Source organism: Rhodoferax sp. (assembly GCF_028689295.1).
Lineage (GTDB): Bacteria > Pseudomonadota > Gammaproteobacteria > Burkholderiales > Burkholderiaceae_C > Rhodoferax.
The window spans coordinates 55751-111526 of the sequence record NZ_JAQTWL010000008.1 but is presented as its reverse complement, the minus strand read 5'-3'; the positions used below and the strand labels follow the sequence as shown (position 1 = coordinate 111526).

The following is a 55776-nucleotide window of genomic DNA, read 5'->3' as shown; positions in this document are numbered from 1 at the left end:
TTCTGGAATGATGAGGTCGAGGCTTTGCCCGATGGCTTCAGCAGCCTTAAAGCCGAAGAGGGTTTCGGCAGCCGGATTCCAGAGGCGAATGATGCCTTCGAGGTCCGAAAAAATCAGCGCTTCCGGCATGAATTGCAGAATGGCTTCCGGGAGGTTTGCCGCTTGCTTGCCTTCGATGTTGGACATGTCTATTTCCTTTGGGGTATTTCAGTGCTTCAAAGCTGGGGCAGCCGTGGGTTTTACCATGAATTCGGAGCGCCGCACCTCGGTCAGGTACATCCAGATCAGGGACACCCAGACGATACCGTACATCAGCATGAAGGCGCTGGAGCGGATGCCGGTCAGGTCCATCAGGCCACCGAACATGATGGGCAACAAAAAGCCGCCCATGCCACCCGCCAGCCCGACGATGCCGCTCACGGCGCCGATGTTGTGGTGGTAGTCGTCGCTGATGTACTTGAACACGCTGGCCTTGCCAAAGCCCCAGGCCACGCCCAGTGTGAACATCAGAATGGTGAACAGGTAAACGTTCAGGCCGACGTGAAAGGTTTTGGGGCCATCGACGGTGGCAATGGTGAAATCGGTTTGCGGGTAGCTCAGCAGGAACAGGCAGATCCAGCTCACCCACAGCACCCACCAGGTCATCGAGTGGGCGCCGTATTTGTCTGACAGCCAGCCGCCCAGCGCGCGCAAAATGCCGCCGGGCAAAGAGAAGCAGGCCGCCAGCAGGGCAGCGGTGCGGATGTCCAGGCCAAACTCACCCACGTAGTACTGCACCATCCACAGACTTAAAGCGACGTAGCCGCCGAACACGATGCTGTAGTACTGGCAGTATTTGAAGACCGTGGGGTCTTTCAGGGCCTTGAGCTGGGCCATGAACGGCACTTGCTTGGCCGCGTGGTGGGCCGGGTCGCTGTGCGAAAACATCCAGAACAAAATGACCGTGCCGAGCATGATGCCGGCATAGACCTGCGGCACCATGGTCCAGCCAAAGCCCACCACCAGTGCCGGGGCGACAAACTTGTTGAGTGCCGCACCGGCGTTGCCCATGCCGAAGATACCCATGGCAAAGCCCTGCTGCTTTTTGGGAAACCAGCGCGCCACGTAAGGCGTGCCGACCGAAAACGAGCCCCCGGCCAGCCCCACGAACAGACCGATCACCAGGTAGTGCCAATACGCTGTGGCGTAGGTCATGACCCAGATGGCTGGCACGGTAATGGCCATCAGCACGGCAAACACGATGCGGCCGCCAAACTTGTCGGTCCAGATGCCCAGCGGCACGCGGATCAGCGAGCCTGTGAGCACCGGCATGGCCATCAGCAAGCCGAATTGGGTCGAATTGAGGTCGAGCGTCTTCTTGATCGGAATGCCGATCACCGCAAACATCATCCACACCATGAAACACACGGTGAAGGCGAAGGTGCTCACGATCAGCACCGACAGGGCTTGCCCTTTCTTGGTCATAACGAAACTCCTTTGGGGTTGTGATGACTTTAGGTTTTGCAGGCCTTTTGCGGAATCCCTCTGTGGAACGGGTGGCGGCAGAATTTGGAACTAGAGGCAAATCGTCAGGACTAGTTCTGAAGAACTAGCGGCAGGATTTTGGCGCTATTTTTTGCTTGCAACCTAATTGATGCATCTACAATGAATCTTTAAATTTATTTGGAGTCAAGCCATGAGTTCCTGTGCCACCGGTCACGTCACCCCCGAAGCGATTTACCCATTCGACGCCCGCGGCGTTGCCAAACGCTTTCGCCACGCCGCGATATTTGGTGCGCTGGATGCGCTGCAACCCGGCGAGACCATGCGTTTCTGCAATGACCACGACCCGATTCCCTTGTTGCATCAACTGGGTGCCCGTTTTGGCGAGGCGGTGACGATTGCGTACGTGCAGCGCGAACCCGGTGCCATCGTGATTGACTTTGCACGAATTTGACTGCACCGAAACCGCTAGCCGTCCTTGCCATCAGGCCGCGCACTCACCAGCCAGGGTGTGTATTGCCACAGGTAGATCAGGAACGCGGCACTCCAGGCAGCGGCTGATGCCACCAGCGCATCGACGTAGAGCGACGGTGCCAGCATCGGCAACAGCACCCGCAGCAGCGCGGCCAGCATGATCAACGCATAAATTGCCATCTCTGGTGCATCTGCCGTCAACGGGCGACCGGTATGGCCGCGCGCGGTGCGCGTCATCATGCCCAGGATCAAGCCACCGGTGGCGCCGACGCCCAGCGCATGGACACCGAGCGATGTGGTAACCAGACCCAACTGCGCCAGCGCCAGCAAGCCCAAGCCCAGAATCAACCAAAGGTGGGCAGCGTGCAAGATCCACAAAATGGGGCGACGCAGCGTGGCCAGCGAATGCCAGCGCCACTGGCGAATCAGGTTGAGCGCGAAAGCCAGGGCCAATGCCGCGCTGGCCAGCCCGTTGTGCCAGTCGGTCACCCACAGCGCCATGCCAACCACGGTGGCCGCCAGCGCAACGCGGTCCAGCCAGGGTAGGGTGATGATTTTGAGATTCGGCAGGGCGCTGGTGGTGAAAAATGGCACCACGCGTCCGGCCATCACGCATTCGATGATGACGACAAAACCCAGCCCGGCATACAGACTGCGCATCGGGTCCAGGTTGATCATCCCCTTGGCTGACAAATGGAAGGTCAAATTCACCCCCATCAGCAACAACAAAATCAGCGCCAGCGGCACATTGCGCCAATTGCGTGAGCGGATCAGCAAGCGTAGAAAAATCAGCCCCACCGCGGGCAGCAGCGCCAGGTCCAGCACTGCAAACACCGCGTAAGGCGCCACCAGCGAAGCCACGCGTGCGCTGAGCCAGAGCAGGATCAAAAACCCCAAGGCCGGGCCACGCGGGGTGGCGAGTCCGGTCCAGGTTTTGCCTGCGGTCATCAGAAACCCCACGATGACCGCGATGGCAAAACCAAACAGCATTTCGTGGGCGTGCCAGAGCAAGGGCGGCGGCGTGGATTGCCAACGGAGCGCGCCAAGAAAGACCGCCACCCAGAGTGGCACGATCAAGGCCGCCAGCAGGGCCGCACCCAGGTAAAACGGCCGGAAAGCCAGGCGTATCCAGGGCATGCCTTGGGGTGCGGGTGGCGCAGGGACATTGTTTGCAATCGGGATCGTCATGCCTGTTTTTCCGTGTTGGGGTCTGCCGGGGTGCTGGGGCCAGTCGGCGCGCTGCTGGGTGCGAGTTGCTGATCACCCCAGGCCAGCCAGTCGTCGCCAAACAACTCGGACGGATGGGGTGAGCGCTCGTTGGAACAGGCCATCGCCGTGATGGCGCAAAACTGGTCACAGCCCCAGCAGATGCGCTCCGGGTTGGCGGGGTGAACGGGGAATTTCTTGGCCATGTCAGAAGCTGGTTGATGCACTAAAACCAATTAGCGCGGAATGACAAAAGTGGATTTTTCTTCAACGACCGCCGCCTTGTCGCGCTCCCGGGTTTCCACCCGGAAGTGAATTGGGCTGGCCTTGCCTCGGTAGGCCTGTGCCGTCTCAAAGGGCAGGGTCAGACGGATGGTGAGCGAGCCGATGCCGGTGGCCGGCACTCTGAGCACCGGGTCGGTGACCAACGCCAAGCCCGGCAAGCCCTGCACGCTGGCGGTATAGGTTTGTGTGTGTTCTGTGGTGTTCATGACTTTCAGACGGTAGATGTTTTCGATGTCGCCATTGCCCAATTCACGTGCCATGGTGCCACGGTCCTTGATGATGTCCACGGCAAAGCCCTTGCGCGTGGATAAACCGCCAACAAAAATCGCCACGACCCCCAGAAACAGCACGCCGTAAAGCCACACGCGCGGTCGCCATCCCCGTTTCACCATTTGCCTGGGTGTCAATTTGTCGGCGATGCCCCGGCCCGACGAATAACGGATCAACCCCTTGGGGTAGTTCATTTTGACCATGACTTCGTCGCAGACATCGATGCAGGCGGCGCAGGCGATACATTCATTTTGCAGCCCATTGCGGATGTCGATCCCGGTTGGGCACACCTGCACACATAGCGTGCAGTCAATGCAATCACCCAGGCCCAGCGCCTTGGGGTCGGCGGCGCGTGCGCGTGAGCCCCTGGCATCGCCCCGCACACTGTCGTAAGCGATGACCATCGAGTCCATGTCGGTCAGGGCACTTTGAATGCGGGCATAGGGACACATCTGTTTGCAGATTTGTTCGCGCAGGTAACCCGCGTTGCCGTAGGTGGCCAAACCATAGAACAGAACCCAGAACCATTCCCAAGGTGAAAACGACAGCGTCAGGAGCTCCTGCACCAGGTCGTGAATGGGCGTGAAGTAGCCAACAAAAGTAAAACCGGTAAACAAACCCAGGCCAATCCACAGGGCTTGCTTGGCGCTTTTGCGGATGATTTTCTCAGCGCGCCAGGGAGCGGCATCCAGACGCATCCGGGCCAGGCGATCCCCTTCCGTGATGCGTTCCAGCCACAAAAAAATCTCGGTATAGACCGTTTGCGGGCAAGCGTAGCCACACCAGAGCCGGCCCGCCACTGCGGTAAAGAAAAAAAGCGCTAGCGCGGCCAGCACCAGCAAAACAGCCAGATAGATCAGGTCTTGCGGGTGCAACACCAGACCAAAAATATAGAACCGGCTGCCCGCCAGATCGAACAAAACGGCCTGGCGGTCGTTCCACTGGAGCCAGGGGATGCCGTAAAAAACCAGCTGGGTGACCCAGACCATGACCCAACGCAAGCGGGTAAAAAACCCGCCGACGCTGCGCGGATAAATTTTGCCCGATTCGTCGCTCAATGAAAAGACGCTGTCAGCCGCTACGTCAACGGGGACGGGATGGATCGGAATGATCTTTTGAGGAATCGGTTTTTTTGTCACTTTTACGTTGCGCAGAACGGTCGTGGTGTCGGCCTGCGTGCCATCCTTAAAGAAGAATTTGATATGAATATTATTTTATCCTGATAATAGGCACATTGAATGCATCTTTGATTTAACCTGCCCTGATCTATGCGCCTGACCCAATGGACCGACTACACCTTGCGCGTACTGATGTACTGCGCTGCCAGCAAGGAACGCAGCGAGCCGGTGACGATCACCGAAATTGCCGAAAGTCACGGCATTTCGCGCAGTCACCTGACCAAAATCGTGCAGCAACTCGCCGCCCGTGGCTGGCTGGAAACCACCCGTGGCCGCGGTGGGGGCATGCGTTTGGCACTGCCAGCCAAAGACCTCTGCCTGGGCACAGTCGTGCGCGCGACCGAGACCGATTTTTCCGTGGTTGAGTGTTTCGAGCCGAACCTTAACCAGTGCCGGATGAACCAGAACTGCAGACTCAAAGGTGTGCTGAATCAGGCGACGCAGAGCTTCCTGGCGGTATTGGATGGCATCACGCTGGCAGATTTGGTGGCGCCTGGTGCCAACGTTGGTGGCACAGCAAAAACACGGCGTCTGCATTTGATTCCCGGCCTGCCTGGGGCATCGGTTTGAACTCAAAATGAAACTGTTTGTGCTGCGTTTTTCCGGTTTGGCGCGGGCATGGGTGTCCAGCAGCCTGCCCTCGATGTCGGCGGCAGAGCAATGGCGATCCAGTTTTGGCGCGCTGCTTGGAATTGGCTTGTGCGGGTTTTTGCTGCACGCCATGCCCTTGCATTCGAATTGGCTGATTGCTCCGATAGGTGCAAGTGTGGTGATCTTGTTTGTGCAGCCACACAGCCCGGTGGCGCAGCCGTGGTCTGTCATCAGCAGTTATTTTTTTGCTACCCTGGTGGGTCTGGTGTGCACCCACTTGATCCCCAATGCCGTGTTTGCCGCCGCAGTCGGTGTGGCCGTCACAGTCTGGCTCATGATCAAATTCAATGGCATCCATCCGCCCGGCGGCGCCCTGGTGCTATTGATGGTGCTCGACGGGCCAGGCGGCCTGACCCAAACATCCCAGACGGTGAGCCTGGTGGCACTCAATGTTCTTTTGATGCTCCTGTTCGCCTGGCTCATCAACACCTGGTTGTTGGGGCGGCCTTACCCTTACCGGGTCAGCCTTGAGAAAGTGCAGAACCATAACACCCGGGATCTGGCGCCGATGCAGCGCAGCGGCCTGGATCACACGGACTTGGCAAGCGCCGTCACGGCGCTCAATACCTTTGTTGACATTCAGGAGGACGAATTGGTGTCGCTGTACAACCTGGCGGTTGAGCACGCGTTTGAGCGCCATATTGGGCTGGCCTGCGGTGATGTCATGTCACGCGATGTGATTACGGTCAAAACCGATACACACATCGAGCTGGCCTGGAACCGGCTGCGCCACCATAGAGTCAAGGCCTTGCCAGTGCTTGACCATGCCGACAGGCTGGTTGGCATTTTGAGTGTGGCCGATTTTTTGCGTCAGATGGACGACACCTCGGCGGCCGGTCTGGCGATGCACTTGCAGGGCATGCTGCAGCGTATGCCTGGCGCAAAACCCAAACGAGCCATCTATGTGCATCAGATCATGTCCACGGTGGTAAGCAGCGCCAGACTGGACACGCCCATCACCGAGGTGATGGGCCTGATGATTGAGAAAAACCTGCCGCACATTCCCGTCATTGACGAGGATCGCAAAGTGCTGGGCATCGTGACGCAGACAGATACCCTGGCAGCGCTTTACAAGCGGGTTGCCCTGGCATCGGCTTAAAGCAAACCCTGTTCCGTGGCCATCACGGCGGCGTGGACCCTTGAGCTAACGCCCAGTTTGCGCAACACGTGTTGCACGTGAATTTTGACGGTGGTTTCCACAATGCCGTGTTCGCGCGCGATTTCCTTGTTGCTGGCACCGCGCGCGATACCACGCAAAATGTCGAGTTCGCGCGGTGACAGGCTGGCCATGGCCTGGGCTGCCGGCGTTGCCGCTTTTAAGCTGCTCGTACTTTGCGCAATGTCTGTGGCGGCAGCCGACTTGTGCGCCACATTTTTGTAGGCGGCAATCAGTTTGCCCATCATCTCGGGCGCGATGATGCTGTCGCCTTGCGCGGCGCGGTGCACGGCGGCGGTCAGGTCGTCGCCTTCCATGGTTTTGAGCAGGTAGCCGCTGGCGCCGCCATGCAGGGCCGCTGCCAGATCGTTCTCGTCTTCGCTCACCGTCAGCATCAAGATGCAGGCGTTGGGGGCCGCTTCGAGCAGCGAGGGCAGGGCATCGACGCCGTTGACGCCCGGCAGATGGTTGTCGAGCAGGATCACATCGGGCTGCAGTTCCTGCGCTTTGCGCTGGGCTTGCCCGGCATCGGCCGCATCGCCCACCACCAGCAGGCCGGCGTCGCGCGCCAGCAGCGCGGTCAGGCCACGGCGAAATAAGGTGTGGTCATCGACTACCAAAACGCGGATGGGCGGGCTGTCAGGTGTACTTTTAGGCATGGTCAAACGGCGCTTGAGGCCGCCCGGTGAGAGGTATCGGCTGCAGCACTGTCGATGCGGGCGGCGTTGCTTGTGCTGGGGTGTGACGGCGCGGGCAGGGTGACGATGACCGAGCTGCCACGCGATGGCGTAGAAATAACGTCGATGTGCGCACCGATGCGCTGCGCGCGCTCGGTCATGATGCGCAGGCCCACATGGGTTTCATCCAATTGATCGGTGTCGGGATTGAACCCAATGCCATCGTCGCGCACTTCAAAGCGCCAGCTGGGTTGCTGCTGCACATCGAGCCAGGCCTGCGATGCGTGGGCGTGCTTGCGCACGTTGGACAGCGCCTCCTGCACAATGTGCAGCACCTGAATCTGCACATCCGGGGCCAGCGGCATGCCCTGCCCCTGCATCGTCATGGTGGTCTTGATGCCGCTTTGATGCTCGAATTTTTGCAGCGTGGTGGCCAGCGCGGGCTCGATGTCTTCGGTGTTGGTGCGGGTTCTGAAGTGCAGCAGCAGTTCGCGCACGTCGCCATAACTCTCGCGCACACCTTCGTCAATTTCTTCCAGGATTTTGGCGATTTCAGCTTCATCGCGGGTTTTGAGGGCGTCGCGCATCAACTGCACCTGGATTTTCAGGAACGCCAGAGACTGGGCAATCGAATCATGCAGCTCGCGTGCCAGCAGGTGGCGTTCCTGTGACACGGCTGCCTCTTTTTCCAGCGCGTTCAGGCGCAGGTTTTCCATGCCGCTGGCCAGGTGGCTGCTCAAGGCCTGCAGCAGCGAGCGCTCGGCGGGCGTCGGGCTGATGCGGGCGTGAAAGAACAAATCGACTTCGCCCATGAGCTGCTGATGCAGGCGCACCGGCAGTGTGATGACGGTCTCGAAACCGGCCTTGAGGCAATGCTGCAGCGGCGCGCTGGATTCATCACGGATCGGAATGACGCGAAATTCCGAATCTTCGGTGGTCGTGCCGCAATGGCAATCGCCGGTGTTCAGGCATTGTTCGGCATCGATCATGGCCGCGGGCAGGCCGTGCGCGGCCAGCATCAGATGGCGCTGGCCGCCCTGGTTGGACCAGCGCAGCGCGACGCCATCGGCCTGGGAAATTTTTGCCAGACTCTTGGTAAAGTCTTGCGCCAAAGCATCCAGCGAGGTGGCTTTGGACACCAGGGCCGTGACTTCATACAGGCTTTCCAGCCGGTCGGACTTCTCTTTCAGCAAAACGGTTTTCTCAGCCACTTTGCCTTCCAGATTTTTGTACATCGACTGCAGGTGCTCGGCCATGCCGTTGAAGCCGTCGGCCAGGGTGCCGAATTCGTCGCTGGAAGTGTGCGCCACCCGGGCATCGAAGTTGCCCTGCTGGATTTTTTCAATGGCCTGTTTGAGTTGCCCGACAGGCTCCAGCACAAACAGGTAGCCGGTGTAGAGCAAGACGGTGGCGCCCACGACCACAGAGGCCAGCATGCTCATTTGCAGCAGATGCAGCAGCGCGGTCCAGCGGGCGATGTGCACTTCGATGCTGTTGACGAAGTCATCGATGTGGGAGGCAAAGGCCACCGTGTCGGCGCGCAGGTCGGTGAAAACGGCGGGTTTGGCTTGAATCCAGCGCGCCTGGTAGTGCGCCCAGTTCTTCTCCACCACGGCAAAGCGCGCAGTGGTATCCGCGTCCCACGAGACAAACAGCGGGCGCTCCGGGTCGCCTTGTTTGAGGGTGGTCAGGCTGCGGTCGAATTCGGCAATTTGTTCGGACAGTTGACTGGTCTCGCCGGTGCCAATGGACAGCGACATGCGGTAAGACTGCATGCGCATGCGGCCGGCCTCGTTGACGGCTGCCGCACCACCGTCCAACTGCCAAGACACCCAGAGCGTGGCGATGGTCGCCATGAAGACCAGTAGCAAAAAGGGTGCCCCCACCATCAGCAGCTTGGCACCCAGGCTCCAGTGTCGGTTGATCGTCATGCGCTTTAGCCGTCTTTGCCGTCGAGTCGGGTTTGAAGCAGCCAGGGGGCATAGACCCACAGGTAGCTCAAGAAAGCCGCGCTCCAGGCACTGGCCGACAGCACCAGCGCCGCGATGTAGAAACTGGGCAACAGCAGTGGCACCAAGACACGTAGCAGCGCCGCCGTCATCACCAGCCCATAGGCGGCCACTTCGATGCGGGTCAAGATCAGTGGTCTGCCGGTGTGGCCGCGCGCTGTGCGCGTGGCCATGCCGATGATCAGGCCGCCGGTGGCGCCGACTGCCAGCGCGTGCACACCTGCAGAGACCGGCACCCAGCCCATTTGCGCCAGCGCCAGCATCAGCAAACCTAGCGCAATCCAGGCATAAGCCCCATGCAAAATCCATAAGATGGGTTTGTTCCGCGTCAGCATGGGACGCCATCCCCACAGGCGTTTGGCGTGCAAGCCCGCTGCCGCCAGCAGCACCACCAAACCCCACACCCCTGGCGGGGCAAACACCCACATCAGCAAGCCCGCAGCGGTTAAACCCAGCGTCAGGCGCTCCTGCGTCGAGGTAGTCTGGAGCCGCAGGCCTGGCGTGGCGCTCATGGTGAAGGCGGGCACCACGCGCCCGGCGATCACGCTCTCTATCATGATGATCAAACCCAAAGCGGCGTGCAGCGGCGTCATGGCCGGTACATCAAGCAGGCCCAACGTGGCCAGATGGAACACCAGGTTGTCCGCACCCAGCAGGACCAGAATCAGGGCCAACGGCAAGTTGCGGTAGTTATTGGCGCGCAGTAGCAAGCGCGCAAGAATGCCAGCCACCAGCGGCAGCAAGGCCACGTCCAACACCGCGTAAAGCACGCCTGGGCTGGTCAGGGCGGCGATGCGAGCTGCCAACCAGAGCAAAGCGAAAGCGGCCAGGGAGGCACCGCGCGGGGTGGACAGTCCGGTCCAGTTTTTGCCGGCTGTCATCAAAAAACCAACGATGATGGCCACGGCAAAACCAAACAGCATTTCATGCGCATGCCATAGCAGCGCAGGCACGGCCGGACTGCTGGAAATACCGCCCATGAACATGGCCATCCACAGCGGCACCGCCAGCGCCGCGACCAGGGTGCCGCCCAGATAAAACGGGCGGAACCCCAAGCGCAAAAATGGACAGCCTTGCGGCTTTTCAGCGGCCGCTTTGACCTCGAAAAAAATCGGGAGAGAGACAGATTTCATGCAATGGCGCTACGGGTAGTTTCAAACCTTGCCATTAGACGGCAGCTAGCTTGAAACAACCATAACACATGTCAAGAAAAAACTGACCTTGAACTGATCAAGGTTCGTCGCATAGCCTGCGTCTGTACAGGCTAGGACATCTCCACGGCTGCGACCAAGCGATCATTCACTTGTCCAACCCGCCCATGCATAGGTATTTGATGACCAGGTAGTCGTCCATGCCGTACTTGGAACCTTCGCGGCCCAACCCGGATTGTTTGACCCCGCCAAAGGGTGCAACTTCGTTAGAAATAATACCAGTATTGATACCTACCATGCCGCTCTCAATGCCTTCGCCAACGCGCCAGATGCGGCCGATGTCGCGCGAATAGAAGTAGCTGGCCAGTCCAAACTCGGTGTCGTTGGCCATGGCAATCGCTTCAGCATCGGTCTTGAACCGGAACAACGGAGCCAGCGGGCCAAAGGTTTCCTCGCGCGCCACCAACATGTCAGGCGTGGCATCAGCGATCACGGTCGGCTCGAAGAAACTGTGTCCCAGCGCATGGCGTTTGCCACCGGTGAGTAGTCGCCCACCTTTTGCCAGCGCATCGGCAATATGCTCTTCTACCTTTTTAATGGCAGCGCCGTCAATCAAGGGCCCTTGCGTGACACCTGCTTCAACACCGTTGCCGACCTTGAGCTTTTCGACTGCGGCGACTAATTTGGCGGCGAAAGCGTCATAAACACCGTCTTGCACATACAAACGGTTGGCACAGACGCAGGTTTGGCCGGCGTTGCGGTACTTGGACATGATGGCGCCCTCGACCGCTGCGTCCAGATCGGCATCGTCAAACACGATAAAGGGCGCGTTGCCGCCCAGTTCCAATGACAACTTCTTGATGGTCTTGGCACATTGCTGCATCAGCATGCTGCCAATATCGGTGGAGCCGGTGAACGACAGCTTGCGCACCGTAGGGTTGGCGGTCATTTCGCCGCCAATGGCACTGGCAGACCCGGTCAAGACACTGAAGATACCAGGCGGTACGCCAGCGCGCTCGGCCAGCACTGCCAGCGCCAGCGCCGAATAAGGTGTGGCCAGCGCTGGTTTCAACACCATCGGACAACCTGCAGCCAACGCCGGGCCAGCTTTGCGGGTGATCATGGATGATGGGAAATTCCACGGCGTAATGGCGGCACAGACCCCAATGGGTTGTTTGATGACCACGATGCGCCGATCGGTCCAGGGAGAGGCCAGTGTGTCACCACTGACCCGCTTCGCCTCTTCGGCAAACCACTCGATAAACGATGCTGCATAAGCAATTTCGCCCTTGGCTTCAGCCAGAGGTTTACCCTGTTCGATAGTCATGATCATGGCCAGATCGTCGGCGTTGACCAGCATCAGGTCGTTCCATTTGCGTATCACGGCGCTGCGCTCTTTGCCGGTCTTGGCGCGCCAGGCAGGCCAGGCCTCGTTAGCGGCAGCGATCGCACGACGGGTTTCTGCGGTGCCCATTTTGGGCACAGTGCCAATCGTCTCGCCAGTGGCCGGATTGGTCACGGCACAGGTTTCGCCGCTGTCGGCATCGCACCATTGACCGTTGATAAAGGCTTGTTGGCGTAGCAGGGTGGGGTCTTTGAGTTGCATCATGAGATTACTCCAGGTTAATGGTCAAAAAAAGTCAAAAAAGTTGTTGTTCGCGAATGAGGTTATTGCCGTATCAAGTGTCAGGACTGCGCCAGCCGTTGCACTACCCATACCAGCCCCATTGAGGCAATGCCCAGTGACAGTGCACGGGCGATATGGGGGCCGACAGGGTGTCGCGCCAACCAGGTCAACGCCGGGGCTAGCAACAAAACTACCAGCGCCTGGCCGGTTTCGACACCCACGTTAAAGCCCAACAGAGCGCGCGCCAAAGGCCAGCCGCTCAGGTGCAGCTCAGTCAGCGCCTCGGCGAAAGCCAGACCATGCACCAAGCCAAAGCCAAACGTCAGCGCGTGGCGGCGCAGTGGGTGCGGCTGCAGCCAGATGTTTTCCACCGCCACCCAGACAATGGAGGCCGCAATGGCTGGCTCGACCCAGGTGCCCGCAACGTGCAACCAGCCCAGCGTCGCCGCCGCCAGACTCAGACTGTGCGCGGCGGTGAACGCGGTGACGGTAATCAGCAGTGAACGCAGACTGCGACTGCCCAACAATAGCGCAGCCAGGAATAACAGGTGGTCAAAGCCGCTCAGAATGTGGTCCAGACCGAGCCGCAGGAAGCCACCCAGGCTGCTTCGCGCTGCCTGGCCAAAGTCAATGCGGACCTGCGGGTGTTCACGGTCCAGAATGTGCTCCTGGCGCCGACTGACCGCCCCGTCTTCCCCGTCTGCCCCGGATGCGATTTGAGCTTCAGGATCGGCAGATCGGCTGATGCTGGCAATGCTGCGGTAATGCTCGCCAAAGGCAGTGCTCAAGGTGTCTTGCAACACTAGCATGCCGGGCGCGTTGGTGCACTGCCAGTCGAGCAGCAGCGTTACCTGGTCGGTACCGAGTTTCGGAGCTTGGATTCGGCTGCGTTTAACGCGACACCGCTTGTCATCGACGCTCAAGGTCAGGTGTTTTTGCAATACCGCCATAACCTGTTGGGCGGCGTCGACATCACCGGCGCCGCCACGCTGCACCAAGATGGCTGCATCTCCGACCTCAGTTGGTGACAGCGTCAGCCGGTAATGCGCTTCAGTGCCCTGGAACTCGAGGCGGGCGAGGCCGGTGCTGTTGGTGTGCGCCGACGCAGGCCCACCCGCCAGAACCAACCCCAGCAAGGTCAACAACAGCCAATATCCCCGCCTGAAAGGTCCCCTTGGGCCGCTCATTTTGCAACGCCTCCAAGCGTGGGCGCCCAGGCCTGGGCAACGTAAGTTGGCATCAAGTGCACTGTGGTTTGACCGCCGCATCGGATCCGCACGTATTGGGCGATACCCATGGGGTTGGTGGCACCGAAGGTGGCCTCAAAAGACTGGCCATCCACGGTTTGCAATGCCAGTTCAAGGACTGGGGCGGATAGACCAAACTCGGGTATTTCGGTCTCGAAATTGCGCTCAGGCAAGGTGTTGTGCAGCAGGCGAAGCCCGGCTTCAATCGCTGCACCAGTGGCAGCCGAAACGCCAGCATCGGCCGCTGGGCGGCTCAATAACCATTGCCCATCAGCAGCACGCTTAAAGTAGTGTGTGCCAGCGCTGGAGCTGGCGCGCACGCTCGTGACGCTATCGGTGGCCAAGTGCTTCATCTTGCCCTCGGCCTGGTGTTCGACCAGCGATTGACGTCGATCGGGGCCCTGAAAAGCCAGCACTGCCAACACTGCCAATGAGACCAAGGCCGCCAGCACCCAAACGATGCGTTTCATTGCCGCCGCCGCCACCAGACTGCCAGCCCGGCCAGGGCACACAAGCCGGGTATCAGCATCACACACAAAATGAATACCATCTGCATCTGTGATTTTGTCATCACCACGGTGGGCATGACTTCCATTGGCGGCTTGATCGCGGGGCCGCGAGGTTCGCCGCGCAACCAGGCGGTGAGCCCCAGCACCAGATCAGCGTTAGCGAGATACGGATAGAACGAATTGCTGGCGAAGTCGGCATCGCCCAGCACGGCCAGACGAAAGGGTTTTCCTTTGCCGGCCAGTTGACCTTCACTGACGAGGGCCAGCGCGCGTGTGCCGGGTATCTGGGCGGAGGCATCGAGGTGAATCGATGGGTCGCGCGTGGTGACCGTGGCTTGCGCGCTGCTGGAAAACAGCACGCCGGACTTGACACCCCCAGCTGCCACCACCTGCAATGGCCGAATTCCGGGGAAAAAGCTGAGGGACAGTCCGCCAGTGCTGGGGTGGCTCGCGTACTTCTCGACTGCGACCATCTGTGCATCGGTGAAATAGTGACTGGTCGGGTCGACCACAACACCGTTGCCGACACGCACGCCGGCCTGCGCTAACAAGGCCGCCAGCTCGGTCCCCACGGCGTAGTCGGGCTCCAGTAGCATCAATAAATTGCCACCGCCTTCGAGGTATCGAGCCAACAGAGCCACCTCGGGCGGCGCGAAGGGCGTGCGCGGATTCGCTTCCACCAGGGCGGCGCAATCAGCCGGTACGCCCTGCCCATCACCGGAAGCGCCGGTTGCCAGCGACAGCTTGCGCACGGCGTAACCGAGCTTGTCAAGGGCGCGGCGCAACCGACCCAAGCCATGCTGGGTCATATCCACGATGCCCTGTCCGGCAGCGTCGTGGGCGTGGTTGCTGCCTGGACCCTCAAAGTGGGTGTGAAACTCGAAGTTGTCAATGTCGTATTCCCCGTGGTCGCTGAGAAAACAGACCGGTCGCTTGTCGCTGCGCAGCAAACGCAGGAGCCCCAATGCCATCTCGCGATCTTCAGTGGTGATCACCTCGATGCGTCGCCCGTCGGCGATCATCAGGGCAACGTTGTACATGCGCATCCCGTACTCGTTGGCTTGTGCTGGCTGCTGGTCGGGATCGATGGTGCGCACCTTGAGGTGGGGTGTCACCTTGCCCATGATCTCCACCATCTGCTTGGCGGCAAGACCCGCGGGGTTCTGGGCATGGTAGAAATAAATCAGCTCCACATCCTGCTTCAGGTCGCGCAGAACCTGTAGCGTCTCGGCTGCCGGCGTGAAGGCCTCTTCCATCGTGATGTCGAAATGCTGATCGTTGCGGTAGGACACGACGTTGGCCAGCGCGGCCACGAGCACGGCCAGTGCCAGGCCCAGCAACTGCACTGCCACACGCCAGCTCCGCGGGCCCAGCGGCGCGCGCAGGCCGGCTGTGAACAGCACGGCCAGAGCCAGCACAACCAACAAATTGATGAATAAGGGCATGGTGCTTACCTGTCTGCCAGACGTCGGCTGGCCAACCAGATCGCCACCATCGTGATGCTGACAAAGTACATGGCATCCGACAGAAAAACCGAGCCAGTGACCAGCGGCTTGAAGTGCCCGATCAATGATAGATTCAGAGCCACGGGCTGAAGCGCAATGGGCAACATCGGTGTCACCGAATCGGCAAACCAGAGCATCAGGAATATGCCCATCGACAAGGCGGCTGAGATAACCTGATTTTCTGTCAGACTGGAGGCCAGAACACCAACGGATACCAGTAAACTGGCCAGCAGTACGAGCGTGGCGTAACCGGTCAGGATCGGTCCCCAGTCAGGCTCTCCCAACCACCCCAAAAGCAAGGCGTAGACGCTTGACAGGGCATAGATGGACAGCACCACCACCATCAAAGCGATGTACTTGGACAACACAATCCAGACTTCGGCGATCGGTGTCGTCAGCAGCAATTCCAGCGTGTCACTACGCCGTTCTTCGGCGAAAGCACGCATCGTCAGCACCGGGACGAGCAGGATCGACAGCACATAGATTTGGCGAAAAATGTACTGTAGGTTCGCCACCTTGGTGGCAAAGAGCGTGAGGCTGAAGGTGTAACCCAGCACCAGCAAGAACACCGCTGCGACGATGTAGGCGATCGGTGAGAGCAGCGCCGCGCTGAGTTCTTTTCGGGTCAGGACAATGAAGGGGTGCATGGCATTGGGTGCTCAGGCCAGTGACAGGAACCAGGGCTCAAAATCGGTATCCTCGGCGTTGACCTGGCGTTCGCCCTTCAGTTTCCCGGCCATCAGCACGACTACCCGGTCAGCTGTCTTGGCCACTTCGGCCAGAATGTGCGAGCTCATCAAGACCGTATGTTTGGTGGCCAGCGATCGGATCAGGTGGCGCATTTCGATGATCTGGCGTGGATCGAGTCCGTTGCTCGGCTCGTCAAGAATTAGCAATTGGGGTTCGTGCAGCAGGGATTGCGCGATGCACACCCGCTGCCGGTAACCGCGCGATAAAGTTGGCACTGGTGCTTGCAACTTGTCAGTCAGCTCCAGCTGCTCGGCTACTCGCTCCACCGCTTCCCGTACTTTGTGCGTTGGCACCTGGCGCAATCGCGCCATGAAGGTGAGAAACTCGCCGACCCGCATATGTCGGTACATGGGCGCAGACTCGGGGGCATAACCAATGCACCGGCGCGCCAGCATTGGTTGGCGTTGGACGTCAAAACCTGCCACTTGCAACTGACCATTGTCGGGACTCAGAAAGCCGCTTAGCAGGCGAATCAAGGTGGTCTTGCCAGAACCGTTGGGGCCAAGCAGGCAGACGATCTCGCCCTGAGCGATGGTCAGGTCAAGCCCTGCCAGCGCCGTCACCGCACCGTAGCGCTTCGTCACGCCACGAATGCTGACAGCAGGAACGGGAAGTGTATTCATGGGAAGGCTGCAAGCTACCCACCGCAGCGGTCCGGCCGCGGTGGGTAGCAGATGCAAGACTAGTTGTAAAACTCAGGCGCCTGCTTGGTGACCTTGTAAGCGTCCGGATCATGAGCGTAGAAAATCTGGGCATTTTCCGAGTCGCGGATATGACGGATACGCTGGTAGGTCTTGTAACCCTCGATCTGATTGGTGGCGCCAGACAGTGGGGGGAGAATGTTCTTGTCGAGATTCTCTTTCAGGTAGACCGCATCGCCAGTCAGGACCACGGTTCCGGTCTTGGGCAGTTTGGCCACGGCAAACTGGCTTCCTTTGGTATGACCAGTTCCCTTCATGATGCGGAACGTGCCGTCGCCGAAGACGTCAAGGTCCCCGTTGAGCATGATGGTGTTTTGCTGCTTCATGCCGGCAAAGTCACCCGCCATGTAGAAGGCTTGGAAAGGATGGTCTGGAAACAGGGCAGCCTTGAACTCTTCCTCTTGCGCGATATGGGTGGCATTGGGGAACAGCGAGATGTTGCCGGCATGGTCAAAGTGCATGTGACTGGTCACCACGTACCTGATGTCCTTGGGCGTCAGACCAATCTTTGCCAGTTGCACCGGAATCGCATGGTCCTTGGTCAGTTTCACGCCGAAGCCCTTGTTCAGCGGACCCAGCCAGCCCTCCCCATCGACGATCGCTTTGTCATTGATGCCGGTGTCGAATATCACACTGCCGTTCGGATGTTTGAAGACATAGAAGCCGACCGGACACCAGTCGACCGTGCCCGATGCGCCGGCCTGGAAAGCAGCTTTGGCAAAGCCGCCCAACGAGCCGGACGTGAATACGTAGAGTTGCTGCGCGGCCACCGGCACCGCCAGCATGGAGGCCAGAACGGCACCTGCCGCCCAGCGTTTATACAACTTCAGCTTACTTGACTTCATGCTATCTCCTTAAGGTTGATTTGCCGTTGATGTTGGCTTGTTCTTTGTGTTCTATGGTGCGGCGAACCAACGCGCCCCCACACTCCATTCAATAGGCCGCCTGATACAACGCGAGGGCGTCGGGGTAGGCCACATCACGCGGGTTGTTGACCAGCAGACGTTGCACTTTCATGGCGTCCTCGGCCAGCATGGGTAGATCGCCTTCCTTCACGCCGGCTTCACGCAGGGTCTGGGCGTAGGGCATGGCCGCGACGCGGGCGCGGATCGCGGCGACGAAGGCTGCTGCCGCTGCCACATCGTTGGCACTTGCGAGTTCGGGCAGGATGGCGCGACCCAGTTCGGCATAGAGGCTTTGCGCCACCCCCAGGTTGAACTCCAGCACAGGCAACAGCACCAGGGAGTTGGTCAAGCCGTGTGGCAGGCCGTAGTGGCCACCCAGCGGATAGGCCAGGGCGTGCACCGCCCCGACTGGCGCATTGGCAAATGCCATGCCTGCGAAGAGCGAGCCCAGCAGCATGGCCTCACGCACCGTGGCGTCGTTGCCATCGTTGACTGCCGCTAACAGGTTGGGATAGAGCAGTTGCAGCGCCTTGACGGCCAGCGCGTCAGACAGCGGGTTCTTCTTCAAGCGGGTGGTAAAAGCTTCGATGGCGTGCACCATGGCATCAACGCCGGTCATGGCTGTCACAGCGGAGGGCAGGCCCAGAGTCAGGCGGCTGTCAAGCAGGGCGATGTCCGGATACAACAGCGGCGAGACCACGCCCTTCTTTTCGTGGCTGGGCGTGGTCAGGATGGAAATGGGTGTGACTTCGGAACCGGTGCCGGCCGTCGTCGGCACCTGGATCAGCGGCAGGCGCGGGCCGCGGGCCAGGCCAATGCCGTAGATGTCGGGCAGCGCCTGAGGTGTGCGTACCAGCAGCGCAACGAGTTTGGCGGTATCGAGCGAGCTGCCCCCGCCAAAGCCAACCACTCCGTCTGCGCCTGCCTCGCGCGCTACGTCCACCGCAGCCTGAACACTGATCTCGGGTGGGTCGGCCAATACATCGGCAAACACCGTGACAGCAACTCCCGCAGCGGCCAACGAGGCCAAGGCACCGTCGAGTAGTTTGGCTTTGATCAGGCCAGCGTCGGTGACCAAAAATACACGGGACGCGCCCAAGCCCTTGGCGATCTCGCCGAGACGGTTCGCACCGCCCTGTTCACAGATGATTTTTGGTGCGGTTTCAAAGCTGAATTGCGACATGATGTTTTCCTTTCAAAAGAGTGTTCCAGCGCCTAGTCAGTGGTCACAACACCACGCTCGATTCGGTAAACCAGATCGACCAGATGGGCACTGTGGGTATGATCGGACTCCGAGATCAGTACCGACAGCCCTTCCTGGCGAAGACTGCCAATGACCTCGGCCAACCGCCTCGAGAGCACCGGTGCCACGCCTTCAAAAGGTTCGTCCAGAAGCAGTAGCTTGTTGCCAGGCATGAGGGCGCGTGCCAGTGCCACGAGTTTTTGCTGCCCGCCGGACAACAGCATGGCGCGGCGGGAGCGGAATTCGACGACTTCGGGCATCAATCCATAGATCCAGTCCAAGCGCTTTTGCGCGTTGGGAATGTGGTTGGCCCAAGCTGGCAACAGGATGTTTTCTTCGACCGTCAGCACCGGAATCAAGCGACGATCCTCTGGCATGTAGCTGATACCCCGGTGCGCCAAAGCATACGGTGCCAGTGCCTGGATATCTTCACCGTCGGCAGCGATCCGTGTGGCTTGGAAAGGAAGTAGCCCCATGATGGTGCGCATCACCGTGGTCTTGCCGGCACCGTTGCGGCCAATCAGCCCCACCATCTTGCCCGCAGGTATGTCGAGCGAGACATCGCGCAGTACCGGAATGCGGTCGATAGCGACGTTGAGGGAACGAACTTCGAGTGCGGCGTTCATGCGGCATCTCCCAACACAGCATTCACATCTAGGTGATGACCCACCACGAATTCCTGCACTTTGGCATCGCCAAGCACACTTCGGGGCGAGCCGTCGGCAATGATCTCACCACTGTAGAAGGCAATGATGCGCGTTACATAGCGCGCCACAATTTCCATGTCGTGCTCCACAAATAGCACGGTGACACCGTGCTGGCGCACCACGGCCATGACGGTGTCCATGAGTGCAAATTTTTCTTCTGAACTGACACCGCTGGTAGGTTCGTCCAGAAGCAGCATGCGCGGGCGACTGATCAGCGCCATGGCAATATCCACCAGCTTGCGCACTCCCTGGGGCACTGCGCTGACCAAGGCGTCGCGGTACTGGCTGACACCGAATTCGGCAAAGATGGCATCCGCCCGCTCGCGCCGCTGCGGGGTGTCCAGGGGATCGAAAAACGAGGGTTGTGTGCCATCGGCCGCGACCAGCGCCACCATCGCGTTTTCCAGCACAGTGAGCTTCGGGAACAACTGGGCCACTTGGAAAGAACGCGCCATTCCCATGCGGGTAATGTCTCGCGACTTGCAACCCAGCACCGATTTGCCGTCGAACAGAATGTCGCCGCTGCTGGGTGGCAGGTAGCCGGTCACCATGTTGATAAAGGTCGTTTTGCCAGCGCCATTGGAACCAATGACACCCACAATTTCGCCTTGCCCAATTGTGACATTCAAGTCCTTGGCCGCTACCACCGCACCAAAGGTCCGGGTCAGGCCACGGGTTTCGAGGATAACGCTCATGCTGAGGCCCCCCGCTTCTTGCTGCGTTCCACCAGACTCCACAAGCCCTTGGGCAAGAACAACACCAGCGCCAACAGGACAATGCCCAGCGTCATTTGCCAGGTGTTGGGTGCCTCCTGGATGGCGAAGGTGCGAACCACCGAGAACACAATGGCACCAATGAAGGGTGCCGCCACATGACCGGTGCCACCCAGAATGGCGATAAACACGAATTCGCCCGAGGTGGTCCAGAACGCCATATCGGGGTCGATATGGCCGCTGGCCAGAGCGGTAAGACCACCGCCCAGAGCCGACACGCCGGCGGCCAGCACGTAGTTCGCAAAAAGCATGCGCTGGGGTGAAAGGCCCAGATATTCGACGCGAATCTCGTTTTCGCGCACGGCCTCGGTGACCCGCCCCAGGCTGGAAACCATAAACCGATGAAAGCCCATTGCAGCCAGTGTGGCAAGCACGACCGTCATTAAATACAGCGTGCGCTTGCGGGCATCGCCCTCAGGAACCCAGCCTAAAAAGCTCGGTGGCGACACGTTGAAACCATCGGTGGAACCCAGTGCCGATGACTTGACCAGCACGCCATACAGAATCATCGACAGGGCAAGCGTCAGCATGGCGTAGAAAATTTCACGGTAGCGCGTCAGCAGCCAACCGCAAAGCAGCGCCAGCGCAATTGCAGCCACGGTGCCCAGCGCCAACAAGACGAAGGCATCACCGACACCCAGATATTGCGAGGCCAGTCCGACACCGTAACCGCCGATGCAATAGAACAGTGCCTGACCGAACGAGACCAGACCCGCACGCATCTGGATCACTACCCCCAGCACTACCAGGGCCTTGGCCAACGCCAGGGTGAGCAAGAAGGCCATCCAGGCCGGGATGACCCAGGCAGCGGCAACAAACACGGCAGCCACAAGCAGTAACGCCGGCATGGTCGATGAAGAAGAAAACTTTGGGAATGACATTCAGATTCTCCGGGCCAAGGTTTGACCGAACAGCCCTTGCGGACGGATGGCCAGCACCAGGAACATCACACCGTAGATGACGAACAGCTCAATCTCAGGCGCAATATGCACAGCAAAGGAGCGAGCCAGGCCTACCAACACCGCACCAGCGGCGGCCCCGCCGATGCTGCCCAACCCCCCGATCACGATCACCGCAAAGGCCAGCACAATGACTTCAACACCGATGCCCGGCGACACCGAAATCGCGGGCGCGGTGAGCGCCCCGGCCAGTGCACCCAGGATTGCACCAATGGCGAATGTGGCGGCAAACATGGCGTTCACGTTGACACCCATGGCGATGGCGATCTCGCGGTCGTGAATCACGGCGCGCAACAATCGGCCCTTGTTGGTGCGGTTCAGCGCGGCCCAGGCGGCCAGGCCAACCGCGATCGCGACCCCGATCAACATCAGGTCGTAGTTGGCAAAGCGCAGATTGGAACCAAACGCTGTCTGCCCCAACAGCTTGTAGGGCTGGTAGGCGAAATAGGGATTCACGCCCCATATCAGCTTGGTCGCGTCCTCCAGAATGAGCAGCAGTGCATAGGTGACGATCACCATTAAAATTTCATCGCGTCCATGCAGGAAACGCAGCAGCCCCTGTTCAATCGCCAAGCCAATGATGGCACCGGCCACGATGGCGCATGCGGGCAGCATCAGAAAACTCCAATAGGGGTCGCCGTGCTCACCAGAGAAATACCAGCTCACGAGTGAGGCCGCGGAATAGGCGCCAATCGCATAAAAGCTGCCGTGGGCCATATTGAGCACGCGCATGACACCGTAAATGATGGTCATGCCGGCGGCCACGAGGAACAGCCAGGAGGCGTAGATGGCCCCGTCAATCAGAATGGCGAGTAAGGTTGTCATAGTCGTTGAGTACCGTTTGCGGGCGAGGCATTGCGCCTCGCCCTTGGACACGGAGTTTCATCCGTGGTGATGACGGGTTCAATTGCACTTAGCACCAGGGAAACCGGCTTTGATCCAGTCGGCGCTGGTGGTGCCATCCGGTGGCATCACACATTCACCGGCGTAGGTCTTGACCTTGGCAACCGTGGCCTTGCCAGACTTGGCATCAAACTGGTACTCGCCAAAAGACACGCTTTGCACCGCCTGATGGCCCTTGGTACGGGCCATGTTGACGGTACCGCTTGGGGCTTCAAAACTCAGTCCGGTCAAGCCATTCACGACCTGATCAGTGGTGGGCATCGCCCCGGCCTTGGCGCTCTTCTCTGCGGCCGCCTTCAGGCCCAGGATGGCCTGCGCCATTTTGTAGGCGGGGTAGGTCGGGGACTCCTTGAATTGCGTCACAAACGTCGGACGGAACCAGTCATTCAAGGCATTTTTTGGCGAAAAAGCACCAAACGGACCACGCCCGCCGATGATGGTGCCGTTGGCGACCTGGCCCTTGAAGTGTTCCATACCAGTCTCACCGGCGGTCAACACCACGGTTTTATTGTCGAATAGGCCGCGCGCGCCTCCTTGCAACATCAGTGCCTCCATGTCGCCACCCCAGAAACTGGAGTGAATCAGGTCGGGATTGGCCACAGAAAGCGCGGAAATTTCGGCGCCGTACTGGCCTTGTCCCAGTTTGGGCCACTGTTCGGACACCACTTTCGATTCTGGCTTGATACGGCTGAAAGCCAGCGCAAAGTCGGCCCAGGATTCCTGGCCCCAGGCATAGTTTTGCTGGATGCTGGCAATGGTTTTCACGTTGGGCCTGGCTTCCGCTACGTAGCGTGCTGCCGCAATGTTGTCCACGACCGCATCCAGGCCGGTGCGAAACAGGAATTTGGGATTCTTTACCACGTCGAAGACTTTGGATGTCCCGCAGTCAAAGAAAATGGTCGGCACACCCAGCTCTTCAGCGGCGGGGGCAATGGCCAAACAGTCGCCAGACGAGATGTAACCGATCACGGCATCCACTTTTTGCCGTTGAACCAGGTTGCGGAACTCCTCGGTCTGCTTGGTTGCACCACCACTTTCGTCGAGCATCACCATTTCAATTTCCAGGCCGTTGATACCTTTCTTGCTGTAGGGTGCGGGAACCTTGCTGTTGTTCAAAGTCTCAACCATCAACTTGGCACTATTGGCGGCGGGCACGCCAAACGGACCGGCTGCGGCACCCGACAGGAAGGTGACAACACCGATGCGGTACTTGCCGTTGTCGGCAGCGTTTGTGGATGTCGCAGCCGCTGCCAGCGCAATGGCGGCGGTCAGAGTGGATAAACGGAAAATGGTTGACATGAATTGACTCCTGGTTAGTTAGTTGAGTTACTGGGAACGGGGGAACTGCTGGGAACGGTACGCGCACGGGCGCGCCGGGCATGAATGAGATCGGGGCTCGGTTGCAAATCTTCTGCCGGGTAAACCACCCAGTTGCCAAGCATGATCCTGGCCGGTGGGAAGGCGGAATTGGGCAGCACTTCGCCGATGGCCTGGACTTGCACAATTTGATGGGTTTGCGCATCGATATGTGAGGTGAATCCCTCAGGGTCTTTGGGCAGCGGCAACTGCAAACCCTCCAGGGCGTGAATCAGTTGATCGTTGCTGGCATGAGGCCCTGCGATGCGCATGGCGTGGGCGATGGCCATGATGCCAGCGTATGCGCCCTCGGCAGCATAGGTCGGAAAGCGCCCTTCAAGTTGGTGGAAGTCGTTGACGAACTTGCGGTTGCGGGCAGTATCGGGCCAATTATTGTGATGCCGCGCTGACAGGATCAGACCGGGGGGTACCTGTTCACCCAGAGACTCCAGCACGTCGTAATTGCCGCCGGTATCGAAGTTCACCAGTTTGGTTTTTTCCAGCAACCTGGATGACAGGGCTTGCTTGAGGAAGGCGATGAAATCGCCACCCCACAACGCTACCACCACCACGTCAGGTTTGGCCGCCAGCAGTGCCGCGACGTAGGCGGTGTAGTCGGGTTCATACAGGCGCGGCCAAAGGTGCCCTGTCACTTGGTAGCGCACGTCCAGACTGGACAGGGCGTCCTCCAGGTCGCGCCAGGAAATATGACCGTAGTCGTAGTCGGGGCCGATGAAGGCCAGTCGTTTCCAACCGTTCTTTTTCTGCAGATCGGCGAGATAACGAGCGCCGGCCGCCATCGATGTGTAGGTATCGTTGGAGACCCGAAAGTAGTGGCGGTGAAAGTCCTCGATGGTCAAGCGTGACGAGGCGTGATCGGTGCCGATCATGATGACCTGGTGGTCGCGCGAAAAGCGGCTGATAGCCTGTGCCACACCGGAGCTGACGATGCCGCAAAGAAAACGCGCCTTGTCCCGGGTGATGAAGTTCTCTGCAATCCGTGTCGCCACAGAGGCTTTTGATCGATCGTCCTCGACCAGCACACGCAGTCTGGGTGCAGCTCCTAGTGGGAGTTCTGCTGCCAAATCGGCCAAGGCCAATTTCATGCCGGCGATGCTGTCGCGGCCATAGATCGCAGCCCGGCCACCCAACGGAAACATGCAGCCGACGGTGGCATCCGCAGTTTGGGCTGGTGCGCCAAATTCGATGCGGGCTGCAGCCCCCAGAGGCCAGCCCAAAGTGAAAAGCGCTACCAGCATCCAGCCGGGCAAGGCAATGCGCCGCAGCGCTATGCGAACGAGCGTGACACCGATGATGACAGGACGAATCGACTGAAACATGTTCTCCTCTGGTGGCTTGGTCATAACAGCGCTGTTTGTGATCACTCACCGCGCTGATATCGTGGGCCACTCAATCGACATATTGCAAGCATCATGCCAAGCGAGCAGAAGATGTCGAAAAAGGCTGATTGCACAGCAAAGAAACCCATGACCTGCCTCGGTGTGACATTTCCGGGGATCATGGCTGAGCGCCCAATTGAGCGAAAACCGCTCAGACCTGAGGGCGCATACCGCTCAGGGAGGGTCAATAGCGAGCCTTTGCAAGCGCCGCTTGAAGGCGTGGCGTGAAATACCGAGGCGATCCGCAGCGTGGCCCTTGTGACCCCCGCATTCACGCAGGGTAGCGAGTATCAACTCGCGTTCGGCCTCGGCCAGGGTATCGTCGATGGAAGCACCCTCGGGCCGCGCTGGTGCAGCCACGCCGCAGGCGACACCCGGCGTGGTACGCGTGCTGCTGTGGTCAGTGGCAGCAATCTCGGCAGGCAGTTCTGTCGCGCTGATTTCCTGACCTGGAAACAGAATGGTCAATCGCTCAATCAGGTTCTTCAGTTCGCGCACATTGCCTGGCCAAGTGTAGGCCGCCAGCAACGCGTGCGCTGCCTTGCCGATGCTGATGGCGGCTACCCCTTCTTCGTGGGCATAGCGCAGGGCAAAGTGTTCGGCCAATTGAACGGCATCAGAGCCGCGACTGCGCAATGCCGGAACTTTCAGGCAGATGACGTTAATGCGGTAGAACAGGTCTTCGCGAAAGCGTCCGGCGGCAACTTCCTGCGCCAGATCGCGATTCGTGGCGGCCACAACGCGCACATCGGCTTGCAGTGGGCTGGTCGATCCAATGGCACGGTATTGGCCATTTTCCATGAAGTGCAGCAACTTGGCCTGCAAGGCCAGGGGCATTTCTCCAATCTCATCCAGAAACAGCGTGCCTCTGTCGGCCAGAGTGACCAAACCTTCACGACGCTGGTGCGCACCGGTGTAAGCGCCCTTGGCAGCACCAAAGAGCTCGGCCTCGATCAATTGTTCCGGCAGCGAGGCACAGTTGACCTCGATGAACGGCCCGGCGGAACGCGTACTGCCGGCGTGAATGGCGCGAGCCACCAATGCTTTTCCGGTGCCCGACTCCCCCAGCACCAGGATGCGTGCCGTATTGCTGGCCGCAATGCGCGCGATAGTCGCTGCCAGATCACGCATGGTTGCGCTGTCACCCACCAAGCCGGTATGGCGCAACGCAGCCCGTCGATGAAAATCGATTTCACTGGCCATGCGGCTGCGTTCCAGCGCAGTGAGTATGGTGTGTAGCAGATCGTTGAGATCGAAGGGTTTGGTCAGGTAATCTGCGGCGCCCATTTTTACAGCCTTGACCGCAGCGCGGGTGTCGCCGTGGGCCGAAATCATGATCACTTGCGGCACACCGTCTTTACGCTGCATCGCCTCCAGGACTTCCAGGCCGGTCAGATCGGGCAAGCGCAGGTCAAGCAGCACCAGATCCGGCTGCACCTCCGACAGCATCAGCAGTCCGTCATGCCCGGTTCCCGCACCATAGACCTTGTAGCCCTCCTCCTCCAGGGCAAAGGTCAGGGAGCTGATGAGGCTGGGTTCGTCGTCAATGATCAGGATGGTTGGCATGGAAGAATTTTGCGTTAGGAAGGGTGATACGCACCACAGTACCGTGTCCGGGCGCACTGTCAAGCGACATCTGTCCATTGTTGAGTTCACATAACTGACGGGAAATACTCAAACCCAGACCAACGCCCCGGGTCTTGGTCGTAAAGAATGGGTCACTGACACGATTCAGCAATTCTTTGGGGATGCCACAACCCGTGTCGCTGACTTCCATGGCAATCTGTGCATCAGCCGCGAAAGCTCGTAGCACCACCGTTCCTCCTGGCGGCGTGGCCTGAACCGCATTGAGCGCTAGGTTCAGCACAATCTGCAGTAAATGATCAGGGTCGGCCCACACCTCCAGGTCTGAATCTCCCTGGCAGCTCAGGTGCACACCGCGCTGTAGTGCCTCGGGTTCAATGCTCGGGAGCACACGGCGCAGCAAGTCACGAACCAGCACGACACCGGGGGCTGCGGGGCGTGGACGTCCAAAGTCAACCAAATCGCTCACAACGCGTGCAAGCCGGTCAATTTCGCCTTCCATCTCGGCCAGAAGTTGCGCCCGTTTTGGGTCTTGCTCACGTCTAGCCAGGGCTTGGGCGCTGGTCTTGAGGGCGGCCAGAGGATTGCGAATCTCATGCGCGATCCCGGTCGCAAATTCGCCCAGAACGGCCAGCTTTTCCATATGCACAGCGCGCGCCAGATACTCCTGAAGTTTGCCCGACATCGCGTTAAAGGCATGCGAGACGGAGGCGATTTCATCGCTGCCTTCCTCGGCAATTCGGTGCGCAAGTTGCCCCGACGAAATGGCATCAACGCCACTCAGCAATAAGCCAATACGAAAGCGCAGATGTGTGGACAAACGAAAGAACAGGAACACGATCAGCACTGCGCTCACCATGACGGCCAGCAGCAGGGCACGCCGCTCCAGTGCGAAGGACTTGAGTACACCGTCTGACTCGACTTCAAGCAGCGGCTGCCAGCCAGGCAGAATTTCCGGGCCGACGATCACCTTGCCATGCACGGTGCTGGATTGACCCACCGTATTGAAATTGCCTACCGGCGTGCGCAGCAAGGGCTGCAGGGTGCCTGCCACGGCATTGGCACCGAGTTGCTCGGTGAGCGAGGCCAGACGCACGTGCAAGGCGATGTAGCCGGAAATCTGATCCGCTTGCCGCGCGTGCAGGGCGTGGCGCACCAGCAGCCAACCCGAATCACCGTCAAGTGCCGCCACGGGGCCCAGAATTTGGGTCTCTCCCACGGTCGTGACCGGCAGGTTGTTGGTCTCAAAGGGGCGATCACTCCAATAAGGTGGCCCCGCCGCAGCCTGACCCGGCACCACACGTTGCAGGCGGCCCTGTGCATCAAAAAAAAGAATGCCGTAGAGGTCTGGCAAATCCGATTCGATTTGCAGCAAGGCAGTCACCTCGGAGCTGGGTTGGCTTGTCTTTGAACTGGAATATTCATCAATACCCGGGTAGTTGGCGAGCGTTTCGAGTTGATAACGGCGCGACTCGATATAGGCACCCAACCGATTTGCCGTGGCCGTCAGGTGTGTGGACATTTTCTCGCCCAGCAATTGTTCCAATGCGTTGCCGGTGAAGTGGTCATACATCAATCCAATCGCCAGCACTGGCAGCGTGGACGCGATCACCGACAGAACCAGGTAGCGTCGAACAATACTCTTTTCGATAATCATGGGTATGACTGGATGGGACTCAAATGCATGCGCCCACTTTATCCCAATTGATCTTGTACATCAGTGTTGACCCGTGCGGTTTCATCTCCGCAATGGATATCAGCACCTTCATCTCTGACGCGTTGCTCCTCTATAGCAGGGTATTGGACATGTAGCGCATTCAAGTTATTTGGATGAGACCCGCCAGGTTGGCACGGGTCTCATAGGGGCTCGCCAAAGTTGGCGGATTTCTTAAGCCTGGCGCTCGAAAATAGCCGCAATGCCCTGACCGCCGCCAATGCACATGGTCACCAGCGCATAACGCCCGCCAATGCGCTCGAGCTCATACAGCGCCTTGACCGTGATCAGTGCGCCAGTGGCGCCGATCGGGTGTCCCAGCGAAATACCGGAACCATTGGGGTTGACCTTGGCTGGGTCCAAGCCGAGGTCGCGGCTGACGGCGCAGGCCTGGGCGGCAAAGGCCTCGTTGGCCTCGATCACGTCCAGGTCGGCCACGGTCAAACCGGCTTTTTTGAGCGCCATTTGCGAGGCCGGCACCGGGCCGATGCCCATATACATCGGGTCCACGCCAGCGTGGGCATAGGCCACCAGGCGGGCCAGCGGCTTGAGTCCGCGCGCTTTGGCGGTGCCTGCTTCCATCAGCACCACGGCAGCGGCTGCGTCGTTGATGCCCGAAGCGTTGCCGGCCGTGACCGTGCCATTCTCTTTCTGGAAGGCGGGCTTGAGCTTGGCCAAGTCGGCCAGCGTGCAGTTGGGGCGGTAATGCTCGTCTGTGTCGAACACCACATCGCCCTTGCGGCTCTTCAGGGTCACCGGCATGATCTGGCTCTTGAAGCGGCCACCTTCGATGGCGCGCTGGGCGCGGTTGTGGCTCTCAACCGCCAGCGCATCCTGGTCGGCACGGGTGATGCACCACTTGGCGGCAATGGCTTCAGCGGTCACGCCCATGTGGACGGTGTGAAACGGGTCGTTCAATGCGCCTACCACCATGTCAACCATCTTGGTATCGCCCATGCGCGCGCCCCAGCGCATGTTCAGGCTGGCGTACGGGGCGCGGCTCATGGATTCGGCACCGCCGCCGATGGCAATGTCGCAGTCGCCCAGCAAAATGCTCTGGCTGGCGCATACGATGGCTTGCAGGCCCGAGCCGCACAAGCGGTTCACATTAAAGGCCGGCACGCTTTCAGCGCAGCCGCCGTTGACGGCTGCCACGCGTGACAAATACATGTCCTTGGGCTCGGTGTTGACCACATGGCCAAACACCACGTGGCCCACTTCGTCACCCTTGACCTGGGCACGGGTCAGCACTTCGCGCACGATCTGGCCGGCCAGTTCGGTGGGCGCAATGTCTTTCAGGCTGCCACCATAGGTACCAATGGCGGAACGGGCACCACTCACAATCACAACTTCACGGGTCATTTGCTGTCTCCTTGGGGTTAATAAATAATTACGGACACATCTTAGCGGTAAATTCTGACAGCATACCGACGAGGTCAGAAACCATAATCAGGAGCTGGTCTAAGCGGCGTCGCGCACATCGGCCACCGCTTGCTGGCCGAAATCGGGGCGTGCCAGCAAGGCCAGAACGCGCTTGGCCGCATCGCTGGCAGTGCTGAGTTGTCCCGCAGCCTTGAGCTGCGCAAAGGCAGCTTGATCCGGAAAACCGGCTGCATCGGCGCTGCGCAGTTGCACCTGCATGTCGGTGTCGATGACGCCGGGTGCCAGCGAGCAGACCTTGGCGCCGTTGGGCAGGCGCGCTTCGTCAAGCGCCAGGCAGCGGGTGAAGTGGTCCATGCCCGCCTTGGCAGCGCAGTAGGCGGCTTGTGAAGCCATCGCCCTGCGGCCCAGGCCCGAGGAAATGTTGAGCACCTTGCGCGGCACCGTCCAGGCATCTGTAGCGCTCAAAAAGGCCGCCGTGAGCAGCAGCGGGGCTTCCAGTCCGACGCGCAGTGCCAGGGCCAAGTCTGCCGGGTTGGAGGCACGTAAAGGAACCACGGCCGGAATCACGCCGGCGTTGTTGATCAGGGTGACGCTTTTGATCTGCTGGGCGTCCAGGCTGCGCAGCCAGAGCTTGAGGCGGCTGGCGACTGGCTCGGTCGCGGACAAGTCCAGTGCCCATTGCTCAAGCCAGGCAAAGTTCTTTTCAGCCAATGCATTGAGTGCTTCGTTCTTATGGCGCGAGATGCACAGCAGGCGGTTTTCTTCAGCCAGGAGTTGCTCGGCCATGGCCAGGCCCATGCCGCGTGAGGCGCCGGTGAGGATGTAGAGATGGCTTGTCATGTGTTGGAGACTCAGTGGGTTGAAGCGCGTCCGTTCGATCGTCAAAATGGTGGCTCGCTCGAAAATACCATTTTTTGCAAGCTCACCGGGTGCGTCAGTTCGAGCCGCGTGGCGTGCAACAACAGTCGCTCGGCTTTGCCAAGGCTGGCCGGTGTGCCGTAGAGGGCATCGCCCAAAATTGGATGTTGCAAGGCCTGCAGGTGCACGCGCAACTGGTGCGAGCGGCCGGTGACCGGCTCCAGCTCGAGGCGCGTGGTTTTTGCTGCAAGGTCGTGCTTGAGCACCCACCAGCGCGTGCAACTGGGCTTGCCTTGGGGGTCGATGATGCGCCGGGGCCGATTCGGCCAATCGAGCAGAATCGGCAAGTCAATCGTGCCCCGATCCCCGCAAGCTGGTTCCAGCAAACCATCTACCACAGCCACGTAGCGCTTGTGCACCAGGCGGCTGGCAAAGGCGTCGTTCAAGGCGCGCTGCGCGCTTGCGCCCAGCGCCATCACCAGCAGTCCCGAGGTCGCCTGGTCGAGCCGGTGCACCACACGGGCATCGGGATAGCGCTGCTGCACCCGGCTGCTCAGACAGTCCTGCTTGTCTTCGCCCCTTCCAGGAACGCACAACAGGCCGGCTGGCTTGTCCAGCACCAAAATGACCTCGTCCGCATAGAGGACGGCTATTTCAGGCAATGCTGCACAGAATGAAGTGACGGTCGGGACAGATACAAGTCTGACGCTGATTGATGCCTACCTATTTTGGGGCGTTTTTCAGCTTGCCGCGCACCGGCACTACGGTGGTGACGGTCGGGCGCACCGCGTCAGCCGACACGGGCTTGGGCGGCGAGGTGTCTTTTTTGGGTTTCTTGACCATTTTGTTATTGCCCTGTTGACCTTTTGCCATGATGAACTCCTGGGTTGATGTGATGTGAAGGAGATGAAGGGTTGTGCCGGTGCATTATCGGCTGGCTTGGCGCTCGCGCAGGCGGCTTACCTCCGATTCAGTCACCGGCGCGGACTGATTGCCCCAACTGTTGCGCAGATAGCTAAGCACCTGGGCAATTTCAGCGTCGCTGAGCATGAGCATCATCGGCGGCATGCCAAAGGGTTTGGGATTGGCCTGGGTGACCGGCGCAAAGCCGCCGTGCAAAACAGTCTGGATCAGATTACTGGTGTCGGCCGACAGCACGGCCCGGTTGTTGGCCAGCGCCGGGTAAGCACCCGGGACGCCCTGGCCCTGTCGGCCATGGCAGTCGGCGCAATGCTTGACGTAAAGTTCAGCGACATTGGTCAAAACGGCTGGGGCCGAGCTGGCATGGTTTGCTGCTGCGGTTTTGGCGCTCGCCTTGGGTTTGACTTGCTTACCCGATGGCGTCAACGACTGCAAATAAACACCCATCGCCTGCAGATCGGCCGCGTTCAAATACTGGGTGCTGCCTTGCACCACCAGCGCCATCGGGCCGTTTGAAGTGTCTTGGGATGCGTGACCCGATTTGAGCAACTGCAGCGTGTCGCCCAGATGCCGGGCATCGATGCCCGCCGCGGCGCTGCTCAGCAGCGACGGCGCCAGCCAGTTTTGCATGGGAATCAGCCCGCCGCTCAAGGCCTTCGCCTGCTGCGTGGCGCCGAGCAGGTTGCGCGGCGTATGGCATTCGCCGCAATGGCCCAGCCCGTTCACCAGATAAGCGCCGCGATTCCATACCTTCGATTGCGCTGCGTCAGGCTGGAAATCCTGCGGCGTGAAAAACAGGGTCTGCCAGGCGCGCAGGGCAGTTTGGGTGCCAAATGGCCAGCGCATTCGCGCCGGACGCCTGGGTTGATTCGCGGGCGGCAGGTTTTGCAGATAGGCGAACAGCGCATCGGCGTCTTCACGCGTCACACGGGTGTAGCTGGGGTAGGGGAAAACCGGACTCAACAGGCGGCCGTCTTTGGCTTGACCGTGGTGCAACGCCTGCCAGAAATCATCCTTTGTCCAGTTGCCCAGGCCGGTGGCCGGGTCAGGCGTCAGGTTGGTGGAATAGGCGGTGCCGAAAGGGGTTTCGATCGGGCGTTGCCCGGCGTAGGGCGTGCCGCCCAGGGCGGTGTGGCAGGTCTCGCAGTTGCCCAGACGTGCCAGATAGGCGCCTTGCGCTGCTTGGGGTGTCAGAACTTGGGGTGTCACGGCAACCGTGGCCATGGCGCTGGCAACTGCTGCACTGCCGCAGTGCAATGCTTTGGTTCCGGTTGGCCACGCGGGCAGGGCAGCCAGCGGCTTGGCGTTGGCGGGTACCGGCTGGGCTGCCAGCCAGTGGGTCACGGCGGCCACGTCCCGGTTGCTCAGGCGGTTGGCAATGTGGCCCATGCAGTCGGGTGATTGCGCGCGGCGCTGGCCACTGCGCCAGCCGCCCAACTGGGCATTGAGGTAATCGCGCGGCAAGCCCAGCAGCCCCGGCACATGCGGTGCGGCACCGGTGAGCGCTTCGCCATGGCATTGCTGGCAGGGTGGCACTTCTTGGCCAGGGTCACCCTGCGTCACCAGCGTGCGCCCGCGCGCCAGCAATTCCTGCGGTGCGCTGGCTGGAAGAGGGGACGGGTAGGGCACTTCCAGTTTTGAGAAATGCTGTGCAATTTCCAGCAGATAGGCGTTGCTGAGTGGCTCCAGCAAGCCTTCCATCAGCGCGTAATGGCGTCTGCCTTCGCGAATATTGAGCAACTGGTTGTACAGGTAGCCCACTGGTTTTCCTGCCAGCCGCGGGTAATAGCCGTCGGGCCCGGCGCGGCCCTGCGCGCCGTGGCAACCGGTGCAGGCCTGCAGGCGCTGGGCCATGCTGTCTTCGAACGGCGCCGCCACGCAGCTCAGGCTGGTTGCCGCAAAAAGGAAAAGTATTTTTTGAAGGACTTTTATCATGGTGATTGCGCCTGTCCGCATCAGCCCGATTTGAGCGCGTTGAGCTTACGGTACAAAGAGCGCTCGCTAATGCCCAGTTGGGTGGCCAGTTCTGCGCGGCTGCCGGTGTGCTGCCGGGCCATTTGCTGGAGCGCCGACGCAGCCACCGATTTCAGGGCGCCGGGCGTTGCCACTCCGAGCGGTGCCGCGGCAACGCTAGCCCGACGGCCCGATTGCAGCGCCTGCGTCACGTGACCGGCCTCCAGCGTGTCGCCATCGCACATCAGGGCCGAGCGTTCAAGCAGGTTGCGCAGTTCGCGCACATTGCCTGGATAGTCTTGCGTTTGCAGCAGTTGCAGGGCCGCATTGCTTAACACCAGCTTGCGTTGCGGCGCCACCCGGCTTAGCAGGGCGGTGGCCAACAGGCCAATGTCATCACGGCGCTCGCGCAGGGCTGGCAGATGAATCGGAAAAGTGCTCAGGCGGTAGTACAGGTCTTCGCGAAAACGCCCCTGCGCCACCATCTGGTCCAGGTTGCGGTGGGTGGCCGACACCACGCGGATGTCGGCGTGGCGCTGCTCGGTGCTGCCCACGCGCCGGTAGGTTCCGGTTTCCAGAAGACGCAGCAGCTTGACCTGCATGGTCAGCGGGATGTCGCCCACTTCGTCCAGAAACAAGGTGCCTCCGCTGGCCGCCTCCACCAGGCCGCCGCGCGCCGTGTTGGCCCCCGTGAATGCACCGCGTTCGTGGCCGAACAGCTCGGACTCGAACAGGCTCTCTGGCAGACTGGCGCAGTCCACCGGCACCAGCGCCTTGGCAGCACGGTGGCTTGCCTCGTGTACCGCCCGCGCCACCAGTTCCTTGCCGGTGCCCGATTCGCCCAGCAGCAGCACCGTGGCCTGTGACGGTGCCACCCGCGCCACCAGACCGAGCATGTGCACAAACGCCGGGCTGCGGCCGATCAGCCCCTGGGCTGTGGCCTGTCCCTGAGCCACGCGCAGGGGTTCCATTTTTTCCACATAAAAAGCTTGCTGGCCATTGGCGTCGAGCAGCGGTGCGAGTTCGATGTTGACGTATTCCTCGCCCTTTGGGCTGTGGTGCAGGTGCAGCACGCGCTCGCGCTGGCCCGATTCGCGCGAGCGCGCCAGCGGGCAGGATTCGCCGGCCTGGTCACACGGCACGCTGAAGCGGTGGGACACCTCGTAGCAGGTGCGCCCGACCACGCTGCGGTCCGGGCTGAACTGGCGCCGATAGGCCGCATTGGCGGCCAGGATGCGGTACTGGGTGTCGAACAAAATGTGCGGCTCGGGCAGGCCTTCCACAAAGGACATGAGTTCGGGCAGGGGTTTCATGGCATGTCTTGTGAGTCAACAAGGGCATGACTGTATGCCAAAAACCTTGACATGGCTGTCAACTTGGCTGCCAATGGCTGCCAATATTGGCAGCCTAATTGACGCCTTGGGATCAAAGTTTCTCTGAACTCATCGTAATTGCCTGAATTTACTACAATAAATCCATGAGCTCGATTTGGCATGTTTCTTGATAGTGAAAAAGAACGGAATCAACCAGAACTGCCATGATGGTGCCCATACCCCTTGTCGAAGAACTGCCTACCCTGCGGAGCTTGTGACGTGTACTTCCGCATGTTGAACAACGATGCCAGCGGCGAGTTGACCTACTTGCTGGCTGACCTGGATGCCCGGGAAGCCATCTTGATCGATCCCCATGGGCGCGATTTGCCACTGCTCTCGGCGCTGCTTGGCGAGCGCGAGTTGCATTTATGTTGGGTACTGCGCACCCATCACCACGACACCCTGCAAGCTGATGAGCACGATCAATTGGCGCAGTTGGGAGCACCGCTGGTGCAAGGCGACGCACTGGCAGCCTTGCATTTGAGCGATGGCGACGTGCTGCCGTTTGGCGATGAAATGGTGCGCATCATGAGCACCCCGGGCCACACGCCAGTCTGCCTGAGTTTTGCCTGGCGTGACCGCTTGTTTTGTGGCGGCTTGCTGGCGCTGACGGCCTGTCCGCACCAGCCCCGTCCGGCCGAACCCGAAGCCTTGTGGGACAGTGTGACCCAAAGAATCCTGAGTCTGCCCGACGAGACCCTGCTGTTTGCCGGCCACGAGCAGCACGCCCGCGCCGTCAGCACGGTGCTGGAGCAACGCCGTTGGCACCCGTACTTTGCGGGACGCACCCGTGACGAATTCCTGGCGCAGATGGCATCGCTGCCAGCGCAGAAAATACCTGAATCCACCTTTTGAGGAACCCGTGATGAGCATAGAAAACAAAGAACCCAGAAAAGTGATACCCATCGCTGCGGCCGAGCCCGACGAGGAATTGGTGTCGCTCTATGCGGCGCATCAAAAAATATACCCGCGCAGTGTGTCGGGCGTGTTCTCGAATTGGCGCTGGATCATGGTGTGGGTGACGCAAATCATTTTTTACGGTCTGCCCTGGCTTGAGTGGGGCCAGCGCCAGGCGGTGTTGTTTGACTTGAGCGTGCGCCGCTTTTATATCTTCGGCCTTGTCCTGTACCCGCAAGACTTTATTTACCTCACTGGCCTGATGATCATTTCGGCCTTGTCGCTGTTCCTGTTCACGGCAGTGGCGGGGCGCTTGTGGTGCGGTTATGCCTGCCCGCAGACGGTGTACACGGAAATCTTTTTATGGATCGAGAAAAAACTTGAAGGTGACCGTTCAGCCCACATGCGCCGTGACGACGGCCCGATGACCTTTGAAAAGTTCGCCCGCAAGGCAGGCAAACAATTTTTCTGGATTGTGTTTGCTTTCTGGACCGGCTTTACCTTTGTCGGCTACTTTGTGCCGATGCGCGAAATGGCTGGCGCCTTTTTGGGTGGCCAACTGGCTGCCTGGGAATTTTTCTGGGTCTTCTTCTACGGTTTTGCCACTTACGGCAACGCCGGTTTCATGCGTGAGCAGGTTTGCAAACACATGTGCCCCTATGCCCGCTTTCAGAGTGCCATGTTCGACAAGGACACCCTGATCGTGACCTACGACACCGAGCGCGGTGAGCCGCGCGGTGCCCGCTCCAAAAAGGCCGACCTCAGCACCTTGAACCTGGGCGCCTGCGTGGACTGTAGCTTGTGTGTGCAGGTCTGCCCCACCGGCATCGACATCCGCAACGGTCTGCAGTACGAGTGCATCGGCTGCGGCGCCTGCGCTGACGTGTGCGACACGGTGATGGACAAGGTGGGTTACCTGCGCGGCCTGGTCAAGTACTCGACCGAAAACGCCATGAAAAATCACTGGACCAAAGAGCAGACCGTCAAACGTGTGTTGCGGCCGCGGGTGCTGATCTATACCGCCATCTTGCTGGCGATCGTGACAGCCATTTTTGTCAGTTTGGCGACGCGAACCTCTTTCAAAGCCGACGTGGTGCGCGACCGTGGCGTGATGGCGCGTGTGGTCGAGGCCGGCAAGGTCGAGAACGTGTATCGCATTCAGGTGATGAACGCCACAGAAGCTCCGCAACGCTACAAAATCTCGGTCGAAGGCCTGCCTGACATCAAGATCATGTCCGAAGACACCATCAGTATTGCGTCCACCGAGGCCCGCTGGGTGGCGGTGCGGGTCCAGGTGCCGCCAGAAGCCGACAAGCCGGGCTCGCATGAGATTCATTTCAACATCGAATCGCTGGACAGCCCAGGCCACTTGCGTGAAGAGTCCAAGTTCATCATTCCGCAATAGACTTGGCTCGTGCCCTCACACCAGGTAAAACCAGCCAGCGGTGGCGGCCAGCCCCATTGAAAAATGGAACAGGCTCCAGCGCAAAAAATGCTTGCGCAGCGCCTCGGGCGACAGGGCAGAGATCAAAAACAGCCTGCCGTCTTGAGGTGCTCGCAGCACGTGCACACCGGGCTGCTGACGTATCTCCCGGTGTTCGCGTTCAACTGTCCGGGTGGCGAGCTGGCGCGCCAACTCCCACTCCTGCAGATCCACGGTACCGCTGCGGTCAAGGTCAAAACGCGCGTGTAAGCCTGTCCGATCTTGTTTCCAGAGGCTCAGCAGAGCGCTCACGTCTTCGCGCACGCTCAGGGCAGAACTGGAGCCGCCAAGCGTCGAAAAGTCGCCCAGCACGTAGATCGTGCTGCCGCCAAAAAGCAATTCTTCGACCAGTTTTTCATTACCGGGGTAGGTGGTGCGTACTTCCGGGCCCACCACCTCGGCATGGTCAGGATCAACGGTGCACACGCCGCTCGGGTCGCTGATGTCGAAGGTGCTGCTGCTGACGCCGCTGTCAATTTGGCGCCATTCCCGCTTGGCGTTGTCCTTGGAAAACAGCTTGTAGCGGTACCAGATGCAGGCAATGCCGCCCAGTGGGGAGTAGATCTGCTGGTCTTTGTCGCTACTTGCGCGCCCCATCAATTCCACATAGCCCTGTGCAGCCGAGGCAATGCGCGAGGTGGCCAGCTCGGCGATGGCGCGGGCGCGGCGCAGACTGCCCAGCCATGCCAGGCCAGCCAGCAGTGCAATGCCGGCCAGGCTCCAGCGCGCCTGCGGCCCGGGGCCAAACTGCAGCGCCGCAGCAATCAAGACCACATACAGGCCGCTGACCAGCCCGGTCAGGTTCAGCCCCAGGTGCCGCAGGCCGCGCAAACCGCGCACCAGCATGGTGTCAGGCCTTGAAACGCTGGCCGATGTTGACGTCTTGCAGCTCGGTGGCTGCAAATTTCAGCAGGTCAAAGGCCTTGAAGTCGAATATTTTGGCCATCAGGTTGCCCGGAAACTGCTCGATGGCAACGTTGTTGATGTTCACGCTTTCGTTGTAAAACTCGCGCCGGTCAGCAATGGCGTTTTCCAGCCCGCTGATACGCGACTGCAGGTGCAAAAACTGCTCGTTGGCCTTGAGCTCGGGGTAGGACTCGGCCAGGGCAAACAACTGTCCCAAGCCGCTGCGCAAGGCGCCTTCGGCCAGGCCCAGCGCGCCCATGTCTTTCGATTGGCGGGCCTCGGCCACTCGGGAGCGGGCATGGATCACATTTTCCAGCGTGCTCTGCTCGTATTGCATGTACTGCTGGCAGGTATCGACCAGCTTGGGCAGTTCGTCGTGGCGCTGCTTGAGCAGCACATCGATGTTGGCCCACGCCTTGGACACGGCGTTCTTCACATTCACCAGGCTGTTGTACATGGTGATGGCATACACCACGACCAGCGCCAACACAATCCAGAAAATAGCACCCATGAACGGCTCCTTGTTGTTAAGCCGGAATTGTCCTATATGCGACGAATTGTCACGCCAATGACGACTGCAGCGGCGGGCCGGCATTCTAAATTTCGAGTCTAATTGGGCACCATGATGAAAATTCTTATTTGCAACGACGACGGCTTTCAGGCGCCCGGCATAGTGGCGCTATACGAAGCGCTCAAGGACGTGGCCGCGGTCGAAGTGGTTGCCCCCGAGCACAACAACAGCGCCAAGTCCAACGCCCTCACGCTGCACACGCCACTGTACGTTCAGCGCGTCGTCAATGGCTTTCGCTACGTCAACGGCACGCCGGCCGATTGTGTTCACATCGCCTTGACCGGGCTGCTGGACTACCGCCCCGACCTGGTGCTGGCAGGCATCAACAACGGTGCCAACATGGGCGACGACACCATTTACTCGGGCACCGTGGGTGCCGCCATGGAAGGCTATCTGTTTGGCATCCCGGCCATTGCGTTTTCACAGGTTGAACGGGACTGGCACCATCTTGATGCAGCGGCCATCAGGGCGCGCCAACTGGTGCTGCAAATGTGGCAGCAAAACCTCATTGGCAATGCCCCCTGGCTGCTCAATGTCAACATTCCCAACTTGCCACTGGCCGAGATCGGCCACTTGAAACTTTGCCGCTTGGGTCGGCGCCATTCCGCTGAAAAGGTCATCACCCAGAAAAATCCGCGCGGTGAGACCATGTACTGGATTGGTGCAGCGGGCCAGGCCAAGGATGAGGCTGAGGGCACTGATTTTCATGCGACCGCGCAAGGTCACATCGCCATGACCCCGCTCAAAGTCGATTTGACCGACCATGACCATTTGAGTTATTGGGCGCAAACGGCGGCCAAACTCACCGACCTGGCCGACTGATGACGCAGCGCAACCTGAGCAGCGTCAAGTTGCGGCCCGGTTTTCCGGCCAAGCTGGAAACGCGCACGACGTCGGCCACCCCTGCGCGGCCGGCCATCAAGGCAGGCCAGGTTGCCGGCCAAAGGCAAACTATCCATGTGGTCCATGGCGTGGGCCTCGATTCCAGCGCAGTTCGCCAAAGCATGGTGACCAAGCTGGCGCAGCAGGGCATGACGATTCCCGCCGTGTTGCAGGCCATGGGCAGCATCGAGCGGCACCGTTTTGTCGACACTGCGCTGGTAAACCAGGCCTACGAAGACACCAGCCTGCCCATCGGCCTGGGGCAAACCATTTCCAAACCCGGTGTGGTCTGCAGGATGCTGGAACTGCTGCACCAGGGCCGCCCGGGGCGCCTGGGACGGGTGCTGGAAATCGGCACCGGCTGCGGTTACCAGGCGGCGCTGCTGAGTCTGCTGTGTACCGAGGTGTATTCGATCGAGCGCCTGCGCGCGCTGCATGACAAGGCGCGCGACAACCTGCGCCATTTGCGCCTGGCCAATGTGCACTTGCTGTTTGGCGACGGCATGCTGGGCTATGCCAGGGGCGCACCCTATGCCGGCATCATTGCGGCGGCGGGCGGAGAGGCCGTGCCCCAGGCCTGGATTGACCAGTTGGCCGTGGGTGGCAGGCTGGTCGCGCCGGTGTCTGCTGGCGCCTCAAGCGCAGGCAAACAGGTGTTACTGGTGATTGACAAAACGCCGCAAGGTGTGGTTCAGACTGTGATGGAGGGCGTTTACTTTGTCCCCTTAAAATCGGGCATTGCATGATGGGGGTTGATATGACGGGTTTAAAAAGATGGATGGGTTTGTCGATGGCTTCGACATGTGTGCTGTTGACTTTGGTGGCTTGCGGCACCCGAAGCGTCAATCGTGCACCGGTTGAGGAGCGCGTGATGGGTGGTGCCGTGCCTGCTGTGGTAGAGGCGACTGTCAAGCAACCCCAGGGCTTCGAGAATGCAGGCAAGCCGGGCTTTTACGCGGTCAAACCGGGAGACACCTTGACACGCATTGCCCTGGAAAACGGCCAAAGTCCGCGCGATATTGCCCTTTGGAGCCAGCTGGAAGATCCCAACCGCATTGAAGTGGGGCAGGTTTTGCGAGTGGCGCCGCTGGTGAACCAGGAGGTGGTGGTTCAAGCCGTGAGCAAGCCGGTCGTGAGCGCCGGTAGCCTGGCGAGGCCAGCATCTTCTGCCACAGCAGCCTCAGCAGCCAGTGCCCCGGTGATTGCCAATAACAAGCCGATGCCTGCCAATGATTCAGAAATCAACTGGATATGGCCCGCCAACGGCGTGGTGTTGGCCGGCTTCGATGAGGTCAAGAACAAGGGATTGGATATCGGCGGTGCGGTGGGCGACCCCGTGATGGCAGCCGCCGATGGGCGCGTGGTGTATGTGGGCGCCGGTTTGCGCGGCTATGGCAACCTGATCATCCTGAAACACAACAATGTCTATCTGACGGCCTATGCCCACAATCAGACCCTGCTGGTGAAAGAAGACCAGGCGGTGCTCAAGGGGCAAAAAATTGCCGCGATGGGCAACAGCGATGCGGAGCGCGTCAAGTTGCACTTCGAGGTGCGTCGCCAGGGTAAACCGGTTGACCCTGCCAAATATTTGCCTGCCAAGTAGCGCTTTCATCCCGCGTCCGGCACACCAGCCGGGCAATCAAGCACTGAATTCAATGACTGAACCGACTGATCGCGCAGCCGTAAAACCTGCCGTGCCCGCCGACTGGCTGTATGTGGAGTCGCTCGATCTGGAAGCGCAGGGCGTGGCCCACAAGCCTGATGGCAAAGTGGTGTTCATTGAAGGCGCGCTGCCTTTTGAATACGTCAGCGCCAATGTCAACCGCACCAAGAACACCTGGGAGCGCGGCACGCTCACCACGGTGCACCGGGAATCTTCGCAACGGGTGGTGCCGCATTGCCCGCACTTTGGTTTGCACACGGGCGCCTGCGGTGGCTGCAAGATGCAGCATTTGCACGTGGCGGCGCAGGTGGCGGTCAAGCAGCGTGCGATGGAAGACAACTTGTGGCATCTGGGCAAGGTCAGGCCAGAGACCATTTATCGGCCCATCGAAGGCCCGGCTTGGGGCTACCGCTACCGGGCGCGCTTGTCAGTGCGTTTCGTGCGTAAAAAAGGCACGGTGCTGGTGGGTTTTCATGAGCGCAAGAGCCGTTACGTGGCAGACATGCAGGCGTGCCCGATCCTGCCGCCGCACGTGTCGGCCCTGTTGATGCCCTTGCGCGCGCTGATCGCCTCGCTCGAAGCCGCCGAGACCTGTCCGCAAATCGAATTGGCCTGTGGCGACAGCGTGACGGCCCTGGTGTTGCGCCATCTGGAGCCTTTGAGTGACGCTGATCTGGCCCGCTTGCGCCTATTTGCCGGGCAGCATGCGGGCGTGCAGTGGTGGTTGCAGTCCAAGGGACCGGAAACCGTGTGTTTGCTCGACGAGGGCTGCGAGGTGCTGAGTTATGCCTTGCCGGAGTTTGGCATCACCATGCCGTTCAAGCCGACGGATTTCACGCAGGTGAATCCGCACATCAACCGGGTGCTGGTGTCGCGCGCCCTGCGTCTGCTCGATGCCAGGCCGGACGAGCGAGTGATTGACTGGTTTTGCGGTCTGGGCAATTTCACCTTGCCCTTGGCGACCCAGGCACGCGAGGTGCTGGGCATCGAGGGCAGCGAAACGCTGGTGGCAAGGTCGCGTGAAAATTACCTGAAAAACAAAATCTCGGCCACATTGAACAGACCCTTGGCTGCGACTGAATTTGTCGCCAGAAATTTGTTTGAAATAACGCCTGACATGCTGATCCAGGATGGCACCGCCGACAAATGGCTGGTGGACCCGCCACGCGAAGGCGCCTTTGCCCTGGCGCGTGCACTGGCCGCTTTGCATCAACAAAAGCTGGGGCTTTCAGAAGAACCGGCCACGCCTGGGCTGCAGAACTGGCGCCCGCCCAAGCGCATTGTCTATGTGAGCTGCAACCCGGCAACGCTGGCCCGCGATGCAGGCTTGCTGGTGCACCAGGCGGGCTACCGCTGCAGCGGCGCGGGTGTGGTCAACATGTTTCCGCACACCGCCCACGTCGAAAGCATGGCGGTCTTTGACCTTGTTGGCTAGCACCTGTCGCGCACATGAAAAAAGGCTCCCAAGGAGCCTTTTTTGTTTGGGATGAAGAGAGTCGTTTAGTCGCGCTCGCCACCAAAGATGCCCAGCAGTGCCAGCAAGCTCTGGAACACGTTCACGATGTCAAGGTAGAGCGCCAGTGTGGCGCTGATGTAGTTGGTTTCGCCGCCATCGACGATGCGTTTCAGGTCATACAGCATGTAGGCGCTGAAGACACCAATGGCAGCTACCGAAATGGCCATCATGCCGGCGGTCGAGCCCACAAACACGTTGATGATGCCGCCGACAAGGATGGCCAGTGCGCCGACAAACAACCACTTGCCCATGCCCGAGAGGTCGCGCTTGATGACGCTGGACAGGCTGGCCATGACAAAGAAAACACCGGCGGTGCCGCCAAAGGCGGTCATGATCAGGTCAGGGCCATTCTTGAAGCCCAGCACCATGGCGATCATGCGCGACAGCATGAGACCCATGAAGAAGGTGAAACCCAGTAGCACCGGCACGCCGGCTGCCGAGTTCTTGGTTTTCTCGATGGCAAAAATAAAGCCGAACGCGCCGCCCAGGAACACGATCAAGCCCATGCCGCCGCTCAGCGATTGGGTGATGCCGCTGGCAACACCCAGCCAGGCGCCCAGCACGGTGGGGATCAGGCTCATGGCCAGCAGCCAATAGGTATTGCGCAGGACCTTGTTGCGCTCTTGCGCCATGGCGCCAAAGCCATGGCTACGTTCAATGGAATGGACGTTATCAGTCATGTTCAAACTCCTTGCGTGGGTTACTGTGAATCAACAGGTGGGGATTCTAGGGTGCGAGCTGTTAGTCCACAAAATCAGCTCGGGTCGTGTTCCTACTTTTCGTGAGGATACTTTAACCCGTAATACGACCAAACCGGTGGCCTGGCCGGGTTATGCTTCGATTACTTTTTTTAACTGAAGCAATCTTATGAAAACCAAACCGACGCTTGAACTCGCAGACCTCAAAATCATGGCCGCGGCGGCCGAGGCCGAAGCCCTCAAAAACAACTGGCCGGTGACGATTGCCGTGGTGGACGACGGCGGCCATCTGCTGTGGTTGCAACGGCTCGATGGCGCAGCCGCCTTGTCTGCGCATATCGCGCCGGCCAAGGCGCACACGGCGGCGCTCGGGCGTCGCGAAAGTAAAGTTTATGAGGATCAGATCAATGGCGGCAGAAGCTCTTTTTTGAGTGTGCCCGCCTTGTCCGGCATGCTCGAAGGCGGCGTGCCGATCATGAAAGACGGCCACTGTTTGGGCGCCATCGGCGTCAGCGGCGTGAAATCGACCGAAGATGCCCAAGTGGCGCGCGCTGGCATTGCTGCGCTGGGGGTTCAATAGGCCACGCGCTCAATGCGCAGTTCTTGCAGGATGGTGGTGGCAATTTCTTCGATGGATTTGGTGGTGGTGGACAACCATTTGATGCCTGAGCGGCGCATCATGGCTTCGGCTTCCTTGACTTCATGGCGACAGTTTTGCAGCGACGCGTATTTGGAGTGGGGCCGGCGCTCGTTGCGGATTTCGCTCAAGCGCTCGGGCTGGATGGTCAGTCCAAATAATTTCTTGTGATGCGGCTTAAGCGCTGGCGGTAAATCCTGCCGTTCAAAGTCTTCCGGAATCAGCGGGTAATTGGAAGCCTTGAGTCCGTATTGCATGGCCAGGTACAGCGAGGTGGGGGTTTTGCCGCTGCGGCTGACCCCCACCAGAATCACGTCGGAACTCTCCAGGTCGCGATGCGACTGGCCGTCGTCATGGTCGAGCGAGAAATTGATGGCGTCGATGCGTGACTGGTATTGCTTGCTTTTGCTGGCGTCGCTGAAGCGACCGATGCGGTGGTTGGACTTGATGCCAAGTTCCTGTTCCAGTGGGTGCACAAAAGTGCCAAACATGTCCATCAGCATGCCGTGGCAACCCTTGCTGATGACTGTCATGACTTCTTCGTTGGCCAGGGTGGTAAATACCAGCGGTTTTTTGCCTTCCAGGGCGCCTGCCTGGTTGATTTGACGCACCGCTTGGTGCGCTTTATCGACCGTGTCGGTAAAGGGCAGACGAACGCGTCGAAAGTCAACCTCGAACTGGTTCAGGATGGCGTGGCCAAAGGTTTCGGCGGTAATACCGGTGCCGTCAGAGACAAAAAATACGGTGCGATTGGGCATGTTGAAAGAGGGTTTGGGTAAATTTTGGGGTGAGCCAGAGCCTACAATAATTATCCGACCAAATTCTCAGAGCGCAAAACGATTCGACAATTCAATCAACAAGCAGATGCGTTTGCCTCGCCATGAGGTGCAGCCTCAACTGCACGTCATCAAAACCGGTTTTTTAACTTCTGGAGTTTTTTCATGACCGCACGATTTGCAGCGACCGCACTGGTCGTCCCTTTTGAAGATTTGCGAATGACCGACGTGGATTCGGTGGGTGGCAAAAATGCCAGTTTGGGCGAAATGATCTCCAATTTGCCAACCGGCGTGAAGGTGCCCACCGGTTTTGCCACCACGGCGCATGCGTTTCGTGAATTTCTGGCTTTTGATGGCCTCGCCGGCAAAATCAATGTGCGTCTGAGCGCCCTGGATACCGACGATGTCAATGCGCTGGCCGTGGCCGGCGCCGAGATTCGCGCCATGATCGAGGCGCAGCCATTTCCTGCCGACCTCGAGAAGGAAATCCGCAAGGCTTTCAGTACCCTGTGCGGCGACAACGACAAGGCTTCCTTTGCCGTGCGTTCATCGGCCACCGCGGAGGACTTGCCCGACGCCTCATTTGCCGGCCAGCAGGAAACCTTCTTGAATGTGACGGGTATCGACGAAGTCCTGCACAAAATGCGCGAGGTGTTTGCTTCGCTTTACAACGACCGTGCCATCAGCTACCGTGTGCACAAGGGTTTCGCCCACGAGCATGTGGCATTGAGCGCTGGTGTGCAACGCATGGTGCGCTCCGACCTGGGCGCCGCCGGTGTCATGTTTACCCTGGACACCGAATCCGGCTTCGACCAGGTGGTGTTCATCACATCGAGCTATGGGCTGGGTGAAACGGTGGTGCAGGGCGCCGTGAATCCGGACGAGTTTTATGTGCACAAGCCGATGCTCAAGGCCGGCAAGCTGGCACTGATCCGCCGTAGCCTGGGCTCCAAGCTGATCCAGATGCAGTTTTCCACAGCCGAAGAAAAAGCAGCCAACGGCCACTTGGTGAAAACAACCGATGTGCCAACCGAACTGCGCAACCGCTATTCACTGACCGACGCCGATGTGCAAAAACTGGCTTCCTACGCTGTGGTGATCGAAGAACATTACGGCCGTCCGATGGACATTGAGTGGGGCAAGGATGGCATTGACGGCGAGTTGTACATCCTGCAGGCGCGCCCTGAAACGGTCAAAAGCCAGGCGGCTGGCAAGGCTGAACACCGCTACAAACTCAAGGGCAAGGGCACCGTGCTGGTCGAAGGCCGCGCCATTGGACAAAAAATTGGCACCGGCCCGGTCAAGGTGGTGCACAACATCAGCGAGATGGACCGGGTGCAGGCTGGCGATATCCTGGTGACCGACATGACCGATCCCAATTGGGAGCCAGTCATGAAGCGCGCTTCTGCCATCGTCACCAACCGTGGCGGGCGCACCTGCCACGCCGCCATCATTGCGCGCGAGTTGGGGATTCCCGCGGTGGTCGGGTGTGGCCATGCCGATCAGGTGCTCAAGGACGGCATGCTGGTCACGGTCAGTTGCGCCGAGGGCGATACCGGCTTCATTTACGACGGCTTGATCGAAACCGAAGTGACCGAGGTGCAACGTGGTCAGATGCCCGAAATTCCGGTGAAGATCACGATGAATGTGGGCAACCCGCAACTGGCTTTTGATTTCTGCCAGTTGCCCAATGCGGGTGTGGGTCTGGCGCGTCTTGAGTTCATCATCAACAACAACATTGGCGTGCATCCCAAGGCGATTCTGGATTACCCCAACATCGACGCCGACTTGAAAAAGGCAGTGGAGTCCGTGGCGCGGGGCCATGCTTCGCCGCGCGCTTTCTATGTGGACAAAGTGGCAGAAGGCGTGGCCACCATCGCTGCGGCCTTCTGGCCCAAGCCCGTGATTGTTCGTTTGTCGGACTTCAAAAGCAACGAGTATCGCAAGTTGATCGGTGGTAGCCGTTACGAGCCCGAAGAAGAAAATCCAATGCTGGGTTTCCGCGGTGCCGCACGCTACATCAGCGCCGACTTTGGCGAGGCGTTCGCCATGGAGTGCGAAGCCCTGAAACGGGTGCGTAACGACATGGGACTGACCAACGTCGAGGTGATGGTGCCGTTCGTCCGGACCCTGGGACAGGCGCAAAAAGTCACCGAGTTGTTGGCGCAGCAAGGTCTCAAGCGCGGCCTGGATGGGCTCAAATTGATCATGATGTGCGAGATTCCCAGCAATGCCATTCTGGCCACGGAGTTCCTGCAGTATTTCGACGGTTTCTCCATTGGCTCCAACGATTTGACGCAATTGACTTTGGGGCTGGACCGGGATTCCGGCCTGGAACTTCTCGCCAAGGATTTTGACGAGCAAGACCCTGCTGTCACCACCTTGATCAGTCTGGCGATCAAGGCCTGTCTGGCAGAAAACAAGTACGTAGGTATTTGTGGCCAGGGCCCCAGCGACCATCCCAATTTTGCCCACTGGTTGATGGCGCAGGGCATCTCGTCGATTTCCTTGAACCCGGACACGGTGGTGGCGACTTGGCAAAATCTTGCTCAGATCAAGTAAGCCGCCCTTCCAGCAAGCACCTGGGGATGCCAACATCAGCTGATGTTTGACACAGCAGTGCCCTCCGACAGCAGCCCGCCTGATGCCAGCCTGATGGGCTGGCACGGCTGGCTGTTGCTGGTTTGGTTTGCGGCTTCTTTTGGGCTCGTTTTCTTCGCCCACGACTTGCAGCAAGTCGTGGTTGGGTGGCCTGTTTCCTACTGGTTTGCTGCGCAGGGCAGTGTCATCATCTTCATAGGCATCGTGGCGGTCTTTGCCTGGGTTGCCAATCGGAGGGAAGGGCAGGTTCGCGCTGTCTCCAAGGCTGTCAGCATCTATAACCGGCGCATCCATCGCCGGTTTGCCACGTTTGTGGTCTTGCTGATCCTGTTTATCCTGGCGCTGGCCTGGGCAGAGCAGGCCGGGCTGCGGAAAATCTGGGTGGGTGCCATCTTTCTCTTTACCACCGTTTTTCTGTACGCGTTGATTGGTATTTACGGGCGCACTTCCAACGCGTCAGAATATTACGTGGCCGGTAGGCGCATTCCTGCCATGTACAACGGCATGGCAGTGGCTGCCGACTGGATGAGTGCCGCCTCCTTCATCAGCATGGCGGGCGGGCTCTATTTGCAGGGGTTTTCTGGTTCAGGCGCGCATCCGGGAGGTTTGGTTTATGTTTTGGGCTGGACCGGCGGCTTCTGTCTGGTGGCGCTCTTTGTGGCGCCTTACTTGCGGCAGTTGAATCTTTTCACCCTGCCGGATTATTTTGGCCTGCGTTTTGGCGGACGCTGGCCCCGCATCATTGCCGCCTGGTCGGCGGTATTGTGTTCGTTCATTTATGTGGTGGCGCAAATCTATGGCGTGGGACTGATTACCTCCCGATTGACTGGCGTTCAGTTTGAAATTGGCATCTTGCTGGGTTTGGGCGGCGTGTTGGTGTGTTCTTTTTTAGGCGGCATGCGCGCTGTAACCTGGACCCAAGTCACACAGTATGTGGTGGTCATTCTTGCCTTTTTGATTCCCGTTTCCTGGCTGGCTTACAAACAGTTGGGAAATCCAATGGCCGCCGTAGTTTATGGTCAGCAACTTCCCAAAATTTCAGAACTTGAATTGCGTTTGGTCAAGGCGCCGGATGAACAGCAGGTGATCCTGGAATACCAACGCCGCGCCAAAGACTATGAGCGCAAACTTCAGCACTTGCCGGCCTCGCTTGAGCAGGAAAAGAAGGAGCAAAAAGAGCTCATTCAACGCTTGATGGCCGCGCATTCAGACGAGTCGGTCATTGTGATGGCGCGGCGTCAGTTGGCTGCATTGCCACGTGACGCTGCGTCTGCCCGCGAGCGCTGGACTCAGGCCATGCAGGAAAATCTGGCACGCGCCCAACCTCTTGCGGGCATGCCGCTGCACACCCAGCCTTTTGCCGGCAATCCGCAGGGAACGGCCCAAGAGCAAAACCTGTTCGATGTGTCGAGGCGCAATTTTTTGGCCTTGATGTTTTGCCTGATGATCGGCACGGCAGGCTTGCCCCATTTGTTGACGCGTTTTTACACCACGCGAACCGTGGCCGAGGCAAGGAACTCGGTCACCTGGTCGCTGTTTTTTATTGCTCTTTTGTACCTCTCTGCGCCCGCACTGGCGGTTTTGGTGAAGTACGAGGTCATGAGCCAATTGGTGGGCTTGCCCTTTGACGATCTGCCAGTCTGGATTGCCCAATGGGCCAAACTCGACCCGGCCCTTGTTTCAGTGAGCGATATCAATGGCGACCATATCCTGCAGTTTGCCGAGCTTCAGCTCGGCCCTGATATCGTGATGCTGGCCACACCGGAATTGGGCGGCCTGCCTTATGTTGTGTCTGGTTTGGTCGCAGCGGGCGGTTTGGCGGCAGCCTTGTCAACGGCTGATGGCCTGTTGCTCACCATTGGCAACGCCTTGGCGCATGATTTGTTTTACTGGAAGAACGCAGACCGCGCGGGGTCGGTGCGGCGCGTGATGCTGTCGAAGTTTGCGCTGCTCGTGGTGGCTTTGATCGCTGCCTATGTGGCGGCACAGCGGCCTGCCGATATTTTGTTCCTGGTTTCTGCCTCGTTTTCCCTGGCGGGTTCAGCTTTTGTGCCGGTCATGATCCTGGGCATTTTCTGGAAGGGCGTGACGCGTATTGCAGCGGTTGCGGGCATGTTGACCGGGCTGTTCTTAACGCTCTATTACATGGTGATCAATATTCCCGCAATCAGGACGCTGCTGTCATTGGATGGATCCGGCCTCTGGTTTGACATTGAGCCTGTCTCGGCTGGTGTTTTTGGCGTTGGATCGGGCCTTGTCGTGACCGTGATCGTCAGCTGGATGACGCGAGGTTTGATCTTGCCCGCGAATAACGTACTCCATCGCATCCCAACCCCGCACGCGTAGCGCATGCGAAGCTGCGCAAATTTGCGCTGAAACGGCGAATGGCGGTGCCGACATGGCCGACGCAGCAATGGTGTGAGCTCACAGTGGTTACTGCCATCGTTGGGTAAGCTCCTAGTCCCATAGCATGTTACGGGACCGCAAGTTCGCTGGCTCAGGCTCATACCTCATGGACAAGGCCAAGTCTTGTATAAGATATAAGATTAAGCTAGAATGATGCTGCAACGCAATATCCTGCACGCAAACTTAAAAACAACCTCTACCCGATGGTTTCACACACTTCAAAAAAAACTTATATCTTAGGCCTCACACAAAACGGACGGGCTTTTCGTCCCAGTGACTGGGCTGAACGTCTGGCAGGCGTGATGAGTCAATTTCGCCCGGGAGGCGCGCCAGTAGGACGCCATTTGGCATATTCGCCATGGTGTGTGCCAACCAGCGTCAACAATGTGCGTTGTGTTGTGGTGCACGAAGACTTGCGTGCCCACAATGTCATGGCTTGGGACTTTGTGATGGGTTTTGCCCAAGACAACGAGTTGCAAGTGTTTCATGGCGCACCGCCGCACTCCTCAACGCAGCCAACTCACAACCACCCGCACCACCACATCAAGTCAAAAGCCACAATCTGATGTCAAAGTGATCGTAGAGACGCAAAAAAGCCGTCACGAGGACGGCTTTTTTGCTTTTGCTGACAGCGCACCCGTTACAAACGGCGAACCTGCCTCTCTTTAATCAGTGACAGGTTCGTGCAATTTGCCTAAATACCTGAATATTTAGGCGGCGAGTGCCAAGGTTTTCACCTTGGCGGACAAGCGACTCTTGTCCCGAGCTGCCTTGTTTTTGTGGAAGATGCCTTTGTCAGCCACGGTGTCAACCACAGCTTGCATCTTGGCAAAGAGTTCTGTGGCCTTGGCTTTATCGCCACCCAGAACTGCTTTTTCCACGTTCTTCACCGCAGTGCGGTATTTGGAACGCAGCGAGGTGTTTGCTGCGTTGATTTTGACGTCCTGACGGACGCGCTTACGGCCCGACGCCAGGCGCGGGTTCTTTTTCTTGGGTTTTCCAGATGCCATGATGTATGTTCCTTGAGTCTGTGGATGTTGTCAGCAAACCGCAGATTGTAACAGTGAGACAGGCATCTAACTGTCCTTGCGGGTGCGATTCAAAGTGATGTGTCGTAAAGCACGAGGCATTCACCGCAATGAAAGGACCAAGTTGACCTGGAGCGCCCTGATACGCTCAAAGTGATGCTCCTGAGCGCCAGTGCTGGCGTTACCTGAGTCAGCGCCAGTATCAGCTGGACTACGCCAGCGCGATCAGCCAGTCATTGCCTATCGGCTCGGTCAAGATAGTGAGTCGCACCCGAATGATCAAGAAAAGCTTCATACATCGCTATAATAACGGGTTACCTTGCCGCACCTCAATTAGACGCTGAGGGCGGTTTTCTGCCTCACCAGAGGTTTATCCAAAAGGAGTTTCAATGCGTCATTATGAAATCATTCTCATGATCCATCCGGATCAGAGCGAACAGGTTCCAGCTATGCTGGAGCGCTACAAAGGCATGATTGTTGCCGGCGGCGGCAAAGTCCACCGTGTTGAAGACTGGGGCCGTCGGCAATTGGTCTATCTGATCAACAAATTGGCCAAAGCCCATTACCTGTGCGTCAACATCGAGGCCGACCAGGCGGTCATGGCTGAACTGGAGCATGCCTTCAAATTCAATGACGCCGTGTTGCGTCACTTGACGGTCTTGAAGAAAAAAGCCGAAACCGGCCCTTCATCCATGATGAAGACCGTCGAGCGCGAAGACGCCCGCAAAACGCAACAAGCCGAATACCAGGCTTGAAGTGATTGAGTGACAACACCTAGTGCGAATGCTGCTGTCAACCAGTTGATGGTGACGGCGCAAATTGTCGAATCCAGCACCATGCGTTATACGCCTTCTGGTGTGCCTGCCTTGAATTGTCTGCTAGAGCATGCCTCCGAAGCATTTGAAGCCAGTCAGGTCAGACAAGTCAAAGCACTGCTGAAATCCGTGTCATTCGGTTCTGTGGCTGAGCGATTGGTCAAACAGGAAATTGGAAGCAACTGGCTCTTCAAGGGCTTTCTGGCTTCCCCGCGCGGTGGCAGGCAATTGGTGTTTCATATTCAAGAATTTACTCAAAGTTAAAGTTTTTCAAAATTTAAGGAGTCCATCATGGCCGGACCAAAACGTTTCAATAACAAAGACAAGCGCCCCAAGCGCCCCGCTCAAAACCTGCTGTTCAAGCGCAAGCGCTTCTGCCGCTTCACGGTGACGGGCGTCGAAGAGATCGACTACAAGGACATCGACACCCTGCGTGATTTCATTGCCGAAAACGGCAAGATCATTCCCGCGCGTCTGACCGGTACGCGCGCAATTTTCCAGCGCCAGCTCAACACTGCCATCAAGCGCGCACGCTTTTTGGCCATGTTGCCTTACAGCGACCAGCACAAGATCTAAGGACCACAACCATGCAAATCATTCTGCTCGACAAGGTGGTGAACCTTGGTAACCTGGGTGAAATCGTTCGTGTCAAGGACGGCTATGCCCGCAATTTTCTGATTCCGTCAGGCCGCGCCCGTCGCGCCACCGAGTCTGCCAAGCTGGAGTTTGAGGCACGCCGCGCTGAACTCGAAAAGACGGCAGCCGCCAAATTGGCCGAATGCCAGGCGATCGGTGAAAAACTCGCCGGTCACACCTGCAAACTGACCCAGAAGGCTGGCGTGGATGGCCGCTTGTTCGGCTCGGTGACCAACGCTGACATCGCAGAAGAACTAACCAAGTCAGGTTTTGGCGTGACCAAAGCGCAAGTGCGCATGCCCAATGGCCCGATCAAGACGGTCAGTGACAGCACGGTCAGTGTCGCACTGCACACCGATGTGGTGGTTGAAATCACCGTCTCGGTTTACGGCGAAACTGCCTGATACAGCTCGCGTCATTTAAAAACCGCCCGTGTGAAAACACCGGCGGTTTTTTTATGAACACCAACTTCAGACGCAATGCGCTACAAGGTGGTTAGGCCTTTGTAGAACATGTAGAAAGCCAACAGATACAGAATGCTGGCAAAGACGCGTTTGAGGCGTTTCACTGGGAGACTGTGCGTTGCTTTGGCCCCCAGTTGCGCTGTTACCACGCTGCAACTGGCAATCACCACCAGACCGGGTAGCCAGATGTAGCCCAGGGAATAGGGCGGCAAGTGCTCAATATTCAAGCCGCTCAGGGCATAACCCGTGGCATTGGCCAGGGCAATGGGGAAACCCAAAGCTGCTGAAGTCGCCACGGCGTGGTAAATAGAAACGTTTACCCAAGTCATGAAAGGCACACTGATAAAAGCACCGCCAGCACCCACCAGTCCTGAGAAAAAACCGATGACCGAACCGGCACCGAGCATGCCAAGTGTTCCGGGAATTTGTCGGCCGGGAGGTGGTTTTTTGTCCAGAAATATCTGTGTGGCCGAGAAGCCGACGAAGAACGCAAAAAATATCGCCAGCGAAGAACCCTTAAGTACGGCAAAAACACCCATGCTGGCAAGCGCGCCGCCCAAAACAATGCCAGGGGCTAATTTTTTAACCAGGTCCCAGCGCACCGCCCGCCGTTTGTGGTGCGCCCGGACACTGGAAATGGAAGTGAAGACAATGGTTGCCATGGACGTGGCGATGGCAATTTTGATGGCCAGTTCAGGCGCCACACCGCGGTAGGTCAAAATCATGATCACAAACGGCACCATGATCATGCCGCCGCCAATGCCTAAAAGCCCTGCCAAAAAACCAGAACACAAACCTAGCGTTGCCAGTTCAGCAATTAAAAGCGGTTCAAAGTGCATGTGGGAGGAAATGGGTAGGATGCCTGCGCGTGTTGCCGGGTCCTCATCCTGAACCGGGGTTCAGGTGGGCGAAGTCAGTCGGTGTCTTGGGTTCATCTAACGCGAGATGATCACGCTGACAGGACAATGTTCCAAGCCCGAGCTCTATGAGCATTGGTTCAAGGAAATATAAAACCCGGCAAACACGGCAGGCAAATTGATTGTAGTGTCACCAGTGCTTGCCGTGGCGAAATACCGTGGCGAAAATTTTCCAAAGGTGGTTAGCGTTTGGCGATTTGAACGTAGATCTCGTTGACCTTGATCATGCCCAACTCCATGCGGGCTTTTTCCTCGACCATTTCGAGACCTTCTTTCAGATCCCGTACTTCCGCGGCAAGCTGCAGGTTGGCCTGTTCGGCCTGCTGATTGTGCTGGAATTGCGCCTTGAGTCGCGCCTGCAACTGGGCCACGTTCGAAATGCTGCCGCGACCGAACCACAGTTGCGCGTGAACCATCACGAGCAGTGCAATCAGGGCGAACATCACTGAACGCGAACCCATGGCCGGCCTCAGCGCAGGTTGTAAAAGGCCGCACGCCCAGGGTAGCTGGCAATGTCGCCCAGGTCTTCTTCAATGCGCAGCAACTGGTTGTACTTGGCCATGCGGTCCGACCGGCTGAGCGACCCGGTCTTGATCTGGCCGGCGTTGGTGCCGACCGCGATATCGGCAATGGTCGAGTCTTCGGTCTCGCCCGAGCGGTGGCTGATGACGGCCGTGTAGCCCGCCTTTTTGGCCATTTCGATGCAGGCAAAGGTTTCAGTCAAGGTGCCGATCTGGTTGATCTTGATCAGGATCGAATTGGCAATGCCTTTCTCGATGCCTTCCTTGAAGATTTTGGTGTTGGTGACAAACAGATCGTCGCCGACGATTTGCACTTGCTTGCCAAGTCGATCGGTCAGGATTTTCCAGCCGTCCCAATCCCCCTCGGCCATGCCGTCTTCAATGCTGATGATCGGGTATTTGTCTACCCAAGTGGCCAGCATGTCGGTCCAGGCTTGGGCATCGAGCGCCAGGCCTTCGCCTTTCAGTTGGTATTTGCCGTCTTTATAAAACTCGCTGGCGGCGCAATCGAGGCCAATCGCAATCTGTTCACCCGCGGTATAGCCGGCTTGGTCGATGGCTTGCAAAATCAACTGGATGGCGGCCTCGTGGTTTTCCACGCTGGGGGTAAAGCCGCCTTCGTCACCCACAGCGGTGCTCATGCCTTTGTCATGAATGATTTTCTTCAGGGCGTGGAACACTTCTGCGCCGTAGCGCAGAGCTTCTCGGAAACTGGGCGCGCCCAGCGGAATGATCATGAATTCCTGCAAATCGAGGCTGTTGTTGGCGTGAGCGCCGCCGTTGATCACGTTCATCATCGGCACTGGCAACTGCATGCCACCCATGCCACCAAAGTAACGGTACAGCGGCAAGCCGGATTCTTCGGCGGCGGCACGGGCCACCGCCATCGAGACCGCCAGCATGGCGTTGGCGCCCAGGCGGCTCTTGTTTTCGGTGCCGTCCAAATCGATCAGGGTTTTGTCCAGAAAGGCTTGCTCGGACGCATCCAGTCCCAGAACAGCTTCAGAAATTTCGGTATTGATGTGCTCGACCGCCTTGAGCACGCCTTTGCCGAGGTAGCGGGATTTGTCGCCATCGCGCAGTTCAATGGCTTCACGGCTGCCGGTGGAGGCGCCAGACGGCACTGCCGCGCGGCCCATGGTGCCGGACTCCAGCAACACATCGCACTCGACCGTGGGGTTGCCACGCGAGTCCAGAATTTCGCGACCAACAATATCGACGATTGCACTCATGGGTTTCTTTCTCTAAAAATATTCAAACGGGTCACAGCATAAGCTTGGTGCTCAGGCCGCAAAATGATTTTCCAGGAAGCCGTGCCGCTTGGTCACCTGATCCAGCGCCAACAGGGTTTCCAGCAGGGCTTTCATGTGTTTGAGCGGCACCGCATTGGGACCGTCGCTCAGGGCTTTGGCCGGATCCGGATGCGTCTCCATAAACAGGCCCGCCACG

Annotated in this window: 57 protein-coding genes (2 of these 57 only partly in view); 18 read left to right on the top strand and 39 right to left on the bottom strand. The window is 59.0% G+C overall.

Annotated features, from left to right (window positions below):
• Positions 1 to 186, bottom strand: the 5' portion of a protein-coding gene (locus PHF15_RS09165) for a PAS domain S-box protein (RefSeq protein WP_300120492.1). 264 nt of this gene lie to the left of the window's left edge; 186 of the gene's 450 nt are visible here — the first part of the coding sequence; its start codon is at positions 184 to 186; its stop codon lies beyond the left edge, outside the window.
• 21 nt (positions 187 to 207) lie between these two features.
• The gene (locus PHF15_RS09160) at positions 208 to 1464 is read right to left on the bottom strand and encodes a nitrate/nitrite transporter (protein WP_300120491.1); all 1257 of its coding nucleotides are present in this window, start codon (positions 1462 to 1464) and stop codon (positions 208 to 210) included.
• Positions 1465 to 1675: 211 nt separating this feature from the next.
• Here PHF15_RS09160 and PHF15_RS09155 point away from each other — a divergent pair, with 211 nt between their 5' ends.
• A complete protein-coding gene (locus PHF15_RS09155; RefSeq protein ID WP_300120490.1) occupies positions 1676 to 1936 on the top strand; it encodes a DUF2249 domain-containing protein in 261 nt (86 codons plus the stop codon).
• Positions 1937 to 1950: 14 nt separating this feature from the next.
• Here the strand turns inward: PHF15_RS09155 and PHF15_RS09150 are convergent, their stop codons facing one another.
• From PHF15_RS09150 to ccoG (PHF15_RS09140), 3 genes are read right to left on the bottom strand one after another with little or no spacing between them, the layout of a single operon-like run.
• Positions 1951 to 3144 carry an NnrS family protein gene (locus PHF15_RS09150; RefSeq protein ID WP_300120489.1) on the bottom strand — a complete coding sequence of 398 codons (1194 nt, stop codon included), beginning with the start codon at positions 3142 to 3144 and terminating at the stop codon, positions 1951 to 1953.
• A complete protein-coding gene (locus PHF15_RS09145) occupies positions 3141 to 3368 on the bottom strand; it encodes a DUF3079 domain-containing protein (RefSeq protein WP_300120488.1) in 228 nt (75 codons plus the stop codon). Before PHF15_RS09145 ends, PHF15_RS09150 begins: the two co-directional genes overlap by 4 nt.
• A 30-nt stretch (positions 3369 to 3398) precedes the next feature.
• A complete protein-coding gene (gene ccoG, locus PHF15_RS09140; RefSeq protein WP_300120487.1) occupies positions 3399 to 4856 on the bottom strand; it encodes a cytochrome c oxidase accessory protein CcoG in 1458 nt (485 codons plus the stop codon).
• 129 nt (positions 4857 to 4985) lie between these two features.
• On the opposite strand from ccoG (PHF15_RS09140), the gene PHF15_RS09135 reads away from it, so the two are divergent.
• Both PHF15_RS09135 and PHF15_RS09130 read left to right on the top strand, forming a co-directional pair.
• On the top strand, positions 4986 to 5465 hold the full coding sequence (locus PHF15_RS09135) for an Rrf2 family transcriptional regulator (protein WP_300120486.1): 480 nt from the start codon (positions 4986 to 4988) through the stop codon (positions 5463 to 5465).
• A gap of 7 nt (positions 5466 to 5472) precedes the next feature.
• The gene (locus tag PHF15_RS09130; protein ID WP_300120485.1) at positions 5473 to 6645 is read left to right on the top strand and encodes an HPP family protein; all 1173 of its coding nucleotides are present in this window, start codon (positions 5473 to 5475) and stop codon (positions 6643 to 6645) included.
• Here PHF15_RS09130 and PHF15_RS09125 read toward each other — a convergent pair.
• From PHF15_RS09125 to PHF15_RS09005, 25 genes are all read right to left on the bottom strand, one after another.
• Complete coding sequence (locus PHF15_RS09125) at positions 6642 to 7361, bottom strand: response regulator (RefSeq protein ID WP_300120484.1); 720 nt, start codon at positions 7359 to 7361, stop codon at positions 6642 to 6644. The two genes, PHF15_RS09130 and PHF15_RS09125, sit on opposite strands and share 4 nt — an antisense overlap.
• Positions 7362 to 7363: 2 nt before the next feature.
• A complete protein-coding gene (locus tag PHF15_RS09120; RefSeq protein WP_300120483.1) occupies positions 7364 to 9310 on the bottom strand; it encodes a type IV pili methyl-accepting chemotaxis transducer N-terminal domain-containing protein in 1947 nt (648 codons plus the stop codon).
• Positions 9311 to 9315: 5 nt separating this feature from the next.
• Positions 9316 to 10521 carry an NnrS family protein gene (locus PHF15_RS09115; RefSeq protein WP_300120482.1) on the bottom strand — a complete coding sequence of 402 codons (1206 nt, stop codon included), beginning with the start codon at positions 10519 to 10521 and terminating at the stop codon, positions 9316 to 9318.
• Positions 10522 to 10687: 166 nt separating this feature from the next.
• Positions 10688 to 12148 (bottom strand): NADP-dependent succinate-semialdehyde dehydrogenase, encoded by a 1461-nt coding sequence (gene gabD, locus PHF15_RS09110; protein WP_300120481.1) that lies wholly within the window; start codon positions 12146 to 12148, stop codon positions 10688 to 10690.
• 77 nt (positions 12149 to 12225) lie between these two features.
• A complete protein-coding gene (locus PHF15_RS09105) occupies positions 12226 to 13353 on the bottom strand; it encodes a HupE/UreJ family protein (protein ID WP_300120480.1) in 1128 nt (375 codons plus the stop codon).
• Complete coding sequence (locus PHF15_RS09100) at positions 13350 to 13883, bottom strand: hypothetical protein (RefSeq protein ID WP_300120479.1); 534 nt, start codon at positions 13881 to 13883, stop codon at positions 13350 to 13352. Before PHF15_RS09100 ends, PHF15_RS09105 begins: the two co-directional genes overlap by 4 nt.
• Complete coding sequence (locus tag PHF15_RS09095; RefSeq protein WP_300120478.1) at positions 13880 to 15367, bottom strand: Gldg family protein; 1488 nt, start codon at positions 15365 to 15367, stop codon at positions 13880 to 13882. The genes PHF15_RS09100 and PHF15_RS09095 overlap by 4 nt, the downstream gene beginning before the upstream one ends.
• 5 nt (positions 15368 to 15372) lie before the next feature.
• The gene (locus tag PHF15_RS09090; RefSeq protein ID WP_300120476.1) at positions 15373 to 16074 is read right to left on the bottom strand and encodes an ABC transporter permease subunit; all 702 of its coding nucleotides are present in this window, start codon (positions 16072 to 16074) and stop codon (positions 15373 to 15375) included.
• 12 nt (positions 16075 to 16086) lie between these two features.
• Positions 16087 to 16800 carry an ABC transporter ATP-binding protein gene (locus PHF15_RS09085; protein WP_300120474.1) on the bottom strand — a complete coding sequence of 238 codons (714 nt, stop codon included), beginning with the start codon at positions 16798 to 16800 and terminating at the stop codon, positions 16087 to 16089.
• Positions 16801 to 16859: 59 nt separating this feature from the next.
• The gene (locus tag PHF15_RS09080) at positions 16860 to 17723 is read right to left on the bottom strand and encodes an N-acyl homoserine lactonase family protein (protein ID WP_300120473.1); all 864 of its coding nucleotides are present in this window, start codon (positions 17721 to 17723) and stop codon (positions 16860 to 16862) included.
• 88 nt (positions 17724 to 17811) lie between these two features.
• Positions 17812 to 18966, bottom strand: a complete 1155-nt coding sequence (locus PHF15_RS09075; protein WP_300120472.1) for an iron-containing alcohol dehydrogenase — start codon at positions 18964 to 18966, stop codon at positions 17812 to 17814.
• Positions 18967 to 18998: 32 nt separating this feature from the next.
• Positions 18999 to 19652 carry an ATP-binding cassette domain-containing protein gene (locus PHF15_RS09070; RefSeq protein WP_300120470.1) on the bottom strand — a complete coding sequence of 218 codons (654 nt, stop codon included), beginning with the start codon at positions 19650 to 19652 and terminating at the stop codon, positions 18999 to 19001.
• Positions 19649 to 20428: an ABC transporter ATP-binding protein gene (locus tag PHF15_RS09065; RefSeq protein WP_300120468.1), complete on the bottom strand. Its 780-nt coding sequence runs from the start codon at positions 20426 to 20428 to the stop codon at positions 19649 to 19651. Before PHF15_RS09065 ends, PHF15_RS09070 begins: the two co-directional genes overlap by 4 nt.
• Positions 20425 to 21387 (bottom strand): branched-chain amino acid ABC transporter permease, encoded by a 963-nt coding sequence (locus tag PHF15_RS09060; protein WP_300120466.1) that lies wholly within the window; start codon positions 21385 to 21387, stop codon positions 20425 to 20427. Before PHF15_RS09060 ends, PHF15_RS09065 begins: the two co-directional genes overlap by 4 nt.
• Positions 21388 to 22290: a branched-chain amino acid ABC transporter permease gene (locus PHF15_RS09055; protein WP_300120464.1), complete on the bottom strand. Its 903-nt coding sequence runs from the start codon at positions 22288 to 22290 to the stop codon at positions 21388 to 21390.
• Between the two features lie 78 nt (positions 22291 to 22368).
• Positions 22369 to 23667 (bottom strand): ABC transporter substrate-binding protein, encoded by a 1299-nt coding sequence (locus tag PHF15_RS09050; protein WP_300120463.1) that lies wholly within the window; start codon positions 23665 to 23667, stop codon positions 22369 to 22371.
• Between the two features lie 14 nt (positions 23668 to 23681).
• Complete coding sequence (locus tag PHF15_RS09045) at positions 23682 to 25088, bottom strand: ABC transporter substrate-binding protein (protein ID WP_300120462.1); 1407 nt, start codon at positions 25086 to 25088, stop codon at positions 23682 to 23684.
• 210 nt (positions 25089 to 25298) lie between these two features.
• Positions 25299 to 26690 (bottom strand): sigma-54 dependent transcriptional regulator, encoded by a 1392-nt coding sequence (locus PHF15_RS09040; protein WP_300120460.1) that lies wholly within the window; start codon positions 26688 to 26690, stop codon positions 25299 to 25301.
• Positions 26668 to 28365 (bottom strand): HAMP domain-containing sensor histidine kinase, encoded by a 1698-nt coding sequence (locus tag PHF15_RS09035; protein ID WP_300120458.1) that lies wholly within the window; start codon positions 28363 to 28365, stop codon positions 26668 to 26670. Before PHF15_RS09035 ends, PHF15_RS09040 begins: the two co-directional genes overlap by 23 nt.
• Before the next feature lie 231 nt (positions 28366 to 28596).
• Positions 28597 to 29784, bottom strand: coding sequence for a beta-ketothiolase BktB (bktB, locus tag PHF15_RS09030; protein WP_300120456.1), 1188 nt, complete (start codon positions 29782 to 29784; stop codon positions 28597 to 28599).
• A gap of 99 nt (positions 29785 to 29883) precedes the next feature.
• Positions 29884 to 30645, bottom strand: a complete 762-nt coding sequence (locus PHF15_RS09025) for an SDR family NAD(P)-dependent oxidoreductase (RefSeq protein ID WP_300120454.1) — start codon at positions 30643 to 30645, stop codon at positions 29884 to 29886.
• A gap of 41 nt (positions 30646 to 30686) precedes the next feature.
• Positions 30687 to 31325, bottom strand: coding sequence for an RluA family pseudouridine synthase (locus tag PHF15_RS09020; RefSeq protein WP_300120452.1), 639 nt, complete (start codon positions 31323 to 31325; stop codon positions 30687 to 30689).
• Between the two features lie 61 nt (positions 31326 to 31386).
• On the bottom strand, positions 31387 to 31536 hold the full coding sequence (locus tag PHF15_RS09015) for a hypothetical protein (RefSeq protein WP_300120450.1): 150 nt from the start codon (positions 31534 to 31536) through the stop codon (positions 31387 to 31389).
• Between the two features lie 54 nt (positions 31537 to 31590).
• Complete coding sequence (locus tag PHF15_RS09010) at positions 31591 to 33519, bottom strand: c-type cytochrome (RefSeq protein WP_300120448.1); 1929 nt, start codon at positions 33517 to 33519, stop codon at positions 31591 to 31593.
• Between the two features lie 20 nt (positions 33520 to 33539).
• Positions 33540 to 34850 (bottom strand): sigma-54-dependent Fis family transcriptional regulator, encoded by a 1311-nt coding sequence (locus PHF15_RS09005; protein WP_300120446.1) that lies wholly within the window; start codon positions 34848 to 34850, stop codon positions 33540 to 33542.
• A 279-nt stretch (positions 34851 to 35129) separates the two neighbouring features.
• On the opposite strand from PHF15_RS09005, the gene PHF15_RS09000 reads away from it, so the two are divergent.
• Together PHF15_RS09000 and ccoG (PHF15_RS08995) are read left to right on the top strand one after the other, a co-directional pair.
• Entirely contained in the window at positions 35130 to 35765 is a 636-nt protein-coding gene (locus tag PHF15_RS09000) for a hypothetical protein (RefSeq protein WP_300120444.1), read from the top strand.
• A gap of 10 nt (positions 35766 to 35775) precedes the next feature.
• Positions 35776 to 37212 (top strand): cytochrome c oxidase accessory protein CcoG, encoded by a 1437-nt coding sequence (gene ccoG / locus PHF15_RS08995; protein WP_300120442.1) that lies wholly within the window; start codon positions 35776 to 35778, stop codon positions 37210 to 37212.
• A 15-nt stretch (positions 37213 to 37227) separates the two neighbouring features.
• Here the strand turns inward: ccoG (PHF15_RS08995) and PHF15_RS08990 are convergent, their stop codons facing one another.
• Together PHF15_RS08990 and PHF15_RS08985 are read right to left on the bottom strand one after the other, a co-directional pair.
• The gene (locus PHF15_RS08990; protein WP_300120440.1) at positions 37228 to 38136 is read right to left on the bottom strand and encodes a hypothetical protein; all 909 of its coding nucleotides are present in this window, start codon (positions 38134 to 38136) and stop codon (positions 37228 to 37230) included.
• A 4-nt stretch (positions 38137 to 38140) separates the two neighbouring features.
• Positions 38141 to 38707: a LemA family protein gene (locus PHF15_RS08985; RefSeq protein WP_300120438.1), complete on the bottom strand. Its 567-nt coding sequence runs from the start codon at positions 38705 to 38707 to the stop codon at positions 38141 to 38143.
• Between the two features lie 114 nt (positions 38708 to 38821).
• Here PHF15_RS08985 and surE point away from each other — a divergent pair, with 114 nt between their 5' ends.
• The 4 genes from surE to rlmD are packed head-to-tail and all read left to right on the top strand — an operon-like array spanning position 38822 to position 42747.
• Entirely contained in the window at positions 38822 to 39589 is a 768-nt protein-coding gene (gene surE / locus PHF15_RS08980; RefSeq protein ID WP_300120567.1) for a 5'/3'-nucleotidase SurE, read from the top strand.
• Positions 39589 to 40395 (top strand): protein-L-isoaspartate(D-aspartate) O-methyltransferase, encoded by an 807-nt coding sequence (locus PHF15_RS08975; protein WP_300120436.1) that lies wholly within the window; start codon positions 39589 to 39591, stop codon positions 40393 to 40395. Before surE ends, PHF15_RS08975 begins: the two co-directional genes overlap by 1 nt.
• Positions 40396 to 40439: 44 nt before the next feature.
• Entirely contained in the window at positions 40440 to 41252 is an 813-nt protein-coding gene (locus tag PHF15_RS08970; protein WP_300120434.1) for a peptidoglycan DD-metalloendopeptidase family protein, read from the top strand.
• Positions 41253 to 41304: 52 nt separating this feature from the next.
• Positions 41305 to 42747 (top strand): 23S rRNA (uracil(1939)-C(5))-methyltransferase RlmD, encoded by a 1443-nt coding sequence (gene rlmD, locus PHF15_RS08965; RefSeq protein ID WP_300120432.1) that lies wholly within the window; start codon positions 41305 to 41307, stop codon positions 42745 to 42747.
• A 65-nt stretch (positions 42748 to 42812) separates the two neighbouring features.
• Here rlmD and PHF15_RS08960 read toward each other — a convergent pair whose 3' ends face one another.
• Positions 42813 to 43508 (bottom strand): Bax inhibitor-1/YccA family protein, encoded by a 696-nt coding sequence (locus PHF15_RS08960; protein ID WP_300120430.1) that lies wholly within the window; start codon positions 43506 to 43508, stop codon positions 42813 to 42815.
• Between the two features lie 187 nt (positions 43509 to 43695).
• On the opposite strand from PHF15_RS08960, the gene PHF15_RS08955 reads away from it, so the two are divergent.
• Complete coding sequence (locus tag PHF15_RS08955; RefSeq protein ID WP_300120428.1) at positions 43696 to 44106, top strand: heme-binding protein; 411 nt, start codon at positions 43696 to 43698, stop codon at positions 44104 to 44106.
• Here PHF15_RS08955 and PHF15_RS08950 read toward each other — a convergent pair.
• Positions 44100 to 44921, bottom strand: a complete 822-nt coding sequence (locus tag PHF15_RS08950; RefSeq protein ID WP_300120427.1) for a pyruvate, water dikinase regulatory protein — start codon at positions 44919 to 44921, stop codon at positions 44100 to 44102. The two genes, PHF15_RS08955 and PHF15_RS08950, sit on opposite strands and share 7 nt — an antisense overlap.
• 183 nt (positions 44922 to 45104) lie before the next feature.
• On the opposite strand from PHF15_RS08950, the gene ppsA reads away from it, so the two are divergent.
• The 4 genes from ppsA (at position 45105) to PHF15_RS08930 (ending at position 50615) form a co-directional block, all read left to right on the top strand.
• Positions 45105 to 47501, top strand: coding sequence for a phosphoenolpyruvate synthase (ppsA, locus tag PHF15_RS08945; RefSeq protein ID WP_300120426.1), 2397 nt, complete (start codon positions 45105 to 45107; stop codon positions 47499 to 47501).
• A 42-nt stretch (positions 47502 to 47543) separates the two neighbouring features.
• A complete protein-coding gene (locus tag PHF15_RS08940; RefSeq protein WP_300120425.1) occupies positions 47544 to 49886 on the top strand; it encodes a VC_2705 family sodium/solute symporter in 2343 nt (780 codons plus the stop codon).
• A 263-nt stretch (positions 49887 to 50149) separates the two neighbouring features.
• Positions 50150 to 50512, top strand: a complete 363-nt coding sequence (locus PHF15_RS08935) for a DUF3579 domain-containing protein (protein ID WP_300120423.1) — start codon at positions 50150 to 50152, stop codon at positions 50510 to 50512.
• Positions 50433 to 50615 (top strand): hypothetical protein, encoded by a 183-nt coding sequence (locus PHF15_RS08930; RefSeq protein ID WP_300120571.1) that lies wholly within the window; start codon positions 50433 to 50435, stop codon positions 50613 to 50615. Before PHF15_RS08935 ends, PHF15_RS08930 begins: the two co-directional genes overlap by 80 nt.
• Before the next feature lie 41 nt (positions 50616 to 50656).
• On the opposite strand, the gene rpsT is transcribed toward PHF15_RS08930, so the two are convergent.
• Positions 50657 to 50956, bottom strand: coding sequence for a 30S ribosomal protein S20 (rpsT, locus tag PHF15_RS08925; RefSeq protein ID WP_300120421.1), 300 nt, complete (start codon positions 50954 to 50956; stop codon positions 50657 to 50659).
• 407 nt (positions 50957 to 51363) lie between these two features.
• Here rpsT and rpsF point away from each other — a divergent pair, with 407 nt between their 5' ends.
• The 4 genes from rpsF to rplI are packed head-to-tail and all read left to right on the top strand — an operon-like array spanning position 51364 to position 52829.
• On the top strand, positions 51364 to 51729 hold the full coding sequence (gene rpsF / locus PHF15_RS08920) for a 30S ribosomal protein S6 (RefSeq protein WP_296159122.1): 366 nt from the start codon (positions 51364 to 51366) through the stop codon (positions 51727 to 51729).
• 48 nt (positions 51730 to 51777) lie between these two features.
• Positions 51778 to 52053, top strand: coding sequence for a primosomal replication protein N (priB, locus tag PHF15_RS08915; protein ID WP_300120565.1), 276 nt, complete (start codon positions 51778 to 51780; stop codon positions 52051 to 52053).
• 27 nt (positions 52054 to 52080) lie between these two features.
• Entirely contained in the window at positions 52081 to 52365 is a 285-nt protein-coding gene (gene rpsR, locus PHF15_RS08910; RefSeq protein ID WP_011464487.1) for a 30S ribosomal protein S18, read from the top strand.
• 11 nt (positions 52366 to 52376) lie between these two features.
• Positions 52377 to 52829, top strand: coding sequence for a 50S ribosomal protein L9 (rplI, locus tag PHF15_RS08905; RefSeq protein ID WP_300120419.1), 453 nt, complete (start codon positions 52377 to 52379; stop codon positions 52827 to 52829).
• An 80-nt stretch (positions 52830 to 52909) separates the two neighbouring features.
• On the opposite strand, the gene PHF15_RS08900 is transcribed toward rplI, so the two are convergent.
• The 4 genes from PHF15_RS08900 to kdsA form a co-directional block, all read right to left on the bottom strand.
• Positions 52910 to 53728 carry a sulfite exporter TauE/SafE family protein gene (locus PHF15_RS08900; RefSeq protein ID WP_300120417.1) on the bottom strand — a complete coding sequence of 273 codons (819 nt, stop codon included), beginning with the start codon at positions 53726 to 53728 and terminating at the stop codon, positions 52910 to 52912.
• A gap of 260 nt (positions 53729 to 53988) precedes the next feature.
• Positions 53989 to 54267: a septum formation initiator family protein gene (locus tag PHF15_RS08895; RefSeq protein ID WP_300120415.1), complete on the bottom strand. Its 279-nt coding sequence runs from the start codon at positions 54265 to 54267 to the stop codon at positions 53989 to 53991.
• Between the two features lie 8 nt (positions 54268 to 54275).
• Positions 54276 to 55559, bottom strand: a complete 1284-nt coding sequence (gene eno, locus PHF15_RS08890) for a phosphopyruvate hydratase (protein WP_300120413.1) — start codon at positions 55557 to 55559, stop codon at positions 54276 to 54278.
• Positions 55560 to 55610: 51 nt separating this feature from the next.
• A protein-coding gene (gene kdsA, locus PHF15_RS08885; RefSeq protein ID WP_300120411.1) for a 3-deoxy-8-phosphooctulonate synthase crosses the window boundary here: on the bottom strand, positions 55611 to 55776 show its final stretch. It continues 692 nt past the right edge of the window; only the last 166 of its 858 coding nucleotides appear in the window; its start codon lies off the right edge, out of view; it ends in the stop codon at positions 55611 to 55613.

Bases quoted from the DNA above. Each gene is read 5' to 3' on its own strand.
- PHF15_RS09025 (WP_300120454.1), bottom strand. From the start codon at position 30,645: ATGACAAGCCATCTCTACATCCTCACCGGCGCCTCACGCGGCATGGGC.
- PHF15_RS09090 (WP_300120476.1), bottom strand. From the start codon at position 16,074: ATGCACCCCTTCATTGTCCTGACCCGAAAAGAACTCAGCGCGGCGCTG.
- PHF15_RS08900 (WP_300120417.1), bottom strand. From the start codon at position 53,728: ATGCACTTTGAACCGCTTTTAATTGCTGAACTGGCAACGCTAGGTTTG.
- PHF15_RS09135 (WP_300120486.1), top strand. From the start codon at position 4,986: ATGCGCCTGACCCAATGGACCGACTACACCTTGCGCGTACTGATGTAC.
- PHF15_RS09085 (WP_300120474.1), bottom strand. From the start codon at position 16,800: ATGAATACACTTCCCGTTCCTGCTGTCAGCATTCGTGGCGTGACGAAG.
- PHF15_RS09130 (WP_300120485.1), top strand. From the start codon at position 5,473: ATGAAACTGTTTGTGCTGCGTTTTTCCGGTTTGGCGCGGGCATGGGTG.
- rplI (WP_300120419.1), top strand. From the start codon at position 52,377: ATGCAAATCATTCTGCTCGACAAGGTGGTGAACCTTGGTAACCTGGGT.
- PHF15_RS08985 (WP_300120438.1), bottom strand. From the start codon at position 38,707: ATGGGTGCTATTTTCTGGATTGTGTTGGCGCTGGTCGTGGTGTATGCC.
- rpsT (WP_300120421.1), bottom strand. From the start codon at position 50,956: ATGGCATCTGGAAAACCCAAGAAAAAGAACCCGCGCCTGGCGTCGGGC.
- PHF15_RS09040 (WP_300120460.1), bottom strand. From the start codon at position 26,690: ATGCCAACCATCCTGATCATTGACGACGAACCCAGCCTCATCAGCTCC.
- PHF15_RS09080 (WP_300120473.1), bottom strand. From the start codon at position 17,723: ATGAAGTCAAGTAAGCTGAAGTTGTATAAACGCTGGGCGGCAGGTGCC.
- PHF15_RS08895 (WP_300120415.1), bottom strand. From the start codon at position 54,267: ATGGGTTCGCGTTCAGTGATGTTCGCCCTGATTGCACTGCTCGTGATG.
- PHF15_RS09070 (WP_300120470.1), bottom strand. From the start codon at position 19,652: ATGAACGCCGCACTCGAAGTTCGTTCCCTCAACGTCGCTATCGACCGC.
- PHF15_RS08975 (WP_300120436.1), top strand. From the start codon at position 39,589: ATGACGCAGCGCAACCTGAGCAGCGTCAAGTTGCGGCCCGGTTTTCCG.
- PHF15_RS08990 (WP_300120440.1), bottom strand. From the start codon at position 38,136: ATGCTGGTGCGCGGTTTGCGCGGCCTGCGGCACCTGGGGCTGAACCTG.
- ccoG (WP_300120442.1), top strand. From the start codon at position 35,776: ATGAGCATAGAAAACAAAGAACCCAGAAAAGTGATACCCATCGCTGCG.
- rlmD (WP_300120432.1), top strand. From the start codon at position 41,305: ATGACTGAACCGACTGATCGCGCAGCCGTAAAACCTGCCGTGCCCGCC.
- PHF15_RS08940 (WP_300120425.1), top strand. From the start codon at position 47,544: ATGTTTGACACAGCAGTGCCCTCCGACAGCAGCCCGCCTGATGCCAGC.
- PHF15_RS09010 (WP_300120448.1), bottom strand. From the start codon at position 33,519: ATGATAAAAGTCCTTCAAAAAATACTTTTCCTTTTTGCGGCAACCAGC.
- surE (WP_300120567.1), top strand. From the start codon at position 38,822: ATGAAAATTCTTATTTGCAACGACGACGGCTTTCAGGCGCCCGGCATA.
- PHF15_RS09075 (WP_300120472.1), bottom strand. From the start codon at position 18,966: ATGTCGCAATTCAGCTTTGAAACCGCACCAAAAATCATCTGTGAACAG.
- gabD (WP_300120481.1), bottom strand. From the start codon at position 12,148: ATGATGCAACTCAAAGACCCCACCCTGCTACGCCAACAAGCCTTTATC.
- PHF15_RS09015 (WP_300120450.1), bottom strand. From the start codon at position 31,536: ATGGCAAAAGGTCAACAGGGCAATAACAAAATGGTCAAGAAACCCAAA.
- PHF15_RS08950 (WP_300120427.1), bottom strand. From the start codon at position 44,921: ATGCCCAATCGCACCGTATTTTTTGTCTCTGACGGCACCGGTATTACC.
- PHF15_RS09050 (WP_300120463.1), bottom strand. From the start codon at position 23,667: ATGTCAACCATTTTCCGTTTATCCACTCTGACCGCCGCCATTGCGCTG.
- PHF15_RS09115 (WP_300120482.1), bottom strand. From the start codon at position 10,521: ATGAAATCTGTCTCTCTCCCGATTTTTTTCGAGGTCAAAGCGGCCGCT.
- PHF15_RS09120 (WP_300120483.1), bottom strand. From the start codon at position 9,310: ATGACGATCAACCGACACTGGAGCCTGGGTGCCAAGCTGCTGATGGTG.
- PHF15_RS09095 (WP_300120478.1), bottom strand. From the start codon at position 15,367: ATGCCCTTATTCATCAATTTGTTGGTTGTGCTGGCTCTGGCCGTGCTG.
- rpsF (WP_296159122.1), top strand. From the start codon at position 51,364: ATGCGTCATTATGAAATCATTCTCATGATCCATCCGGATCAGAGCGAA.
- PHF15_RS09005 (WP_300120446.1), bottom strand. From the start codon at position 34,850: ATGAAACCCCTGCCCGAACTCATGTCCTTTGTGGAAGGCCTGCCCGAG.
- PHF15_RS09125 (WP_300120484.1), bottom strand. From the start codon at position 7,361: ATGCCTAAAAGTACACCTGACAGCCCGCCCATCCGCGTTTTGGTAGTC.
- PHF15_RS08970 (WP_300120434.1), top strand. From the start codon at position 40,440: ATGGCTTCGACATGTGTGCTGTTGACTTTGGTGGCTTGCGGCACCCGA.
- eno (WP_300120413.1), bottom strand. From the start codon at position 55,559: ATGAGTGCAATCGTCGATATTGTTGGTCGCGAAATTCTGGACTCGCGT.
- PHF15_RS09160 (WP_300120491.1), bottom strand. From the start codon at position 1,464: ATGACCAAGAAAGGGCAAGCCCTGTCGGTGCTGATCGTGAGCACCTTC.
- PHF15_RS09155 (WP_300120490.1), top strand. From the start codon at position 1,676: ATGAGTTCCTGTGCCACCGGTCACGTCACCCCCGAAGCGATTTACCCA.
- PHF15_RS09105 (WP_300120480.1), bottom strand. From the start codon at position 13,353: ATGAGCGGCCCAAGGGGACCTTTCAGGCGGGGATATTGGCTGTTGTTG.
- PHF15_RS08955 (WP_300120428.1), top strand. From the start codon at position 43,696: ATGAAAACCAAACCGACGCTTGAACTCGCAGACCTCAAAATCATGGCC.
- PHF15_RS09150 (WP_300120489.1), bottom strand. From the start codon at position 3,144: ATGACGATCCCGATTGCAAACAATGTCCCTGCGCCACCCGCACCCCAA.
- PHF15_RS09145 (WP_300120488.1), bottom strand. From the start codon at position 3,368: ATGGCCAAGAAATTCCCCGTTCACCCCGCCAACCCGGAGCGCATCTGC.
- ppsA (WP_300120426.1), top strand. From the start codon at position 45,105: ATGACCGCACGATTTGCAGCGACCGCACTGGTCGTCCCTTTTGAAGAT.
- PHF15_RS09100 (WP_300120479.1), bottom strand. From the start codon at position 13,883: ATGAAACGCATCGTTTGGGTGCTGGCGGCCTTGGTCTCATTGGCAGTG.
- PHF15_RS08960 (WP_300120430.1), bottom strand. From the start codon at position 43,508: ATGACTGATAACGTCCATTCCATTGAACGTAGCCATGGCTTTGGCGCC.
- PHF15_RS09060 (WP_300120466.1), bottom strand. From the start codon at position 21,387: ATGTCATTCCCAAAGTTTTCTTCTTCATCGACCATGCCGGCGTTACTG.
- PHF15_RS09045 (WP_300120462.1), bottom strand. From the start codon at position 25,088: ATGACCAAGCCACCAGAGGAGAACATGTTTCAGTCGATTCGTCCTGTC.
- PHF15_RS09065 (WP_300120468.1), bottom strand. From the start codon at position 20,428: ATGAGCGTTATCCTCGAAACCCGTGGCCTGACCCGGACCTTTGGTGCG.
- PHF15_RS08935 (WP_300120423.1), top strand. From the start codon at position 50,150: ATGGTTTCACACACTTCAAAAAAAACTTATATCTTAGGCCTCACACAA.
- PHF15_RS09055 (WP_300120464.1), bottom strand. From the start codon at position 22,290: ATGACAACCTTACTCGCCATTCTGATTGACGGGGCCATCTACGCCTCC.
- PHF15_RS09035 (WP_300120458.1), bottom strand. From the start codon at position 28,365: ATGATTATCGAAAAGAGTATTGTTCGACGCTACCTGGTTCTGTCGGTG.
- rpsR (WP_011464487.1), top strand. From the start codon at position 52,081: ATGGCCGGACCAAAACGTTTCAATAACAAAGACAAGCGCCCCAAGCGC.
- priB (WP_300120565.1), top strand. From the start codon at position 51,778: ATGGTGACGGCGCAAATTGTCGAATCCAGCACCATGCGTTATACGCCT.
- PHF15_RS08930 (WP_300120571.1), top strand. From the start codon at position 50,433: ATGGCGCACCGCCGCACTCCTCAACGCAGCCAACTCACAACCACCCGC.
- bktB (WP_300120456.1), bottom strand. From the start codon at position 29,784: ATGACCCGTGAAGTTGTGATTGTGAGTGGTGCCCGTTCCGCCATTGGT.